This is a genomic window from Bradyrhizobium sp. B025 (assembly GCF_042257955.1).
Lineage (GTDB): Bacteria > Pseudomonadota > Alphaproteobacteria > Rhizobiales > Xanthobacteraceae > Bradyrhizobium > Bradyrhizobium diazoefficiens.
Genome location: NZ_CP170150.1, coordinates 2294985 through 2350785 on the forward strand (window position 1 = coordinate 2294985; position 55801 = coordinate 2350785).

The following is a 55801-nucleotide window of genomic DNA, read 5'->3' on the forward strand; positions in this document are numbered from 1 at the left end:
AGCTGACGCTGCTGTTCGACAATGATTTTGCCGATCTGTTTGAGGTCCGCGGCGAGCGGCGCCCGCGCCGCGGGACCGGCGCCAGCCGCCTGCTCGGGCCGACCGACGTCCTGTTCGAATATCGCGGCCTCGACGATGCCGAGCGCACCACCGGCCTGCATTTCGACCCGCGTCCGACGCGGCTGTCCGTCAACGCCGCCACCTGGCAGCTCGAGCTCGATCCGCATCAGTCGAAATCGCTGTTCGTGGCTGTGTCCTGCAACCGGCCGGTGGCGGAGAAGCCGACGCGCTTCTTCAGGGGTCTGCTGGCCCACCGCCGCGAGATGCGCCACTCGACCATGGGCGCGGCCAGCATCGAGACCTCCAACAACATCTTCAACGAGGTGCTGTGCCAGGCCATGGCCGACCTCAACATGCTGATGACGGAGACGCCGCAGGGCCGTTATCCCTATGCCGGCATTCCCTGGTACTCGACGACCTTCGGCCGCGACGGCCTGATCACGGCGCTCCAGATGCTCTGGGTGGACCCGCGGGTCGCCAAGGGCGTGCTGCGGCGGCTGGCGCATTTCCAGGCGAAGGCGATCGATCCGCTCGCCGATGCCGCGCCCGGAAAGATCCTGCACGAGATGCGCGGCGGCGAAATGGCGGCGCTGCGCGAGGTGCCGTTCTCGCAATATTACGGCAGCGTGGATTCGACCGCCTTGTTCGTGCTGCTCGCCGGAAGCTATTTCGAGCGCACCGGCGACGCGGCGACGTTGATCGAGCTGTGGCCCGCGATCGAGGCGGGGCTGGCGTGGATCGACGGTCCCGGCGATCCCGATCAGGACGGGTTCGTCGAATACCAGCGCGCGACCGAGAAGGGGCTGGCCAACCAGGGCTGGAAGGATTCCTACGATGCGATCTTCCATGCCGACGGCCGGCTCGCGGAGGGCAATATCGCCCTCGCCGAAGTCCAGGGCTACGTCTACGCGGCCAAGCAGCTTGCCGCGCGTTGCGCGCTGCGGCTCGGCAAGCCGGACCGCGTGCGCAAGCTCGAGGCCGAGGCCAAGGCGCTGGCCGCGCGCTTCGAGCAGGCATTCTGGTGCGAGGAGCTCGGCACCTACGCGCTTGCCCTCGACGGCGACAAACGGCCCTGCAAGGTGCGGACCTCGAATGCCGGGCAGATCCTGTTCAGCGGCATGATCCGCGAGGACCGCGCCCGTCTCGTCGCCGCCGACCTGATGCAGCCGCATTTCTTCTCGGGCTGGGGCATCCGCACGGTCGCGCAGGGCGAGGTGCGCTACAATCCGATGTCCTATCATGACGGCTCGATCTGGCCGCACGACAACGCGCTGATTGCGCTCGGGCTCGCGCGCTACGGGCTCAAGCATTCGGTGGCGCATGTCTTCAAGGGGCTGTTCGACGCCGCGACCTACATGGATCTGCGCCGGCTGCCCGAATTGTTCTGCGGCTTCCGGCGCGAGAAGCGGCGCGGCCCGACGCTCTATCCGGTCGCCTGCGCGCCGCAAGCCTGGGCCAGCGCGACGCCGTTCACGCTGCTGGAGGCGGCGCTGGGCATCGAGTTCGACGTGGCGCGCGGCGAGATCCGCCTGCGCAATCCGCATCTGCCGGCGTTTCTGAACGAGGTCATCGTGCGCGATCTGCGTCTGGGCGAGTCCAGCGTGGACCTGCGCGTCAGCCGCCACGGCGAAGACGTGGCGCTGGAGGTATTGCGCACGCGCGGACAGATCCAGGTGTCGATCGTGCTGGCGCGCTGACGGCGCGCCGCGAGGAGGGTTCATGCGTACCGCCGGATGGTTGGCCTTGAGCGTCGCGATCGTCGCGGGATGGACGGTCACGGTATCGCGCGCCGCGGAGGAACAGCCCGTGGCGCCAAGTACACCGCGAAGCGAAGCGAACGCGCCGGCGACGGCCCAGCCGCCGGCCTCGGCGGTGCAAGTCACGCCGAAGGATGCCGCGCCGCCGCCGTCGGTGACCATCATCGGCGCGAGCGATGCGCACGGCGTGCTCGGCCGCGACGTGCTCAGCGCCGCGAACGAGGACATGGGCCGCATCGTCGACGTCATCGTCGATCGGAGCGGGCACGTGCGTGCCGCCGTGATCGATTTCGGCGGCTTCCTCGGCGTCGGCAGCCGCAAGATCGTGGTGGACTGGAACGCGATGCGGTTCGGCAAGATCGCCAACAAGAAGGACAGCATCACGCTGGAATTGACCAAGGCGCAGGTTGCGGCCGCGCCGGAATACAAGGAAGACACGCCGATGGTGGTGCTCGGCGCATCCGGGAGCCTGCAACCGCTGCAAGCGATTCAGTGAGGCGCGGGGAGGGATGGCCGCCGGTGCTGTTGTCGAGAAAGCCGAACCAAGCAGCCGAGGATCGCGCTCGCGGCGTTGAACAGGACAACGTTGCAGCGCCGTCGGCCGCAGGTCTTCCGGCACCGTCGCGCCGGAGCCTGCGCGGCCTCGACTGGTTCATCTTCTTCCTCGCCGACGTGCAGACCGGCTTCGGCCCCTTCATCGCGGTCTATCTGACGACGGAGAAATGGACGCAGGGCCAGATCGGCCTCGTGCTGTCGATTGGCGGCATCGTCGCCCTGATCGGGCAGATGCCGGGCGGGGCGATCATCGACGCGGCAAAATCCGAGCGGCTGGTCGCCGCCCTTGCCATCGCGACCATCGGCGGCTGCGCGCTCGCCTATGCCGCCATGCCGATCTTCCCCGTGGTCGTGACCGCCGCGACGCTGCATGCGGCGGCGAGCTGCGTGCTGGGCCCGGCGATCGCCGCGATCAGCCTCGGCCTCGTCGGTCCGCTCGCGATCGGCGAGCGGCTCGGCCGCAACGCGCGGTTTGCCTCCCTCGGCAATGGCGTTGCCGCCGCCGTGATGGGCACGGCCGGCTATCTGCTGTCGAGCCGCTCGGTCTTCCTGGTCACGTTCCTGCTCGCGATCCCCACCCTCATCGCGCTGTCGCGCATCCGCGAGGAGGAGGTCGACATCGCGCGCTGCCACGGCGAGATGCCGCGCGAGGCGCAGGATCGCGGCGACACCAATGTCTGGCATCTGATCCGGCAGCGGCCGCTGATCGTCTTCGCGCTCAGTGTGCTGTTGTTGCAGCTCGCAAACGCCGCGATGATGCCGCTGATGGCGAGCGCGGTGACGGCGCGGTCGAGCCAGTGGGCGACGGTGCTGGTCGCCTTTTGCATCGTCGTCCCGCAGGCGATCGTCGCGCTGTTGTCGCCGACCGTCGGGCGCAAGGCGCAAGCGTGGGGCCGCAGGCCGCTGCTGCTGATCGGATTCGGCGCGCTGGTGATCCGCGGCCTGCTGTTCGCGACCGTGCGCGATCCATATCTGCTGGTCGCGGTGCAGGTGTTCGACGGCATCACCGCGGCGGTGTTCGCGGTGATGATTCCGCTGATCGTCGCCGACGTCGCCTTCGGCAGCGGTCACTTCAATCTGGCGCAGGGCATCGTCGGCACCGCGACCGGGATCGGTGCGTCGCTGAGCACGGCGCTCGGCGGTTATGTCAGCGACAAGTTCGGCAACGCCACCGCCTTCATCGGCCTGTCCGGCGTTGCCGCGACAGGGCTCCTTTTGATCCTCCTCGTGATGCCGGAGACCCGGCGCACCACGCTCTGAACCGCAAAAGAAATGGCCGGCCGAAACGGGTTCGGCCGGCCAAGTGGGTGGGGAGGAAGACGATCAGGCGTCGAGATTGTGCAGGCGCTGGCGGTTGCGCAGCACGATCTGGCGGGCGCCGGAGAAGCCGAGAATGCCCTGGGTGTGAAGCTGCGACAGCGCGCGCGACACGGTTTCGAGGGTGAGGCCGAGATAGTCGCCGATATCGCGGCGGCACATCGGCAGCGCCATCATGCCGGCAACGGCGAGACGGCGGTCCATTTCGAGCAGGAAGGTCGCGACGCGCTCCATCGCGGTCTTGCGGCCGAGCAGCAGCATGTGGTCCTCGGCGTGGCGCAGCTCGCCGGCGGTCATCGCCCAGAGCTTGCGGGCAACCTGCACGTCGATGCCGGCGGCCTTCTCGAGGCTGGAGCGCTTCACGAGCCGCACGCTGGTGTCGATGATGGCTTCGGCGGCAAGGCGGTGGCTGGGGCCGGATTCGAGGCCGAACACGTCGCCGGGAAGATGGAAGGCGCCGATCTGGCGGCGGCCGTCGGAGAGAAGCTTGTAGCTGCGCACGGCGCCGGTGACGACCTGGTAGACATATTCGGCCGGCTCGTCCTCGCCATAGATCTCCTCGTCCTTGCGGTAGGAGAACTCGGTGGCGACGAGGCCAACATGGCCCGTGATCGCACCGAACTGGTCGGACACCTGATGGGGCGGGGCAATCTTGCCACCGATTTGGGTGTTGATCACCTGGGTCTTGAGTGTCTGGGTCAGCATCTGCGCCATCTCCGTTGTGATGACGCATTGGTACGCGGTATCGGGAGGTTCGAAAATTTCGAGCGATATCTTAAGGGGGGTGCCTTACGTAGAACCCCGTAGGTCACGCCCGAGGCCGGTCCTGGATGGCGCGGCGGATACGCTTGAGCAGGTTTTCGTCGAGAAGCGGCTTCAAAACCACGTCTTTTACGCCGGCCGCGGCGGCCCGGGTCGAGATGTTTTCGTCCGGATAGCCGGTGATCAGGATCACGGGCGTTTCGCCGTCCGATTTACGCAGGCGGCTGGCGAGCTCGATTCCATTGATGTCGGGCATCTTGTAGTCGATCACGTAGCAGTCGGCCCCGGGCGCGCCGCCGGCATTCAGCAGCGCCGTGCCGCTCCTGAAGGTCCGCACGGCAAAGCCGTCGGTTTCCAGCAGGAACCGCAGGGATCCCAGGACTGCGGCGTCATCATCGACCACAAAGACGGTGGGTTTTGTGGAGGACGGCAGCCGCTCGTGATGTGAACTGACCTCGATCATGCTGCATGGCTAGCACAGCATCCGGCAAGGGCCTTGACTTGGCTCAATCGTTGAGCATGCCGGCGCGCATCGCGAGGCGAACCAGCTCCGAAAGGCTGTTGGCCTGCATCTTGGTCATGACGTTGGCCCGATACACCTCGATGGTGCGCGGGCTGATGTCGTACTCGCGGGCGATCAGCTTGTTGGAAAGGCCGGCGATCAGCCCTTCCATGACCTGGCGCTCCCTGGGGCTCAAGGAGGCGACGCGGGCGGCGATATCCTGCGCGACGGCCTCGCTCTTGGCGGCCGGCTCGGCCTGGCGGATCGCCGTTTCGATCATGGCGGTGAGGCGGTCGTCCTCGAACGGCTTTTCCAGGAAGTCGACCGCCCCTAACTTCATCGCCTCGACCGCGAGCGGCACGTCGCCGTGGCCGGTCATGATCAGGATCGGAAAGGGGCTTTGCTGCGCCTTCATCCGCTTCAACAGCTCGATGCCGTCAAGGCCCGGCATGCGCACGTCGGAGACGACGCAGCCGAAGGAGAGACCCGGCAGGGCGTCGAGAAAGGCTTGCGCGTCGTCAAACAGCGTGACGCCGAAGCCGGCAGAATCCAGCAGGAAATTCAGCGAATCCCGCATCGCCGCGTCGTCGTCGATGACGTAGATATGTCCCTTGGTCGTCATGCATCAATTCTCGTCGGCTGCCGGGAGGGTGAAGCGGAAGGTCGCCCCGCCCGATGCGTTGCTCTCGGCCCACATGCGCCCGCCGTGAGCTTCGATGATCGAGCGGCTGATGGACAGTCCCACGCCCATGCCGGTGTCCTTGGTGGTGAAGAAAGTCTGAAACAGGTTCGGAATGACGTCGTCCTGGAAACCGCTGCCGGTGTCGGACACTTCGACCTCGATCATGTCGTCGGCGGCGGGGGTGTTGGTGACGACGAGCTCGCGTCGCTGCGACTGAGCCATCGCTTCCAGCGCGTTGCGGAACAGGTTGACCAGGACCTGCTGGATCTGCACCCGGTCGGCGAGAACGAGATCGGCGCCCGGATCGAGACTGAAGCGGAGCTGCACGTTCTGCTCGCGCGCGCCGGCAAGCCCGAGCGCGCCGGCCTCCTCGATCAGCTTGGAGAGACTCTCGACCCGCTTCTCCGATTCGCCGCGGGCAACGAAGTCGCGCAGGCGCCGGATGATCTGGCCGGCGCGCAGCGCCTGCTCGGCGGCGCGGTCCAGGGCGCTTTCGACCTTCGGTGTGTTCGGATCACTGCTGCCGGCAAGCAGCCGCCGCGAGCCCTTCATGTAGTTGCTGATCGCCGCCAGCGGCTGGTTGAGCTCGTGCGCGAGCGCGGACGCCATTTCGCCCATGGCGCTCAGCCTGGAGACGTGGACGAGCTCGGATTGCAGTTCCTGGAGACGCGCCTGGGTCTGCTGGTGCTCGGTGAGATCGCGGACGAAACCGGTAAAATAGGGCTCGCCGCCGGACTGCATCTCGCCGATCGACAGGTGCATCGGGAAGGTGGTGCCGTCGCGGCGCTTGCCGGTCACGATGCGCCCGATGCCGATGATGTGGGGATCGCTCGTGGTGCGGTAACGCGAAATGTAGCTGTCATGCCGGGAGCGGTCGGGCTCCGGCATCAGGATGTTGACGTTCTGGCCGATCGCCTCGAGCTCGGACCAGCCGAACAGGCGCTCGGCGGCGGTGCTGAACAGCTGGATGATGCCGTGGCCGTCGATGACGATCATGGCGTCGGGAATTGTGTGGAGGATCGAGCGGAGGTGGTTCTCGCGGGTACGGAGCGCACCCTCGACCTGCTTCTCCTCGTCGATATCGAGAAAGATGCCGCTGAGATGGCGGGCGGTGCCGGCTTCGTCCCGAATGAGTCCGGCCCGGGCGCGAATCCACTGTCCTGCGTTGGAGGTGCCGGCGACCCTGAAGGACACGTCGAAGCCGCCACCGCGTTCGGAGACGCGCTTGATCGCGCTCTCCACGCGCTCGCGGTCGTCGGGCTCGAGGCGTGACAGGAAGAGGTCGTAGCTCGCCGGCTGGTCCTGCCCGATTCCGAGCAGGGTCCGCGCGGTATCCGACCAGTCCAGCGCCCAGGTCTTGAGGTCGAGATCCCAGGTGCCGACGCCGAATCCCTCGATCCTGACCCGGAAATGCTCGCCCCGGCCGTCATCCGGCGGATGCGTTACGCGGGTCGGCGCCAAGGTGTCACTCCCATTCTCGTGCCACGGGCCCAGGTGCCGCAACCACGGCGGTAATTTCGCTCAAGCCCGGGCCGGAGGCAAGTTCGGATGTTTGATTCCATTGGCGTAATGCCGGTGGTCCCGGGTGGGCGACGGTTTGATCTATCTCATCCTGCCTCGCGCCGGCACAGCTAGATTTCATAGCAGTTCATTGCCCGGAGAATTCTAATGACATACGCGACCGTGATGGTCAGCTTGGCGCTCGACCAGTCCAACGAGGCGCGTCTTCAGGTCGCGGGCGAGCTCGCCGAGCGATTCGAGGCCGCCATCGTCGGGGTTGCCGCGGCGCAGTTCGCCCCGCCGCTCTATTTCACCGACGGCGCCGCCGCCCAGGGACTGATCGACGAGGGCGAAGCGTCCGTCAGGCGACGGCTGGCGGCTCTGGAGGCGCAATTCCGCGCGGCCACCAGGAATCGCGGCGGGCATGCCGAGTGGCGCAGCGCCATGGATTTTCCGGCGCGATTCGCCCTGGCGCAGGCGCGCTGCGCCGACATCGTCGTCAGCGGCGGGCAGAGCCCGGCCTTCTCCGACGCTTTCGCGCTCGCAAGCCCCAAGGATCTGGTGATGCAGGCCGGCCGCCCGCTTCTCGTCGTCCCCGATGGGGCCAACTGGCTCGACCTGCGCAGCGTGCTGGTGGCCTGGAAGGATACGCCGGAGGCACGGCGGGCGGTGGCGGACGCGCTGCCGATGCTGCGCAAGGCGAGGGACGTGACCATCGCAGCAATTCCGGAGCGCGACGACGACCGCTCGGCCGTGTTGGCCGGCGTCACCGACGTTGCCGCCTGGCTCGCCCGCCACGGCGTCACCGCGACCGCGCGCGTCTCGGAGGCTGCGGGAGACGAACCCGCCGCCGCGCAACTGGAGCAAGTCGCCGGCGACGTCGGAGCCGGCCTGATCGTGGCGGGCGCCTATGGACATTCGCGGTTTCGCGAGCTGATCCTGGGAGGCGTCACCCAGTATCTGGTCACTCAATCCGCCCGTAGCGTGCTGCTGTCGCACTGACGGCCGTTCGGCCAAAAGCTATTCGAGGAGGACGCGCCGTGTACAGATTTCTTGAGCAGACCGTCGACGGCTACATGACGCGCAACGTCAAGACGGTGCAACGTGACATCGACATGCTCGAGCTCAGCGAGATGTTCGAGCGCGACGATTTCAATTCCTATCCGGTCGAGGACGACGGACAGGTGGTCGGCATCGTCACCAAGTTCGACATCCTGAAATGCTTCGCCTTCACGCCGAGCCAGATGCTGCCGCGCTATCATGACCTGATGAGCCGCAAGATCGGCGACGTCATGACGCCGGAGTTCATCTATGTCAGCCCCGACACGCGGCTGACGCGCGTGCTCCAGATCATGGTCGAGCACCGCATCAGGAGCATCATCGTGCTCGACGGCGCGCAGAAGCTCGTCGGCATCATCGCCCGCGAGGACGTCATCGCGGCGCTCAAGGCGACCGCGCGCGACTGACGGGGCCTCCAGTTCCCGCGATTTCAAACTCCGTGATTTCACGGAAGCGATCGGTCGCCGCGCGCGCGGCGCCGGCCGCAGGCGATTGATATGGCTCTCTGATCCGCGAAAGCCTCACATTAACAGAAATCCACCTATCTTGATTTCAATCAATTCCCCGCGAGGGTGAATGTGGTTTCTGGCGCTGTGTTCTTTCAGAGAGAATCCGCATGAGCCAGCCCTCCATCTCCAAATCCATGACCATCGGTGAAAGCGGCCTGGCTGTCGTGTTCGCAGCCACCGCCTTCCTCTGCGTGATCGCCGCGGCCAAGGCGCTCGACGCGCCCTTCGCCTTCCACGCCGCGCTCAGCGCGGCGGCGAGCGTGGCGGCGGTGTTCTGCATCGTCAACCGCTACTTCGAGCGCCCGGCGGCGCTGCCGCCGGCGGAGATCAACGGCCGTCCCAACTACAACATGGGGCCGATCAAGTTCTCCTCCTTCATGGCGATGTTCTGGGGCATTGCCGGCTTCCTCGTCGGCCTCATCATCGCCTCGCAGCTGGCCTGGCCCGCGCTGAACTTCGATCTGCCCTGGATCAGTTTCGGCCGCCTGCGTCCGCTGCACACCTCCGCCGTGATCTTCGCCTTCGGCGGCAACGTGCTGATCGCGACATCCTTCTACGTCGTGCAGAAGTCCTGCCGCGTGCGCCTTGCCGGCGATCTCGCGCCCTGGTTCGTCGTGGTCGGCTACAACTTCTTCATCCTGGTCGCAGGCACCGGCTATCTGCTCGGCGTCACCCAGTCGAAGGAATATGCCGAGCCGGAATGGTATGCCGATCTCTGGCTGACCATCGTCTGGGTGGTCTATCTGCTCGTCTTCCTCGCCACCATCATCAAGCGCAAGGAACCGCACATCTTCGTCGCGAACTGGTTCTATCTGGCCTTCATCGTGACGATCGCGGTGCTGCATCTCGGCAACAACCCCGCGCTTCCCGTCTCGGCGTTCGGCTCGAAGTCCTACGTCGCCTGGGGCGGCATCCAGGATGCGATGTTCCAGTGGTGGTACGGCCATAACGCGGTCGGCTTCTTCCTGACCGCCGGCTTCCTCGCCATCATGTACTACTTCATCCCCAAGCGCGCCGAGCGGCCGATCTACTCCTATCGCCTGTCGATCATCCACTTCTGGGCGCTGATCTTCCTCTACATCTGGGCAGGTCCGCACCATCTGCACTACACGGCGCTGCCCGACTGGACGCAGACGCTCGGCATGACCTTCTCGATCATGCTGTGGATGCCCTCCTGGGGCGGCATGATCAACGGCCTGATGACGCTGTCGGGCGCCTGGGACAAGCTGCGCACCGATCCCGTGCTGCGCATGCTCGTGGTCTCCGTCGCCTTCTACGGCATGTCGACCTTCGAAGGCCCGATGATGTCGATCAAGGTGGTCAACTCGCTCAGCCACTACACCGACTGGACCATCGGCCACGTCCACTCCGGCGCGCTCGGCTGGGTCGGCTTCGTCTCCTTCGGCGCGCTGTACTGCCTGGTGCCGTGGGCCTGGAATCGCAAGGGCCTCTACAGCCTGAAGCTCGTCAACTGGCACTTCTGGGTCGCGACCCTCGGCATCGTTCTCTACATCTCGGCGATGTGGGTGTCCGGCATCCTCCAGGGCCTGATGTGGCGCGCCTACACCTCGCTCGGCTTCCTCGAATACTCCTTCATCGAGACCGTCGAGGCGATGCATCCCTTCTACATCATCCGTGCTGCCGGCGGCGGGCTGTTCCTGATCGGCGCGCTGATCATGGCCTACAATCTCTGGATGACCGTTCGCGTCGGCGAGGCGGAAGTCCAGATGCCCGTCGCTCTTCAGCCGGCGGAATGAGGAGCTAAAGCAATGTCGTTCTGGACACGCCACCAAGTCTTCGAAAAGAACTCGATCATCCTGATCGTCGGCATCCTCTTGGTGATCGCGATCGGCGGCCTCGTCGAGATCACTCCGTTGTTCTACCTCAAGAGCACGATCGAGAAGGTCGATGGAGTGAGGCCCTATACGCCGCTGGAGCTCGCCGGCCGCAACGTCTACGTCCGCGAAGGCTGCTATCTCTGCCATTCGCAGATGATCCGGCCGCTGCGCGACGAAGTCGAGCGCTACGGCCACTTCTCGCTGGCCGCCGAGAGCATGTTCGACCATCCGTTCCAGTGGGGCTCCAAGCGCACCGGTCCGGACCTCGCCCGCGTCGGCGCCAAGTACTCCGACGACTGGCACGTCACCCATCTGACCAACCCGCGTGCGATCGTGCCGCAGTCGGTGATGCCGGGATATCCGTTCCTCAGCGCAACCGAAGTCGATCCGGACACCATCGCCGACCACATGCGTACGCTGAGGACCGTCGGCGTGCCCTACACGGACGACCAGATCGCCAACGCGAGCGCCGATCTGAAGGCCCAGGCCGATCCGGACAATGCCGGCGCCGACGCCTTCAACAAGCGCTACGCCAAGGCCGTGGTGCGCAACTTCGACGGCAAGACCGGCACGCCGACCGAGATGGACGCGCTGATCGCGTATCTGCAGATGCTCGGCACGCTGGTCGACTTCAAGATCTACAACGAGAAAGCCAATCTTCGCTGAGAAGGCATCAACGATGAAAGCCATCCTGACCCTCGACAATCTCGCGTCCGGTCTCGTGACCACGATCTGGACGCCGGTGTTCGTCGCGATCTTTCTCGCGATCATCGCCTACGCATTTTGGCCCCGTAACAAGGCTGCGTTCGACGAAGCAGCACACCTGCCGTTGCGGGAGGAGTGAGAGACCATGACCGATCATAGCGAATTCGATTCTGTTTCCGGCAAGACGACGACCGGACATGAGTGGGACGGCATCAAGGAGCTCAACACGCCGCTGCCGCGCTGGTGGGTGATCTGCTTCTACCTCACCATCGTCTGGGCGATCGGCTACTGGATCGTGTATCCGGCCTGGCCGCTGATCTCCAGCAACACCACGGGCTTGTTCGGCTACTCCTCGCGCGCCGACGTCGCGGTCGAGCTCGCCAATCTCGAGAAGATCAGGGGCGACAAGATGGCGGCGCTCGGCGCGGCCTCGCTCGCCGACATCGAGAAGGACCCGGCCCTGCTGGCGCTTGCGCGCGCCAAGGGCAAGACCGTGTTCGGCGACAATTGCGCGCCGTGCCACGGCTCCGGCGGCGCCGGCGCCAAGGGCTTCCCGAACCTGAACGACGACGACTGGCTGTGGGGCGGCACGCTCGACCAGATCATGCAGACCATCCAGTTCGGCGCGCGTTCCGGTCATGCCAAGACGCACGAGGGCCAGATGCTCGCCTTCGGCAAGGACGGCGTGCTGAAGGGTGACGAGATCGTCACGGTCGCCAATTACGTGCGGTCGCTGTCGGGGCTGCCGACCCGCAAGGGTTACGACGCCGCCAAGGGCGAGAAGATCTTCGTCGAGAATTGCGTCGCCTGCCACGGCGACGGCGGCAAGGGCAACCAGGAAATGGGCGCACCGAACCTGACCGACAAGATCTGGCTCTATGGCTCGGACGAGGCTGCCCTGATCGAGACCATCAGCCAGGGCCGCGCCGGCGTCATGCCGGCCTGGGAAGGGCGGCTGGATCCCTCCACCATCAAGGCGATGGCGGTCTACGTCCACTCGCTGGGCGGTGGAAAATAGCAGATCCGCGGCAAACGGGGGCGAACAAAAGTGCCCCCGTTTGAGCTGGATCAACTGACGCGGCGACGTCGGGTCTAGGTTTAATCGCACCTCCTCGAAAAGTTTCAGGCGATGAACAAGACCGTGAACCCGAAAGACCTCACATCGGAAGATGACGTCGGGCCGCTCTACGCAGCCCGCAAGAAGGTCTATCCCCAGAGCGTCTCCGGCACGTTCCGCCGGATCAAATGGGGCCTGATGGCGTTCTGCCTCGGCGTTTACTACTTCCTGCCGTTCGTGCGCTGGAATCGCGGCCTTGGCGCGCCCAGCCAGGCGGTGCTGATCGATCTTCCCAACAGCCGCTTCTATTTCTTCTTCATCGAGCTGTGGCCGCAGGAGGTCTACTATTTCACCGGCCTGCTGATCGTCGCCGCGGTGGCGCTGTTTTTGATGAACTCCATCGGCGGCCGGATCTGGTGCGGCTATCTCTGTCCGCAGACCGTCTGGACCGACCTGTTCTACGCCGTCGAACGCCTGATCGAAGGCGATCGCCGCGAGCGGATGAAGAAGGACAAATCATCCGACCCGATGAAGCTCGAGCGCATCTCCGAGATCGTGCTCAAGCATTCGATCTGGCTGCTGATCGCCTGGTGGACCGGCGGCGCCTGGGTGCTCTATTTCAACGACGCGCCGACCCTGGTGAAGGAGCTCGTGACCTTCCAGGGGCCGATGATCGCCTATATCTGGATCGGCATCCTCACCGCAACGACCTATCTGCTGGCCGGCTACATGCGCGAGCAGGTCTGCACCTATATGTGCCCGTGGCCGCGGATCCAGGCAGCGCTCACCGACGAATGGGCGCTCAACGTCACCTACCGCTACGACCGCGGCGAGAAGCGCACCTCGGTGAAGAAGGCGGCCGAGCTGCGCGCGCTCGGCCAGCAGGTCGGCGATTGCGTCGATTGCTACCAGTGCGTCGCGGTGTGCCCGACCGGCATCGATATCCGCAACGGACCGCAGATGGAATGCATCCAGTGCGGCCTCTGCATCGACGCCTGCGACAACGTGATGACCAAGATCGGCCGGCCGAAGCGGCTGATCGGCTATGACAACGACATCAACATCCATCGCCGCCAGGAAGGCAAGGCGCCGATCTATCGGATCGTCCGGGCGCGCACCGTGGTCTACAGCGCGATCATCGCGGCCATCGGCGGCTTCATGATCTACACGCTGGCGACGCGCAGCCTGCTCGACGTCAACGTGCTGCACGACCGCAATCCGGTCGCGGTCAAGCTCAGCGACGGCTCGATCCGCAACGCCTACACGGTTCGGCTGCTGAACAAAAGCGGCTACGACCGCGTCATCGCGATCGACGCGAACGGGCCGGCCAATTTGACGGTTCACGTCATCGGCGTCGATTCGGTGACGCCGGACCGGCCGATGATCGTGATCCCCCGCGACTCCACCAGCGAGCTGCGCCTGCTGGTCACGGCGCCGGCGGAGACCAATCCCGAGAAGTCGATCCCGGTTCGCTTCCACGTCACCGATATCGGGCTCGGCGAGGTCGCGTCCGCCACCGACAATTTCGTCGCGCCCTAGGATCAGGAGACAGCCATGGCCTCCAAGCCGCTGACCGGAACAAAAGTCTTCCTGATGCTGGTCGCCTTCTTCGGCGTCGTGATCGGCGTCAACGTGACCATGATGAAGCTCGCGATCGCGACGCTGCCCGGCACCGACGTCGACAGCCCCTATGCCGCGGGTCTCACCTATGATCGCGAGATCTCGGCGGCGCAGGACCAGGCCGCGCGCAAATGGAAGGTCAACGCCCATATCGAGCGCGGGACCGATGGCGGCGCCGTGCTTCAGGTCGAGGCACGCGATGCCAGCGGCCAGCCGGTGTCCGGATTGAAGTTCGGCGGCCGGCTCGAGCGACCGACCGACAAGCGCGCCGATCTTTCGGTCGAGCTCTCGGAGGCAGGCATCGGCATCTATCGCGGCAATGCCGCCTCCGTCGCGCCGGGCCAGTGGGACCTGGTGATCGAGGGCGAGGCGCGGGGGACGCGCGTGTTCCTGTCGCGCAACCGCGTGATCCTGAACTGAGGGACGTCGTCATGCACGTCACGCGGGATTTCTCGCACTACGTCCGGACCGCGGGCGAGGGTATTAAGCACATCGATCTCGCGGTCGAGGGGGTTCACTGCGCCGGCTGCATGGCCAAGATCGAGCGCGGATTGTCCGCCATCCCCGACGTCACGCTGGCGCGCGTGAATCTCACCGACCGCCGCGTCGCGCTGGAATGGAAAGCGGGCACGCTCGACCCGGGCCGTTTCATCGACCGGCTCGAAGAGCTCGGCTACAAGGCCTATCCGTTCGAGACCGAGAGCGCGGAAGTGGCCGAGGTCGCCGAATCGCGCTTCCTGCTGCGCTGCCTCGGCGTTGCGGCGTTCGCCACCATGAACGTCATGATGCTGTCGATCCCGGTGTGGTCGGGCAACGTCTCGGACATGCTGCCCGAGCAGCGTGACTTCTTCCACTGGCTGTCGGCGCTGATCGCGCTGCCGGCGGCGGCCTATGCCGGCCAGCCGTTCTTCCGCTCCGCCTGGCGCGCGCTGTCGGCCAAGACGACCAACATGGACGTCCCGATCTCGATCGGCGTGATCCTCGCGCTCGGCATGTCCGTGGTCGAAACCATCCACCATGCCGAGCACGCCTATTTCGACGCGGCGATCATGCTGCTCACGTTCCTGCTGGTCGGCCGCTTCCTTGACCAGAACATGCGGCGGCGGACGCGCGCGGTCGCCGGCAATCTCGCCGCGCTGAAGGCGGAGACGGCGGCCAAGTTCGTCGGGCCCGACGAGATTTCACAGGTGCCCGTCGCTGCGATCAGTCCTGGCGACATCGTGCTGCTGCGGCCCGGCGAGCGCTGTGCGGTCGACGGCACGGTGATCGAGGGGCGTTCCGAGATCGACCAGAGCCTGATCACCGGCGAGACGCTCTATGTCACGGCCGAGCAGGGCACGCCGGTCTATGCCGGCTCCATGAACATCTCCGGTACGCTGCGGGTGCGCGTTTCGGCGGCCTCCGAAGCGACGCTGCTCGCCGAGATCGCGCGGCTGCTCGACAACGCGCTCCAGGCGCGCTCGCGCTACATGCGGCTCGCCGACCGCGCCTCGCGGCTCTACGCGCCGGTGGTGCATGCGACCGCGCTCATCACCATTTTGGGCTGGGTCATCGCGGGTGCGTCCTGGCATGATGCGATCGTGACCGGCGTTGCCGTGCTGATCATCACCTGTCCCTGCGCGCTTGGGCTCGCGATTCCGACGGTGCAGACGGTGGCCTCGGGCGCGATGTTCAAGTCCGGCGTGCTGCTCAACTCGGGCGATGCGATCGAGCGGCTGGCGGAAGCCGACCACGTCATCTTCGACAAGACCGGCACGCTGACGCTGCCCGACCTCGAAGTGATGAACGCGGCTGACATTCCCGCCGATATCTTCGAACTCGCCGGCCGCCTCGCGCTGTCGAGCCATCATCCGGTTGCCGCCGCGGTGGCGCAGGCCGTCGGCGCCAGGTCGCCGATCGTCGGCGCGGTCGAGGAGGCCGGGCAGGGCGTGCGCGCAGACGTCGACGGCGCCGAGATCCGCCTTGGCCGTCCGTCCTTCTGCGGCGCCGAGGCGCTGGTCGGCGACGGGACGAGGCTCGATCCCGAAGCCTCCATCGTGGCCTTCAGCAAGGGAGCCGAAAAATTCATCCTTTGGGTGCGTCAGGGCCTGCGTCCGGACGCTCAGGCCGTGATCGCGGCGCTGAAGGCGCGCAACATCGGCATCGAGATCCTCTCCGGCGACCGCGAGCCGGCGGTGAAGGCCGCGGCCCATGCGCTCGACATTCCGGAATGGCGTGCCGGCGTCACGCCGGCCGACAAGATCGCGCGGATCGAGGAGTTGAAGCGGCGCGGTGCAAGAGTGCTGATGGTCGGCGACGGCATGAACGACGCGCCCTCGCTGGCGGCCGCCCACGTCTCGATGTCGCCGATCTCGGCGGCGCATCTCAGCCAGGCCACCGCCGATCTCGTCTTCCTCGGCCGGCCGCTGGCTCCTGTCGTCGCCGCGATCGATTCCGCGCGCAAGGCGCTGCACCTGATGCGGCAGAACCTCTGGCTTGCCATCGGCTATAACGTCCTCGCGGTGCCGGTTGCGATCAGCGGCGTCGTGACGCCCCTGATTGCCGCTGCCGCCATGAGCGGATCGTCGATCCTGGTCATGCTGAATTCGCTGCGCGCCCGCAGCGACTCGCGGGAGATCGTGTGATGGAAATCCTGGTCATCCTGGTTCCGCTGGCGTTGATGCTCGGAGGCGCCGGTCTTGTCGCGTTTCTTTGGTCTTTGCGGAGCGGTCAGTACGACGACCTCGACGGTGCGGCCTGGCGCGCCATCGCCGATGACGAGCCGCCGCAGGAAGCGCCGGTCAAGCGCTAGCGCTTCAGGGCGAATGTGAGCAGGGCCGCGGCCGCGAGGGCCACGCCGACACCGGCGACGCAGGCGTGCCAGCCGAAACTGTCGAACAGTCGCCCGAGCACGGCCGTGCCGATCAGCCCGCCGCAGAAGTAGCAGGCAAGATAGGTTCCGCTGGCGACGCCGCGGTTGTCGGTGGCGGCCTGTCCGACGAAGCCGGTCGCGGCGGCCTGCGCGAAGAATGTTCCGACACCAACCAGAACCATGCCGATGAGCACTTCGCCCAGATGCGGCGCCAGCATCAGCGGCAGGCCCAGTCCGGCGACGGCGAGCGAGCCCCATATTGTCGGCCGCGTCCCGAGCCGCGAGGCCACCCTGCCGGCGAGCAACGTCGTGACGACCGATGGCAGGAAGACGAAATAGACGAGGCCCAGATCCATCATGCCGAGCGACAGCGGCGGCCGGACCAGCACGAAATTGACGAATGTGAAGGTGCCGATGAAGGCGAACAGGATGCAGAAGCCGATGCCGTAGGCGGCGCGCAGCCGCGGATTGCGCCAATGCGCGATCATGGCGACAAGCGGCGGGCCCGCCGGCGTCATGGCATGCATCGGCTGCACGCGCCTGATGGTGAAATAGACCAGCGCCGCGCCGGCGAGGTTGAGCGCCGCGAAGAAATAGAAATTCCAGGCGAGACCGAGGCCGTCGGCGACCGCCGCCGAGATCAGCCGGCCGACGAGGTTGCTGGCGACATTGCCGGTGATGTAGGCGGCAAACGCGCCGCCGGCGTCCATCGCGCTGCATTGCTCGCCGAGATAGGCGAGGGTGAGCGCGAAGGCAGATGCCATGCACAGGCCCTGCGCGATCCGCAAGGCGGTGAAGACGCCAAGATTTGGCGCGATCGCCAGCAGGCTCGTAGGCACCGCCAGCAGCGTGAGGCTGAGCAGGATGCCGGTCCGCCGGTTGATATGCGGGCTGAAGAAGCCGACGACGAGGCTAGCAATCGCCATGCCGAAGGTGCTGGCGTTGACGGCAAAGCCCATCGCCGCCGGCGTGACGCCGTAATGGCGCGCCAGCGAGGGCAGGATCGCCTGCGTCGCGAAGAGATCGACGACGGTCAGGAAGGCGGTGAGGCCGATGACGAGCGAACGAAGCGCAAGGCCCGGGGAATGCGCGTCCATCGTCATCGCGGCCGGTTTGATCGACGCGGAAAGATCGGTCATGGCACGGCTCTCCGTTGATCTGCCATTCCGGGCTGGTGCGGACGGGACCGCAAAGTGCGGCTCGGAGCACCAGACCCGGAATCTCGAGGTTCCCAGGTGCGCAAATTGCGCACCGTAGTTCGATGCTACGCATCGCCCCGGAACGGCGGCCTGTTCAAGCGCGCGTCACATGTGGTGGTCGTTAGGGTCCCTGCGGACGTCGCCGACATAGAGAATGACGGTTTCCTTGCCGAGGTTCTTCCACCAGTGCGAGGTGCCTGATACCTCGGGGCGGATGTCGCCGGCCTTGTGTACGATCGGATCGACGCAGTTGGACGCGTACTCGACGATCTCGCCCTGCTGCACGAAGATCAGGGCAGGACGGTCGTCGTGGCTGTGCCAGGGCACGATGCCGCCGGGCTCGATGGTGAGCTTGCGGAAGCGCAGCTCGCGGCCCTCGATATGCGCCGGCTGCTTGCCGAGGTCGATGGCGCCGAGCGTGACGTCGGTGACGCCGACCGGCTTATAGTCGACCATCTGGTGCGCGTTCGGCTTGATCTTGTCGACAGGACATTCGCCCGCGAGCGCCGGCTGCGCCGCAAATGTCAGTGCACCGAGAACGGCTGCGCCCGACCAGACCAGGCGCGACAACATGTGCTGCTTGAACATGGGAACTCTCCTCTGTTGGCCGCAACCTCGCTGGTCGCCGGCTATGGCAGGAGCTTCGTCGAGACCGCGTCGATTTTGAAATACCGGCTTGCTTTCGATGCGATAGCCCTGCGCTATGTTGATGCGCGGCGGCTATCGAACCGATTGGGCATCGGCATTTCCGCTTCCGGGGTATCCGGCGTCCGATGGCGGGGCGCCCGATTGGCGGGCGTTCACGTCAATCCGGAGGAGCACTCATGACGAAAGTGTCCAAGACCCTGATTTTTACCGCCGCCTTCGCGGTGATCGCCACCTCGGCCTTCTCGGAAGCCGCCTGGGATTTGAAGGCGGGCATGGCCTATGTCTATGGCGGGCCCGGCAAGATGTCGGCGATGGCCATGGCCCCGGCCGAGAAGAACCACGACGTGATGATGAAGCACGCCAAGAAGGTGCCCGCCAACACCGTCTTCTTCATGGACAACGGCACGCTGTACTCCGCGTCCGGCCGGCTCGACCCCACCGGCAATTTCTACGTGAACTGAACCGGCCCTCGCGTAACGGCCGCCCCTTGCGGGCGGCCGAACCAGGAACCTAATATTCGCCCTTCGAACGCCGGAGCGGAAGATGACCTCTCTCTCACCAGCTGACGCCGAGCAGCTCAAGCTTGCCTTCCAGCGCTGCCGCGAGATGGAGGGAACCCTGAACGAGCAGCTCCTCGCGTATGCCGACGCAAGCCGCCAGGTGTTTCCGGCCTATGGCGAGGCGGTCGATCGCCTGGTGGCGCGATTGAACGGGAACGGCGGCGGGGAGAACGCGCCGCGTCCGGGCGATCCGATGCCGCTATTCATGCTGCCGGACGAGACGGGGCGTCTCGTGACGTTGCCCGCGCTGCTGGCGCAAGGCCCCGTCGCGGTGATGTTCTTCCGCGGCCACTGGTGCCCCTATTGCCGGCTCAATGTGCGCGCCGTGGTGCAGGCGCAGGACCGCATCAAGGCAATGGGCGCGCAGGTCGTTGCGATCATGCCGGAGACGCAGGAATACACGCGGCAGATCAAGGCCGATTCCAGTGCGCCATTTCCGATCCTGACCGATCTCGACAACGGTTACGCGCTGTCGCTCAATCTCGCGATCTGGCTCGGCGTCGAGATCCAGCGCCTGTTGTCCTATCAGGATATGGCGAAATTCCACGGCAATGACGGCTGGATGCTGCCGATCCCGGCGGTGTTCGTGGTCGGCCGCGACGGTATCGTCAAGGCGCGCTTCGTCGATCCGGATTTCCGCAAGCGCATGGAGATCGACGATCTGATCGAGGCGTTGGAGAGCGCGGGCCGGGAGAACTGAGGCTCGCGTTTTCTTCCCCGCTCCCCTTGTGGGAGAGGGTGGCTCGCCGCATAGCGGCGAGACGGGCGAGGGGTCTCTCTCCTCCAACGCTGAGCTGAGTTTAAGGAGACATACCCCTCATCCGGCGCTTCGCGCCACCTTCTCCCACAAGGGGAGAAGGAAGAAGAGCAGCGATCGTTCTCGCGGCTACCCCGCAATCGCCCGCCAGTCCGCACAGCGCAGCATGCGCATCACGGCGTTGGCCACCGCCGTGCGCTGGCGGCCGGCGACGCCATAGAGGCTGACGGTGCGGCGGGCATCGAGGCCGGCAACCGCAGCGCGTTTCAGGCTCTCCGGCACGGGCGAGGTGTGGGGCATCATGGCGACGCCGATATCGGCCTCCACCAGCTCGATCAGGTCGCGTTCGCTCGAAATCTCGTGGCCGTGATCGACATCGATGCCGTGCTCGCGCAGGCTCGCTGCGATGCGCTTGGAATGCTCGCAATAGCTGCGGCCGAGTAATTGTTCCGCGCGCAGGTCGTCCGGCTCGATCGTGTCGTGCTCGGCAAGCCGGTGCTCCCTGCTGACGATGAGATCGAACGCCTCGGTGAACAGCGGCCAGACGTCGAGCCGTTCCCAGGCCTCGTCGATCTCGGCGGCGATGCCGAGCTCGGCCTCGCCCTTCTTCAGGAATTCTGCGACCTCGCGGCTCGTCCCGCGCAGGAAGCGGAATTCGAGCCGGTTGAACTGCCGCCTGATCTCGTTGAGGTGGGGGATGAGCAGCGCCAGGTCGACCGAATGCGTCAGCGCAACGCGGAGCGCGCCGACCTCACCGCTCCTGAACGAGGAGGCGAGCGAGCGCGCACCGGCGGCGGCATCATAGCACTGCTTCAGCAGCGGATGCATGCGCTGGCCGAGCTCGGTCAGTTGCGCCGCCGGCCGTTCGCGGCGAAACAGGTCGCCGCCCAGCTCGGCCTCGAGCTGCTTGATCGCGCGCGTCAGCGAGGGCTGCGTGACGTTGCACTCCTCGGCGGCGCGCGTGAAATTCAAGAGCTGCGCCACCGCGAGGAAATAGCGGACCTGGTGCATTTCCATGGATCGGCTCCCGGCAGGATCGGCCGGAAATCTAACCGATCGGGACAGGGAATGATATCCTGGCCGCCATAGCGCGTGCGTATGGTTTCGGAAGCCAAGCGGCATTTCCAAAAGACCCGGCAATCGCGAAAAATGGCAAGACGTAACAATAGCCTTACGCCTGACGAATGATAACCATAGGCCCGACAGGAGCGAGACATGAACGGCATGCGGGACAACGGGCAACGAAAGAGCATGGACCTGCCGGGTCAGGTCGTTCTCGTGCTGCAGGGCGGCGGCGCGCTTGGCTCCTACCAGGCCGGCGTCTACCAGGCGCTGCACGAGGCCGGCATCGAGCCGGACTGGATCATCGGCACCTCGATCGGCGCCATCAATGCGAGCCTCATCGCGGGCAATGCGCCGGAGCATCGGCTGGCGCGCCTGAAGGAATTCTGGAAGCGGATGGAGCAGAACCCGGTCTGGAACTGGCGCACCGCGTTTCCCGACTTCAACGAGAAGCTCGCCTATTGGTCGACCGTGACCCAGGGCATTCCCGGGTTTTTCCAGCCCAACCCGCTGGCGCATGCCGGGGAGTCCTATCCGCTCGGCGCCGATCACGCCGGTTTCTATTCGACCGCGCCGCTGGAGAAGACGCTGAGCGAGCTGGTCGATTTCGACCTCGCCAATCGCTGCGCGCCGCGCCTGACGGTCGGAGCGGCCCATGTCGGCACCAGCGAAATGCGCTATTTCGACAGCCGCGACGGCGAACTGACGGTGAAGCATGTCATGGCCTCCGGCGCATTGCCGCCGGCCTTCCCGGCGGTGCGCATCGATGGCGAACTCTATTGGGACGGGGGCATTCTCTCGAACACACCGACGGAAGCGGTGTTCGACGACAATCCGCGCAGGGATTCGCTGATCTTCTCCGTGCATCTGTGGAATCCGGTCGGCGCCGAGCCAACCACGATGGCGGAGGTGCTGAACCGGCACAAGGATGTGATGTATTCCAGCCGGATCGCGAGCCAGATCGCCCGCCAGCAGCAGGCCCATCGCCTGCGCCACGTCATCAACCAGCTCGCCGCGCGTCTGCCCGAGAGCGAGCGCAGCGATCCCGCGGTGAGGGAGCTGATGAGCTACGGCTGTTCGACCCGCATGCACGTCGTGCGGCTGCTGGCGCCGCAGCTCGACCGCGAGACCCATACCAAGGACATCGACTTCAGCCCGTCGGGCATTACGCGGCGCTGGCATGCCGGCTATGCCCACACGAGGTCCGTGCTCGCACGAAAGCCGTGGATCGGCGAATTCGATCCGCTCGCCGGCGTGGTGCTGCACGAGCATATGGACGAGATGCCGATTGCGGCGGAGTAGGGGCCTTGTCCGTGATCTGTTTTGGGCCGTGACGATATCACGAGGGCGCTGTCTGGGCTATTATCGCGGCGTCTTCGTCGCGAGGATCGCAATTGGTCGTTGAGAAAGATCTGGAGGCGGCGCTCGATCAGGTCCGCGTCGATGCGGCGGGGCCGGTCCCCGGCGTGTTCGGTCCGTCCTCGGTCACCTGGCGGATCGACCGGGAGGCTGTCATCTTTCTCGGCGCCGGCCGCGCGTTGCTGCTGCAACTGGCTCACCCCTGGGTCGCCGCCGCCATCGCCGAGCACTCCCGGACGTTGGCCGATCCGATCGGCCGCTTTCACCGCACCTTCGACATCGTCTTCGCCATGGTGTTCGGCTCGCTCGACCGTGCCTTGCTGTCGTCGCGGCAACTGCACCGGCGTCACAGCATGATCGTCGGAGAGATGCCCGGGACGGTGGGCCCATTCGCTGCCGGCTCGCGCTACTACGCCAACGACATCCCGTCATTGCGCTGGGTTCATGCGACGCTGGTCGAGACGGGGCTGATGGCGCATGATCTGGTTCTGCCGCAGCTCTCCGTGGAGGAGCGCGAGCGCTACTGGACCGAGGGCCGGCTGTTCGGCGCCTTGTTCGGATTGACCGGGGATGATTTGCCGGCGGACTGGTCCGGCTTTGCTGCCTACACCGCGGCGATGGCGCAGTCGGAGACTTTGACCGTCAGCCCGGCCGCGCGCGAGATCGCGACACAAATCTTCACCGGCGCCCGTCCGTGGTTGCGCCCGCCGCGCTGGTATCGCGCGCTGACGGCAAGCCTGCTGCCGGAGCGATTGCGTGCAGGCTTCGGGTTCGAACTGGACGAGCGCGATATCAGATCCGCCGACAACGCGATGAAATGGATCAGGCGCGTCTATCCGAAATTGCCGGACAGGCTGCGCTATGTCGGTCCCTACCAGGAAGCGCAGGCGAGGCTGCGAGGAGAGTTGCAGCCGGACTGGATAACCCGTTGCCTCAACCGCGCCTGGATCGGACGGCCGCAGATGGACGTGCGCGGCAAGGGGTGAAGGCCTCGGTCCTCACCCCGTCATCCTGAGGTGCGAGTGGCGCGATGCGAGAGCATCGCGCCGGGAGCCTCGAAGGATGCACGGCCCCGCTGCAGCCGGGCCGTCGCCCTTCGAGGCTCGCCGAAGAGGCGAGCACCTCCAGCGACAACGGCTCCGCCGTTGCGCGGGGGGACAGGGGAAGATAAGCGTTCGCAATGACGGAGTATGTGGAAGCGCCGTCGCGCCTCACACCGCTGCCAGCTTCCGGTACAGCGCGCTATAGCTGCCGGCCGAGATGCTCCAGGAGAACGACCGTCCCATGGCGCTGCGGCGCATGGAGTCGAGCTGGTCCTGCGCCATGAAGGCTTCGAAGGCCCGGCGGACGCCGCCGAGGAAGGATTCGTGCGAGGGTCTCGAGAACAGGAAGCCGGTCTCGCCGTCGGTGATGGTCTCGGCCAAGCCGCCGGTCTGGTGCCCGATCGGCAGCGAGCCGAAGCGCTGGGCGTACATCTGGCTGAGGCCGCACGGCTCGAAGCGCGACGGCATCAGGGTGAAGTCGCTTCCGGCAAAGATGCGCCGCGCCTGGGCGTCGTTGAAGCCGATCGCAACGCCGATCGCATCGGGGCGGCGGCGATGCGCGTCGATCAGCGCCTGCTCGAGCGCCGGCTCGCCGGAGCCGGTGACCACGATCTGGCCGCCGGCATCGATGATCTCGTCGGCCGCGGACAGCACGAGGTCGATGCCCTTCTGGTGCACGAGCCGCGCGACGATGCCGAACATCGGGCCGCGCGACACCGCCAGCCCGAACTGCTTGCGCACGTAGTCCGCATTGGCCTTCTTGCCGACCCAGTCGCCGGCGCCGAATTGCTGGGCGAGCTGGGCGCAGGAGCGCGGGTCCCAGCTCTCGTCGATGCCGTTGAGGATGCCGGTGAGCTCGGCGGCGTCCGAGCGCAGCCGGAGCAGACCCTCCAGGCCGCAGCCGAACTCGGCCGTGGTGATCTCGCGCGCATAGGTGCCGCTGACGGTGGTGAGATGCGAGGCGTAGACGAGGCCAGCCTTGAGGAAGGAGACCTGGTCGTAGAATTCGAGGCCGTCGATGTGGAAGGCGCTTTCCGGTGCGCCGATCCGCCGCAGCGAGTCCTTCGGGAAGAGGCCCTGATAGGCGAGGTTGTGAATGGTCAGGATCGACGGCAGCTTGGCGCCGCGCCAGGCGAGATAGGCCGGCACGAGCGAGGCCTGCCAGTCGTTGGCATGGATCAGGTCTGCTGCCCAATTCTTGTCCAGCTTGCCCATGGCCAGCTCAGCGGCTGCCGAGGCAAAGCGCGCGAAGCGGATGTCGTTGTCCGGCCAGTCGCGTCCGGACTCGTCGCCATAGGGATTGCCGGGCCGGTCGTAGAGTTGCGAGCATAACAGCACATAGACCGGCAGGCCGTCCTTGGTCGCGGCCCGGCCGAGCGAGCAGGCCGGCAGATCCGCAAACGACGGGCAGCGGCCAACGATCTGAATATGCGTGAGTTGCTCGATGATGTCGCGATAGCCGGGCAACATGATCCGGATATCGGCGAAGGGGCGAAGGGCTCTGGGCAGGGCAGCGGAAACGGCTCCAAGTCCGCCGACGCGGACGAAGTCGTCCATTTCTGTCGTAACGAACAAGACCCTCAAGAACAGTTGCCCCTTGCCGATCCGGTTTGCTGCTATGCAAGAACGGGTCCAGTTGCCCCGCAATTCCCAAGCACGCCTGCGAAACGCCTCCGCTCGGTAAAGACTTTCCTACTCAGCCGCCGCCCTCTAGGGTCGGCGCACCAACAACAGAGAACATTCATTGTTCCTAGGATACGCCAGGAGACGCGGCACGCATGCAGCTAGCAGATAAGCATGAGAGCACGACGACAAAGGCCTTCGCCGGACTCAGGGTGCTGGATTTTTCGACCACCATCGCCGGTCCCCATTGCACGCGGATGCTCGCCGATATGGGCGCCGAGGTCATCAAGATCGAGACCGACGGCGGCGAGACAATGCGGACCCGGCCGCCGCTGCGCAAGGGGTGCAGCACCGTATTCGGCCAGCTCAATGTCGGCAAGAAGAGCGTCGTGCTCGACCTCAAGTCCGAGGACGGCAGGGAGGCGATCCTCCGGCTGGCCGCGACCGCCGACATCCTGGTCGAGAACTTCCGGCCGGGCGTGATGCACCGGCTGCGGCTCGACTATGACAGAATGCGCCCGGTCAATCCCAGGCTGATCTATTGCTCGATCTCGGGCTACGGCCAGAGCGGCCCCTCGGCTGAGCTGCCGGCCTATGCGCCGGTGATCCACGCGGCCTCCGGCTATGACATGGCGCATCTCGCCTACCAGCCCGGCCGTAATCGCCCCGACTATTGCGGCATCTACCATGCCGACGTCGTCACCGGCACCTACGGTTTTGGGGCGATTGCGTCGGCGCTCTATCAGCGCACGGTGACCGGGCTTGGCCAGCACATCGACGTCTCCATGCTGGAGTCAATGCTGACGCTGACTCTGATCGAGTTGCAGAGCTCGCAGTTCGCGGTGAAGCCGCCACCGCGCCCGATGTTCGGGCCGACCGAGACGGCCAATGGCTATGTCATGATCACGGTCGCGAGCGAAAAGACGTTTCAGTGCTTGATGGGCGTGATCGGACGCCCCGACTGGATTTCCGATCCGCGCTTCTCTGCCTACGCTGCGCGCCGCGAGAACTGGGCCGAGTTGATGGATGGCGTCGAGGCCTGGTCGCGGCAGCTCTCGACCGAGGCATGCCTCGTCGCACTTGGCGCGGCCGGCGTGCCGGCCTCGGCCTATCGCACCGTCTCCGAGGCGCTGGCCGATCCGCAGCTCGCGCACCGGCAGGCGCTCTCGTCGGTGGAGGATGGCGGCGGATCGTTCCAGGTTCTCAATCTGCCGTTCCGGATGTCCGGCGCCGACACGACGCCGGCCAGGGTGATGGCCGCGCTCGGCGAGCACACGGATGCGTTGCGCGACGAGATTGGCCTCGCCGATGACGCGTCAATTCCGTCAGGCAAAACGGCCGCGCAAGGGTGACGGAAGGCTCGGTGCGGCGAGCAATGCGGCCTTGCGCGCGGCCGGCTTGCCACCGTCGGCCGGCGTAAACTAGACAGGTGCGCGTTTGTCTCGCCTCGCCGGCCGTGGCATGGTGGCGCGACAACAAGAAGCATGCGGGAGGACGCCGATGAAGAGTTTCAAGGTCGCCGATTTCAAGGCGCCGCTGCAGGAGTTCGACGAGCCCACGCCGCAGCCGTCGGGCACGCAGGTGCTGATCAAGGTGAAGGCCGCCGGCGTCTGCCACAGCGACCTCCATATCTGGGAAGGCGGTTACGATCTCGGCCATGGCCGCAAGCCGCTGTCGCTGAAGGACCGCGGCATCAATCTGCCGCTGACCATGGGCCACGAGACGGTCGGTGAAATCCTGGCTTTCGGTCCTGACGTGAAGCCGACCGACCAGGGTGATCTCAGGCTCGGCGACGTCGGCCTGGTCTATCCCTGGATCGGCTGCGGCAAGTGCGCGACCTGCCTTGGCGGCGACGAGAACATGTGCCTGACGCCGCGCTCGCTCGGCGTCTATTGCGACGGCGGCTATTCCGATCACATGCTGGTGCCGCATCCGCGCTATCTGCTGAACCTCAAAGGGCTCGATCCCGCGACCACCGCGCCCTATGCCTGCTCGGGCGTCACCACCTACAGTGCGCTGAAGAAGGTCGAGCAGCATTTCGACACGCCGATCGTGATGTTCGGCGCCGGCGGCCTCGGCCTGATGGCGCTGTCGCTGTTGAAAGCGATGGGCGGCAAGGGCGCGATCATGGTCGACATCGACGCCAGGAAGCGCGAGGCGGCGGAGAAGGCCGGCGCGCTTGCGACCGTCGATCCCAAGGCGCCGGACGCGCTGGAGCAGCTTGCCAAGAAAGCGGGCGGGCCGATCCGCGCCGTCATCGACCTCGTCGGCAATGCCGCGACGACACAGCTCGGCTTCGACTGCCTGACCAAGGGCGGCAAGCTCGTCATCGTCGGCCTGTTCGGCGGCGGTGCGACCTGGGCGCTGCCGCTGATTCCGATCAAGGCGGTGACCATCCAGGGCAGCTATGTCGGCAATCTGCGCGAGACGCAGGAACTGCTCGACCTCGTGCGAACGAAGAACGTGCCGCCGATCCCGGTGACGCGTCAGCCGCTCGCCAAGGCCAACGACGCGCTGGTGCAATTGCAGCAGGGCGCCGTGGTCGGGCGCACGGTGCTGACGCCGTAGTTTCTCTTTACGTCATTCCGGGGCGATGCAAAGCATCGAACCCGGAATCTCGAGATTCCGGGTTCGGTCCTGCGGACCGCCCGGAATGACGCCCGAAAATGCAGGAACCCCCATGTCCGCAAACAACGCCTTCCACATCGCCGTGCTCGCCGGTGACGGCATCGGCCCTGAAGTCATGGCTCCGGCGATCGAGGTGCTGCGCAAGATCGAACAGAAATCGGATTTGCGCTTCCGCTTCACCGAGGCGCCGGCCGGTGCCAACAATTATCTCGCCACCGGCAAGTCGATGCCCGAGAGCACGATCAAGCTGTGCGAGGAGGCGGATGCGATCCTGCTCGGGGCCTGCGGCCTGCCGTCGGTGCGCTACCCCGACAACACCGAGATCGCGCCGCAGATCGAGCTGCGCTTCATCTTCGATCTCTATGCCGGCGTGCGGCCGGCGCGGCTCATTCCGGGCGTGCCGAGCCCGATCGTCGGCGCCGACACGCGCGGTATCGACCTCGTCGTGATCCGCGAATCCACCGAGGGCCTGTTCGCCTCGATGGGCAAGGGCGTCGTCACCCATGAGGATGCGCGCGAGACCATGGTGATCACGCGCCGGACCTCCGAGCGCCTGTTCGAGTTCTCGTTTCGCCTCGCCGCACGCCGCAAGGCGCGCGGCAAGCCGGGGATGCTGACCTGCGTCGACAAGGCGAACGTGTTCAAGGCCTTTGCCTTCTTCCGCGGCATCTTCGACGAGATTGCCAAGAAGCATCCGGAGGTGAGGACCGACCGGCTCTATGTCGATGCCTGCTCGGCGATGCTGGTGAAGCGTCCCTGGGATTTCGACGTGATGGTGATGGAGAACATGTTCGGCGACATCGTCTCCGACATCACCGCGAGCCTGATCGGCGGTCTCGGCATGGCGCCGTCGGCCGACATCGGCGACAAATACGCCGTGTTCCAGCCTTGCCACGGCACCGCGCCCGATATCATGGGGCAGGGCAAGGCCAATCCGACCGGCATGATCCTGTCGGCCGCGATGATGCTGGACTGGATCGCGGACAAGCACGGCGTCGAGAGCGCGGCAGAAGCCGGCGAGACGATCGAACGTGCGGTGGACCAGGTCTATGCCGGCGGCATCAAGCCGATGGAGTTCGGCGGCAGCAACGGCACGGCCGACATCACGAAGGCGGTGCTGGGGGCGCTGTAGTCAGATGCCAAGAGAAAGGGGCCTCGCGGCCCCTTCGTCGTTCACCAGCGGTGCCAGTGGCGGTGACCCCAGCCCCATGGGCGCGGGCCGCCATAGTACCGGCGCGGGCCACCGTAATAGCCATAGGCGCCATAATAGTTCGGACGCCACCAGCAGCGGCCCCACTGATTACAGACCATTCGGACCTGATCGACGTTGGCGGCCGGGCCGCTTGCGACGCGATCGGCCTGCCGAATGCCGTTCGGCATCGCCGCGAGCGCTTGCCCTGACGTCAGCGCAGCGCTGCCGAGCGCGGCCAGACCAAGCACAGCAAACTTGAGTTTCATCGCAATCTCCCTCGTTGGTGGCGGAAGAACTTGCGACGGATCAGTTGGTTGCTATCGCGGTGCAGGAGACAGAGGAATTTAATCTTCCTGAATGCCGGTTCAGCTTCACCGCCCCGAAAATTGCGGCTTGCGCTTCTCCATGAAGGCCTGCCGGCCCTCGCGAAAATCGGCGGAGTCCATGCAGGCATGGCCGATCGCCTTGATCGCCTCCATGTCGCGACCGCTTTCGTCCTTCAGCACCTGTGCGATGGTGATCTTGGCGGCCTTGATCGCGAGCGGGGCGTTCTGCGAGATCGTCGCGGCGATCGCCATGGTCTCGCCCCAGAGCTGATCGTCCGGGACCACGCGCTCGACGAGGCCAATGCGCAGCGCTTCCGCGGAATCGATCCGCATGCCCGTGTACATCAGCAGCCGCGCCCAGGACGGGCCGACCAGCGACACCAGGTGCCGCAATCCGTCGTAGCCATAGGCGATGCCGAGCCTTGCCGCGGGAATGCCGAACTGGCTGCCAAGCGCAGCGATGCGGATGTCGGCAAGCATCGCGACCTGCATGCCGCCGCCGAGACAAAAGCCCTGGATGCAGGCGATCGTCGGCTTGGGATAGTCGGCGAGCAGCGCGCGCTGGGCGGCGCTGCGTCTGGCGTAATCCTCGGACGCCGCCGCGTTGTGGCGCGTCTTCTCGAACTGGCTGATGTCGGCGCCGGATACGAACGCCTTGCCGCCGGCGCCGCGCAGGATCACGACGCGCACCGCGTCGTCGTCGCGCAAGGCCGTCAGTGCCTCGCCAAATCCCTCCCACATCTCCAGCGACATCGCATTGCGCTTGTCGGGATTGTTGAAGGTGATCACGCCGACGCCATCAGTGGCGTGCTTGAGGATCTTGCCGTCGGCGTAGGAAGTTTCATTGGAAATGTCGGGCATCGCGCGCTCGCTTGTCGTAGGCCGGGCGCAATGTGCTGCCGGGCCGAGGTCCGGGTCAACCGCGGCGAGGCGATGGGCTCTGCATCCGCCTGTGCCGCGATTGCATGGCGCGGCTACTGCGCCGATCCTAGCGCGTCATGTGCGCGGTCAGCGGATGGCTGCCGGCATTGCTGAAGAAGGCCGCCTCTTCCGCGGTCGCTTCCAGCAACTGCTCGTCCTGGTTATAGACGTCGTTGCGGAACTGGACGGTCTGGTCCTTGGTCATCCACGCCGTGAGATAGGTCCAGGCCACCGGGACCTTCTTCGCCATGGCGACGTCGAGGTGCTGGCCGCTCGCGATTTCAGCGTCGATCGCGGCGCGGCTCCACTTCGGCTGGTCCTTGAGCAGCCAGGCGGCGAGATCGCGCACGTTGTCGACGCGCGAGCAGCCGTGGGAATCGAAACGGTAGTCGTCGCTGAACAGATTGCGCTGGTTGGTGTCGTGCATGTAAACCGAGTAGGCGTTCGGCATGTCGATCTTCACCGCGCCGAGCGCGTTGAAGGTGCCGTTCTGCTGGCGCACAGTGAAGTTCGGCGTATGCGTGCCGGACCAGTCGACCGAATGCGGATCGATCGGATTGTCGTGGGCGTCGAGCACCTCCATGTGCATACGCGACAGGTAGGTCGGGTCCTTGCGCATATGCGCGGAGATTTCGGTCTTGGCGATCGATGACGGCACCGTCCAGGTCGGATTGAGAACGACGCTGGTGATCTGGGCCGTCAGTGTCGGCGAGGGCTTTTCGGTCTTGCCGACGATGACGCGATAGCGCCGCACCACGACGTCGTTCTCGACCGCTTCGGCAAAGGCCGCGGGGATGTTGACCACGACATAGCGCTGGCCGAAGCCGAAATTCATGTTCTCGAGCCGCTGGAGCGAAGCCTCCAGCTGCCGGATGCGCTTCTGCACGGAAACGTTCATCGCCGCGAGCGTGCGCGGCGTCACCATGCCGGTCGGCGCCAGCCCGTGGCGAGCCTGGAAACGCTTCACCGCGTCCGCGAGATCCTGGTCGAAGGCGCCGCTTGCCTTGTCGGCGGAAAGGTCGCCGGAGACGATCAGCCGCTTGCGCAGCAGGTCGTCATTGGCGCCCTGGACGCCGAGTGCGAATTTGGCGTCTGCCGGGATCGTCGGCCAGCCGCCGCGCACCGCGAGATCGGAATAGCTGAGCGCCGCGTCCTTGATGCGCTGGGCTGAGCCCTCGTCATAGGTCGGCTCGTGCGTCATCGCGAGCGCTGCGGCCGAGCGGCTTTCCGGCGTCGAGGCCGAGGTCGACGCGGCGGTTTTCGGCGCGGCCGCGTGGGCCGGATTGGCGGCGGCCGGCACGGTGCCGCCCGACGCCGCCGGGCTGGAGCCGGCCTGGCCCGTGGTCTCGGTCTGCGCGAGCGCGGAAGCGCTGGCGAAGAGGCCCATGGCAATCATCACGGCATGGCGCTTCGACATCTGTCTTGTTCTTCCCCTGAGGACGAGGCCCGGACGAGCGCTCGCATTGGCAATTTCCCGGTCGCCGCGCCGCGGGCGCCGATTGGTAAGATCGGCGGGAAGCTAGGGCATCAATATTGAGGTCCCATTAAGCACGGCAGTCGAAAACTCCGCGCGTCCAGTGCGGAGTCTCTCGATTGGGTCGCGGCAGGGTGGAGATGGGTTCGCGAAAACCGCGGGCGGGGGCAGGGAAAAGATGAAGAAAAAGATCAAGAAAAAGGCCAAAAAAAAGGGCGGTCAGGCCGCCCGAATGCCGCGCGCGGACGGCGCGCAGGCCAAATCCGATCCAGCAGGTCTCGTTCAATCCGGCCGCGCCCCCGTGACGCGGTGGATTGAACGTCGGCCTTGAAGGCCAGACCGCCGAGATGGATCAGGCTTCGTTCGCCGCGATCGATTCCATCAGCGAGACGAGCTGACGCTGCACCGTCTGGTCCTTGATCTTGCTGTAGGCGCGCAGCAGGCGGAGGCTGAAGGCCGAATCGAGGAACAGCAGGCTCTCGACTTCGCGCGCCTTGTTGTCGCCGTCGTAGAAGAAGGTCACGGGCACGTCGAGGGCGGTGGCGATCTGCTGAAGCCGAGCCGCGCCGACGCGATTGACGCCCTTCTCGTATTTCTGAACCTGCTGGAAGCTGACGCCGAGCTTCTCGCCGAGCTCGGCCTGCGAGATCTTCATCTCGACGCGCCGCAGACGGATCCGTTTGCCAAGCTCGATGTCGGGCTTGCCGGCACTGCGTTGCTTCATTCTTTTCGCCGCTGTTTTCATGTTCGTTCTCACCGTTCTTCGGTTGAAAATCCCCCGAAGAGCTGGGTCAGGGGTTCGCCCATATACGAGTCCTTGAATTCATGCGGGTGCACGAACTCTTCCTTAAACCACGGGAAGCGAGCCGGATTGAAAGCCTCGATCAGCCAGTCAATCATGTGCCGTACCCGCGGAATTCGGCCGCTACCGGGATGGTAGGACAACCAGATATCCAGCGGTCGGTTCAGCTCGACCTCCAGTGGAATCAACTTCCCGCCAAGCGCGACGGCGTAGCTCGGGAATACGCCGATTCCGGCGCCATTCGCGACAGCCCAGTAGTTGGCGCTTGAGACGTTGGTCTTCATGACCAGAAGGTCACGTTCAGGAACGCCCGGGAAGAAGCTCTCGAAAGTTTCCTTGGCGGCGAGCTGGTCGGCGAATTGCAGCACTAGGCGGTGCTTGATCAATTCCATTGCCGAGCGCGGAGCGCCATGTTTCTCGATGTATTTCTCGGAGGCCCAGAACATCAGATGCATGCGGCCGAGCCGCACCAGCTTGACGTCGAGCGCGGAAGGACGCGACAGGTGGATGGCGACGTCAGCCTCGTGGCGGGAGACGTCTGCGGATCGCATCGCGCAATGCAGGTCGACCAGAATCTTCGGATAGGCCTGCTGGAATTCGACCAGGCGCGGGGCGAGCCAGAACGTCCCAAGGCCCTCGGTCACCGCGACGCGGACCTCGCCGGACAGGACATTGGCCGTCGAATCGCTGGTGCGCAGCACGTCGAACGCAGCCGCCTCCATTCGTTCGACGGCGGAGACCACCATCGTGCCCTCGTCAGTCAGGTGGGTGCCGTGCACGTCGCGGGTGAAAAGGGTAGTGCCGGTCTGACGCTCGAAATCGTCGATGCGTCGGCGGACGGCGTTGATCGACAGCGACAGACGTTCGGCCGCCGAGCGGAAACTTCCGGATCGGACGACTTCCAGGAAAATCCGGGCGGCATCCCAATCCGAGAGGCCGCTGAGATTTGCTTTTTGGCGTTCCTCTAGTGGAACGCCCCTTTCCGCCAAGGAGTGCATACAAGTCCCTTCGGGTTGTTAAACTGGCAGAATCTGGCGCAAACCACAACCACGACGGGTTGGGGAATGGCGAGTTTTGAACGCCATCCTTACTACCTCGAAGGTGGTATCTGAGTGCGGCCAAGGGCTGGGAATCGGGCAAACTTTCGCCCGAATGAGGGGTGTCGCGTGAGTTCCGTTGCGAGCCGTGAAATGGCTGCGGGATTGTCGGCGCTGTCCGCAATGGATCTGCTTGCGAGAGAGGCGTTCCCGCCTTCCAGGACGGATCGATCACAGCGCATCGTGCGTTCTACCCTTCGTCGTTTCGATGATGGCCAATTAAGCAGCGGGGCGATGTTCGCCGGAACCGCAGTTTCAACGCAGAAACACACTGAAATCATGTTCAGAGGCGCAGCGGCCTCGTGCTATCGTTGGCTCTCCATGGGGGCCAGAGGGGTCGTCACCAACACGTCTCGCAGGCCGAATTAACGGAAAGAACGCCGGTGTCGCATTCAGACGAACAGTTGCAGTCGGTGCTGGAAACGCTCGAGGAGTGCCGCAGGGTTCTCAACGAGATCAATAGCCGTGAGTCGGCCGAGCTGCTGTCCATTGTTATCCTGGACGTGCGGATGAAACTCAAAGGAATTGACAGTGCCGATCTCAAGGCATTGTGCGACGAAATGCTGCGGAGCGCTGCAAGCGAACCGCCACCCCCCTCCAAGCAGACGCAGGACCAGCCCCGGCGTCCGCTGCTCCGCGTGGTGAAGTAGCCGCGCCGCCGGATCTCGCTTTTTGGCGAGGTTTGTGCGCGTCCCGATGCCGCATCTGTGATTGCGGACGGCATCGGGAGGAGCCCTGGTTTTGTGCGCCTCTGTTGCGCATTTTCCGGCATCGGCTACACCAGAGCCGGTGCTCCGGGCCGCGCGCATTCCCCGCGCGCCGCGCCGGCGCCTGAGATGGCTCCGACTGCATCATGCAAAATGTTTCGATCCCGGCGGCGCTGATTGCCGGCCTCGTCAGCTTCCTCTCCCCATGCGTCCTGCCGCTGGTCCCGCCCTACCTGATCTATCTCACGGGCGCGACGATCGAGCATGTCGAGAGCGACGAGCCGTCATCGGCCTCCAAGCGCGCAATCATGATGTCGGCGCTTCTGTTCGTGCTCGGCTTCTCCACCGTGTTTGTGGCGCTCGGCGCCAGCGCCTCGCTGGTCGGCGGGCTGATCCGGGCCTGGTCGGCGGAGCTGTCGATCCTCGCCGGCGTCGTCATCATCGTGATGGGTCTGCACTTCCTCGGCCTGACGCGCATCGGCCTGTTGATGCGCGAGGGCCGGCTGCCGATCCCGAAACCCGTCGGCCTGTGGGGCGCCTACATCATGGGCCTCGCCTTCGCCTTCGGCTGGACGCCCTGCATCGGCCCGATCCTCGCCGCGATCCTCTCGATCGCCGCGGCCGAAGCCACGGTGACCAAGGGCGCAGGGCTCCTCGCGGTCTATTCCGCGGGCCTCGGCATTCCCTTCCTGATCGCCGCGCTGATGATCGAGCAGTTCTCCGCGCTGTTCGCGCGCATGAAGGGCCATCTCGTCAATGTCGAGCGCGCCATGGGCGTGTTGATGGTGATCACCGGCATCGGCTTTCTCACCGGCGCGGTCTCGAATGTGAGCATCTGGCTGCTGGAGACGTTTCCGGCGTTGCAGACGTTCGGGTAGGGCGTGTCGAATGGGAGTGCTGCAATCATTCCATGCTCAGCAAAGCCGGAAGGTCGCTCATGCGATGAAAGAGGTCGTCGCAGACAGCTGCTAACTCTTGCTCAATTTCCGGATCACCTCCGGTAAAGCCGAGGACCCTCATTCCTGCGGCCTTTGCTGCGCAAATCCCGGATAACGAGTCCTCAACAACGATGCAACGTGAGGGGTGAGCGCCCAACGTCTGCGCAGCATGCAGAAACAGGCCGGGGTTCGGCTTCCACGAACCAACCTCGTACGCACTGAATATGCGTCCTTCGAAGTGCCCCAGCAGGCTCGTCAATCCGAGTGCATGCGTGAGTTTCGACATGGGTCCGTTAGACGCCACGCAAACCGGAGCAGTGATTGCAGCCAACGCTGCATGGATTCCCTCGACAGGCCTCAGTTCGGCATCAAAAGCCAGCGCGGTTGCTTGCCGAACGTCGGCGACGAAAGTGTCTCGGACACTGCGGCCTAACCGGCGCTCGATTTCGCGCACGCAGTCCGTCATCTTCACCCCTCGGAACGAACGTATCGCGTCTTCCATGCTGATCGCCACGCCTTCCTCAGATGCTGTCCGGACCAGCACGGTCAGGGCAATGATCTCACTATCGACCAGGACACCGTCCGAATCGAAGATAATGAGTTCGGGACTTGCACAGATCATCCTTGCGATGCTCCAAGCACATAGTTCATCGGTACTTCTCGCTATATCCGGGTCGGTGGACGGGGGCCATACCGGGCCGATTGAATTCAGGGCGCGTACTCACGAACGTCATGAGCACGCGCCCCGTTCGGCCTAACTCAACAGGCGGTCAGTAGTCCCAGAAGGCCGGCACAAAACGGAAGGCGTCGCCGTCGATCGCCACCCGGCCGATGGACGGGAACGGCAGGTGAGTGGCCACCAGCATCTCGCCGGTCTCGGCAAGCTCTCGCAAGAGACGGACACGAACGCGCGCGGCCTCCTCGGGATCGTGCTCGAAGCCGTTGTGCCAGTCGGGCTGTTCGAACCCGACCGCAAACACGGCGTCGCCGGCGAATGTCAGCGCATCGCCGCCGGACGCTACGCGCACCACGCTGTGTCCGGGGGTGTGACCGCCGGTGCGACGGGCGATGACGCCGGGCGCAATCTCGTGGGTCTCATCGAACTGCCGCAACTGACTGCCGTACTCGCTCACGAACCGCTTGGCGGTCGCGCGAAGCGCGTCCGGGAATCCCTGCGGCATGGCGGTCTGCGAGAAATCGGGCGACTCCCAGAATTTGACCTCGGCGGCGGCCACGTGGATCCGCAGGTCCTTGCGCAATCGCTTTTTCATCCCATCGACGAGCAGGCCGCCGATGTGGTCCATGTGCAGATGGGTCAGCACCAGATCGGTCACGGACGACAGGTCGATGCCGGCAGCCTCCAGTCGCTTGATCAACTGTCCGGCCCGCGGCAGGTGCAAGTTTGGGTCGGACCCCAGTCCAGCGTCGATCAGGATGGTCTTGCCGCCGCTGCGTACCATGACCGCATTCAGCGCCCAGTCGAAGGCATCCTGTGGCAGGAACATGTCGTGCAGCCAGGCCGCACGTTCGGCCGGGGCGGCGTTGTGCGCCAACATCGTGGTTGGCAGCGGCAGCACGCCGTCGCTGACCACCAGCACGTCGATCTCGCCGACCTTCAGCGCGTAGCGCGACGGAACGAGCTCTTCAGGTCCGGATGACACGGGGTACGAGGTGTTGTGCAGGTTCATGTCTGTCTCCTGTTTCATGGGAAGGTGGTTGGTCCTGGTTCTGGCTGGTCTTGGTTGAGCGGACCGCGTAGCCAGGAGAGCGCGGCCGTCATCGCCTCGTGTGGTCAGAGACTGGTCACGCGCTCCGGATCGGCCGACGCGAGCGCCGCGGCGCGCTCGGCCTTCGGCGGATAGATCCAGACGGTGTTGATCTCCTGCTTGGTCTTCTTGGCGACGTCGCCGACCAGCTCGACCTTGCGCTCCCAGCCGCGCGTGAACACCGCGCCGGCTTCGCCGAGATCGAGGCAGGTGACGTAGGCCTTCTGGTGATACGGCCTGGTCGGAACGCCCAGCAGCTCGGCGGCGGCGTTGTTGCCGGCAAAGGCTCCCATGCGCGTGGCGTGCTGGCACGACATCAGCGCGTAATTGCCCTCGTCGTCGCATGCGGCGCGCGCAGCATCGCCGGTGGCGAAGACGCCGGCGACGACAGGCACGCGCAGATCGCGGTCCACCAGCAGGCGGCCGAAATTGTCGTGCTCGGCGGGAATCTGCGCGGTCAATGGCGCGGCGCGGATGCCGGCCGCCCAGACCACCGTCTCGGTTTCGATATGTTCGCCGGTCGATAGCGTCACGCCGGATTTGTCGAGCGAGACGACGCCGGCCCCGAGCCGCATCTCGACGCCGAGCTTGCGCAACGCATCCTCGATGAGCGGGCGGGGGTTTTCGCCCATGTCGGGCGCGATCGCGCTGTTGCGCTCGACGATGATGACGCGCGTCCTGGAGTCCTTGCCGAAGATGTTGCGCAGGCGCGCGGGCAGCTCGGTTGCCGCCTCGATGCCGGTGAAGCCGCCGCCGGCAACGACGACCGTGTCGCGTCCATTCACGGCCGGCCGGTCGGCCAGACCGTGCAGATGCTTGTCGAGTGCGATCGCGTCATCGAGCGAGTCGACGCTGAAGCCGCGCTCGGCAAGGCCGGGAATGTTGGGGCGGAACAGCCGGCTGCCGGTGGCGATCACGACGCGGTCGTAGGACAGTGTCGTGCGCGTGCCCCTGGGAGTGGCGATCTGCACCATCCGCGCCTTGGTGTCGATCGTCTCGGCGCTGCCCTGGATGTAGTCGACGTCGATCGCCCTGAGGACATCGAGCAGCGGTGCCGTCAGGGTTTCCGGCTTCGGCTCGTAGAGCCGCGGGCGGACCACCAGCGTCGGCTCCGGTGCGATCAGGGCGATTTCGAGATCGTCAGGCGAAACGCCCTGGATGTCGCGCAGGCGGGCCGAGGAGAGGGCGGCGTACATGCCGGCGAAGCCGGCGCCAATGATGAGCAGTCGCATGTGGTTGACTCCTGGGGTTAGTACTCGGGACGTGCGCGCGTCATCGCCGCCGCCTTGTGTGGGCAGAGCCTGTGCGATCGACGATGACGCGACGAGGTGAAACGGAGACCGCCGGACCCTTACGGCGCGGCGCAGTTCGGCAGTGAGGACAGTAGCCCAGGGCCATCACATGCCGCCGGGCAGCTTCTCGGGCCCGATGTCCAGCCGCGCAGAGCTGCCGGCACCATCGGTTTTCTGGGCCAACCCTGATTGATCAGGATTGACGTCGCGGGATTGGCGCTTTGCGTCGCTTGTAAGGTCGCTTCTTCGGCTGTCGGCTGGGTGAAGCGTACGGTCAGCGAGAGCCCATACAGCAGCGCCGACGTGATGGCTTTCCGTCGCGGTGCGATTGCAAGGTGTTTCCAGTCCATCGTTGGTCTCCGTCCGCGTCGTGCGATGCCAAGATGTTTAGCGAACCAGATATCCGACTGCCCCAGAGCGATTGCCGTCCCTGTCGAGAGATTGCTGCTAACGCATGCGCCTGCGCCAATCGCTCGGCGTTTCACCCGTCAGCTTCTTGAAGGCCGCGGCGAAGGCGGTCTGCGAGGAATAGCCAAGCGCTGCGGCAACCGAGACGACCGATTCGTCGCTCTCCCGCAGCATGTTCATGGCCTGCTCGAGCCTGTGCTGGCGCAGCCAGGCATGCGGCGAGAGCCCGGTGCTCTCCTTGAAGGCACGGCAGAAGTGAAAGCGCGAGAGGCCGGCATCGGAAGCCAGCGCATCGAGCGAGATGTCCGCATCGCTGTCCGAGCGCAACCGTTCGATCGCACGGAGCAGGACCTTCGGCGACAGCCCGCCCATGGTCGGTTGAAAATTGGTTGGCGAACCGGTGTGGGCAACCAGCAGGCGGGTGGCCAGAAGATCCGTCAGTTGATGACGGAACAACGTATCCAGGGCTCCGTTGCCCCCCAGCGCATCCGCTGCACTCAAGAGCAGTCTGGACGTGATGGGATCGGGATGCGCCGTCCGCTCCAGCAGGTCGGCCGGTTTTGCGGTCCCGGCTTCGTCGGCAACGCGCTTCAGTGTTGCATTCGGAAGATAGAGCTGGACCACATCGACAGGCTTCGGAATATCCCATCGGGAGCTCGATCCTTCCGGAATGATGATCACCACTCCAGGACGAAACGTGCCGATCGCAACCGATTTTCCCGACCGCCGCTCCATGCGCTGCATCATGCCGTTGTACGCCATGATCACATGGTGGCTCATGGGCTCGACGACGTCGTGCAATGGATCATGTTTCCAGTGGGCGATGCCGGCGCCGGAGGAATCCAATGCCATGCGAGCCGGTTCGGTCCTGAGCACCCGCGCCATCTCTGCGTCGGCGGCCCGCCGTTCGGAGGTCGAGCCATCGTCCGGCTGTGCGCCGGGTGCGGACGGCACGCCGTTGTGCGAGGGATTGCGCATGAGTGTGCTGCTCTCGATCATTGCGTGGCTCCTCCTGATCGCATCGAGCTTCGGATCAGGTGCCCGTATTTGTACGGGTCGGCGCACGTTCTAGGCGGCGCAAACTCCCAGCGTCTTTCCTGAAGCGGCCATGCTTTGTCCGATCCTGCTCCGGGCAGGCGCGCGTTTTCGAAAATGCACGACGGGCGGCGCTGAGTTGCCTGGGTCTTGAACGGAGGTTTTGTGAAAGACGTTTTATGACAAAAGGTGCGAGGCCTTCACATGGCTATCGCTCTAACCCGCAAATCCGGCATTGGGGATGACCATCCCGTTGATTCACCGCGCCTCGTCCAGCGCGCAGGTCACCGTGCAGACGACGCCGCGCGGCAGGAAATCGACGGTTGCCTCGCCGCCGAGCTGGTCGCGGGCGCTGCGCTCGATCAGGCGCGAGCCGAAGCCGCGCCGCACCGGCGCCGTCACCGGCGGTCCGCCGATCTCGCTCCAGATCAGCCGCAGGCGCGGCTTCGGTGTGTCCGCGATGACTTCCCAGTCCAGCGTCACCCGGCCGGTCTCATTGGACAGCGCGCCATATTTCGCGGCGTTGGTGGCGATCTCGTGCACGATCATCGACAGCACCACGGCAAGTCGCGGCGACAGCGGCACCGCGGGGCCGTCCATCCGGATGCGCTCGGGCGCATTGAGCAGGAACGGCTGGAGCGCGCGCGTGATCACCTCCTTCAGTTCCGAGCCGGCCCATTTCTCCTGGCTGAGCAGATTGTGCGCCTCGGCGAGCGCGCCGAGGCGGCCCTCGAACTTGGCCCGCTCCTCGCGGCTCGCGCTGCGGAAGGTCTGCACCGCGATCGCCTGCATCAGGGCCAGCGTGTTCTTGACGCGGTGGTTGAGCTCCTCGATCAGCAGATCGTGCAGCATCTCGCCGCGTGCGATCGTCGTCGCCATGCGGACCGCAAAGGTGAGGCCGGTGAGCAGCAGGATGCCGCCGATCAGGCTGGTGACGGCGATGTTGCGCCAGAGCGGGGCGATCAGTGAACTCTCGGCGACGCCGGCAGCCACGGTCCAGCCGGTCAGCCCCGAACGGGTGTAGGCGGCGGCGAGCGCGACGCCGTCGAGCGACACGGTCGGAAGCGCCGCCTCGTCGCTGCGGAACATCTCGGCGTAGAGCGACGGCGAAGCCCGTTTGCCGAATGTCTCGCTGGGGTTCGGCGCGCGCGCGAACACGGTGCCCTTGGCATCGAGCAGGCTTACCGTCCATTGCCGGTCCGGGCGCTGCTTCTCCACCAGATCCTGAAAGATGCTGATCGGCGCGCTGAAGCAGAGGTCGTAGATCACCTCGCCGTTGCGAAACACCGGCACTTCGACGGTGAGAACCTGCCGCCCGTTGAGCGCGCCGGTGAACAGGTCGGAATATTGCGGCGCTCTGGTCGCAAACACCTTCTCGACGATCTCCAGATTGCCGCGCGGCGGCAGGCTCGCGGTGTCCTCCGTCGCCGAGGAGAACAGCAGCCGGCCCTTGCGGTCGGAGATCAGCACCAGGCCGCCCTTGCCATACTGGTCGAGGAAGCCAAGCGCGATGCGGCGAAAGTTCGGGAAGTCGTCGTTGCGCAGCGAGTTCGTCAGTGCGAGCACCTGCAAGCCGCCGGTCATCCGCTGCACCTCGGAATCCATCACCAGGCGCATGCTGCGCACGTTCTCCAACACGCGGCGCGTCGCGTCGCTGCGGTCCTGCTTGTAATTGTAGACGGCAATGCCAACCGCGAAGACGATCAGCGGCAACATCGTCCCCGTGACCAGGAGAGCGAGCCGGACCGGAAGGGTGAACCTGGACAAACGTGGGCGTCCCGATTCCAGCGCGACGGCGCCGGATTATGATTTTATCAGACCATACGGTCAGGACGTGCGCCGCGCCATGATTTTTGCATTCAGCGAGCAGACCAGACGGAATCTTTGCAGCGCGGTCGCAGGTGTCTGCCGGTCAGCTCATGCCGATTGCGGCCAGCAACAGGCAGATGGCGTAGATGGCCGCCAGGCTGACACCGGCGATCCGGGCCTCTCGATGCGATGTCATCGTCAACTCCGGGAGGAGGCCGTCCTTGATGCGGCCCCCTCCATCACGTCTTGTCAGTCGATTTCCTGGACGACCGTCCGGGAGCCCGGATCCACCAACATCACGCGCTCGCCGGAATAGACGTAGCGGTACTTGGTGAGCGCGGGCCCCCAGTCGGCAGGAACCGCCTCGAGCTCGACATCGCTCGGCACCGTCGCGCCGACGATGATCTTCTCCTTCGTCGTCACGGGGCGAACGCGATGTTCGGTGATGTAGGATTTGATCCTAGTTCGGTATTCCGGCTCGATCTGAACGGCGGCCGCGTGCCCGGTTCCGGTGGTCGTCACCACGGTGGACTGCGCGAACGCGCCAGTCGAGATCATCACCGCCGCGGCGGAAAGCAGAAACAGCTTCTTCATCTTGTTCTCCTCGTTGGAATAAGTGCGGCGTCAACATCCCACTGCGGACGGCGTTCCTCTTGCTTAGGAACAAATTGCCATTTGTTCCCGTTCAAGAATCGGCCGGGCGGAAACGTCCGGCGATTGGAGGAGGATAAAATGAAGCTGAAGATCGCAACTGCAGCATTGATGGTTGCTGCATTGTCCCTGCCGGCGTTCGCGGCCGACGAGTTCTACGTCGTCCAGGACGTCAAGACGAAGAAGTGCACCGTTGTCGACAAGAAGCCCACGGACACGTCGATGACCGTCGTCAGTCCGTCGGGCACGATCTACAAGTCGCGCACCGAAGCCGAGAGCGGCATGAAGACCGTCAAGGTCTGCACGTCAAACTGAGGAGGTTGGCAAACGGCGGTGCGTGTCGCTGTTCCTGCCGCGCCTGATCGTGCCGGAGATGCTCAAATGAGCGTCTGATATTGAGATTCCGCGGCCGACGGCCGCGGAATCGATTCAAGCGGTTACAGATTGCTCTCGGTGATCGCGGCATACACCATGCTGCGCAGCTCGCGCCGGAGCGGGTAGGCGCTCGACGGCAGCACCTGCGTCATGAAGATGGTGATCAATTCCTCGGCCGGGTCGATCCAGAACGAGGTCGTCGCCGCGCCGCCCCAATTGTATTCGCCGGGGCTGCCGGCGATCAGCGTCTCGGCCGGGCGCATCGTCACGGCAAAGCCGAGGCCGAAGCCGATGCCGTTATAGGTGGCTTCGGAGAACAGCGAGCGCGATACCTCGGGGAGGAAGCGGCCGCCCGGAATGTGGTTGGTCGTCATCAGTGCCAGCGTCTTCGGCCCGATCAGCCTGACGCCGCCGAGCTCGCCGCCGTTGAGCAGCGCGCGGCAGAAGGTGAGATAGTCCGCGGCCGTCGAGCACAGGCCGCCGCCGCCGGATATGAAGGAGGGCGGGGACAGGAACGAGCTCGTCGCCGGATCGTCCTGGAGCGTCAGGCCCTCGCGGCGCTGGCCGGCATGGAAGGTCATGCCGCCGCCCGGGTCCGCCGAATAGCAGGCAGCGAAGCGATGGGCCTTCGAGGCCGGCACGTGGAAATCGGTGTCGGTCATGCCGAGCGGATCGAGAATGCGTGTTTTCAGGAACTGCTCGAACGGCATGCCGGAAATCTTGCCGACGAGGTAGCCCAGCACGTCGGTCGCGACCGAGTAGTTCCAGGCCTCGCCCGGCGAAAACTCCAGCGGGATCTTCGCGAGCGCCTCGATCATGGTTTGGAGCGTGCCCGACTTCTCGACCTCGCCGATCTTCTCGGCGCGATAGGCGGCATCGACATTGGAGCGCTGCTGGAAGCCGTAAGTCAGCCCGGAGGTGTGGCGCAGCAGGTCGACGATCAGCATCGGCCGGGACGGCGGCCGGGTCAGGAAGGCCGGCGCGGTGCCGGCGACGAACACGCCGAGATCCTTCCATTCCGGAATGTATTTCGCGACGGGCTCGTCGATCGCGACGAGGCCTTCCTCGACCAGCATCATGAAAGCGACGCTGGTGAGCGGCTTGGTCATGGAATAGATGCGGTAGATGGTGTCGTCCTTGACCGGCACCTTGCGCTCGACATCGGCCAGGCCCTGGACCGAGCTGTGCGCGATCTTGCCGCGGCGGTAAACCAGAAGCTGGGTGCCCGGGAAGCGGCCGGCATCGATGTACCGGTTCTTCAGGTGCGCATCGACGCGGTCGAGCGCGGCCTTGGACATGCCGACGGATTCGGGCGAGGCGGGGGTGGGGGCGAGCATCAGTTCCTCCGGGGCAGTTTCTCGACAAGGTGATAGCCAAATGGCAGCCCCATTCCAAGCCGGTTGCGCTTAACGCGGGCTGGCCGGGTGGTGTAGTGTCCGGCCTGGAACGCTTCCAGGGAGCCCGCCCGGGCCAACGAGAAAAATGCAAGGCAACGCACCATGACCCAGTTCAACGAGACCGAACTCACCGCAGCCGTGGTCGAAAGCTTCGACAAGACGCCGAACCCGCGGGCGAAATTCCTGCTCCAGGAACTGGTGAAGTCGCTGCACGATTACGTGAGCAAGACCGGTCTCACCTTCGAGGAATGGGAATACGCCATCGATTTCCTGACCCGCACCGGTCATAAATGCACCGACACCCGCCAGGAGTTCATCCTGCTCTCCGACGTGCTCGGCGTCTCCATGCTGGTGGACGCGGTCAACCACAGGGATCGCGAGGGCGCCACCCAGACCACGGTGCTCGGCCCGTTCTATGTCGGCGAGCACAAAGTGACCGCGCACGGCACCGACATTTCGCCGAACAATCAAACCGGCGAGCGGATGTTCGTGCAGAGCCGCGTCACCGACCTCAAGGGCAAGCCGCTGGCGGGCGTTCCCGTCGACGTCTGGCATGCCGACGACGACGGCTTCTACGATTCACAGAAGCCGAACTATGACGAGGTCGGCGCCTCGGCGCGGGCGCGTTTCATCACGGACAGCGACGGCCGCTTCTTCTTCCGCACCATTTTGCCGTGCAGCTACCCGATCCCGACCGATGGCCCCGTCGGCGAGATGATCGTGCAGACCAACCGCCATCCGATGCGCCCGGCGCATGTGCACTTCCTCGTCAACGCGAAGGGCTATGAGCCGCTGATCACGCATGTCTTCATGGACGGCGACAAATATCTCGATTCCGACGTGGTGTTCGGCGTCAAGGATGATCTCGTCGCCAAGGTCGAGCCGCGCAACGACCTCGAGATGCCCGACGGCACCAAGGCGAGCGGGCAGTGGCATCTGATGACCTACGAATTCCACCTCAAGCCCGGCGGCGGCATGGCGCCGAAGCCGCTGGGGGTGAAGGCGGCGGAGCCGGCCTGAACCGACCTTGTCCGGCTATCGCAGCCGAAGCACCGCGAGCAGCGTGATGACCGCGCAGGCCAGGATCGCCGTGGTCAGCTTCCAGAACAGCAGCGGGTTGCGCTCCAGGAGCGGCGTGGTCCGCGTGGCGAGATAGGCCGGATTGGGATTCCTGAGTTCGAAGACGAATTCGGAGAGGTCCTCGTGGCGCTTGTAGGGATCGGGATGCAGCGCCTTCCTGAGCGCGCCGTCGATCCAGCCCGGGATGCCGCGCTCGGCATCGATGGCCGGGCGATATCTCAATTTCCACGCATCCGATCTTCCGCGGATCTTGGCGAGCTGGGCGCCGTAGGGGAGATGTCCGGTGAGCATATGGTAGCAAATGGCGGCCAGCGAAAACATGTCGGACCGCGGCGATCCCCCCTCGCCGAGGAAATATTCCGGGGCCGTGTACTGGACCGTGCCGAGAATTTCCTCGTCCGCCGATTTCGGCGCCGCCTCGGCGACGCCGGCGACCCTGACCGATCCGAAGTCGATGATCTTCGCAGTGCCGGTCTTGTCGATCAGGACATTGTCGGGCCTGAGGTCCTGGTGCAGCATCTCCATGCGATGGAAGGCGCGAAGCCCCGTGGCGATCTGCTCGACGATCCCTCGGACCGTCTCCAAATCGGGGCGTGGGTTGTCCAGCATCCACTGCCTCAGGGTCTGGCCCTCGATGAACTCGGTCGCGACGTAGAGGTAGCTGCGCCGCCGCGACTGTGACAGCGGCTTGAGCACGTGCGGACTGTCGATGCGGCGTGCGATCCACTCCTCCATCAGGAAGCGCTTGAGATAGGCGGCATTGTCGCGCAGGTCGATCGACGGCAGCTTGAGCGCGACCGGCTCCTCGGTCTCCGCATCGACCGCAAGGTAGATGTGACTGCGGCTGCTGCCGTGGATCTCGCGGACGATCCTGTAACCGTCGAACATCGCCCGTGGCTCGGGCAGCGCAGGAAGCGGCAGTTCGAAGGTCTGATTGAAGATGCCGGCCGAGTCGCGCTGCGGCACTGCGTCGATGCGGAGGATCTGGACGGTGATGTTGTCGTCGCTGCCGCGCCGATAGGCTTCCTCCACGATCGCCTTCGCGGCCCCGTCGAGCTCGGCTGCATGCTCGCTGAGCGCGCTCGTGATGAAACGCTGGTCGACGAATTCGTAGGCGCCGTCGGTTGCGAGGATGAAGGTGTCGCCCGCCTCGATCTCGACCGTCTGGTAGTCGATCTCGAGCTGCGGGTTGATGCCGAGCGCGCGGCCAAGATAGGTCTGCTCCGACGACACGATGATGCGGTGATCGTCCGTCAGCTGCTCGAGCGCCTTGCCGGCGACGCGGTAGATGCGGCAGTCGCCGACATGGAAGATGTGCGCGGTGGTCGCCTTGATGACCATGGCGCTGAGGGTGCAGACATAGCCCTTGTCGCGGTCATAGGCATATTGGCTCTTGCGCGTCTGCGCGTGCAGCCAGGAATTGGTTGCCTCCAGCACGCGGCGGGCGGAGGTCTTCACCGTCCAGGATTCCGACGTGCAGTAATAGTCCATCAGGAAGCTCTTGACCGCCGACTCGCTGGCGATCTGGCTCACCGTGCTGCTGGAGATGCCGTCGGCGAGAACCGCCGCGATGCCCTTCAGGCTGAGCAGCGGCTCCTCCGGAATCAGGATGCCGTGAAAATCCTGGTTGACGGGCTTGCGACCCCTGTCGGAGTACTGGCCGATCGAAATCAGGAGTCCGCGGGTCATGGTCATCACCGGCAAAGGAGAGCCTCACCCTGCTCGGGCGAGGCTCCCCTGTCGAGACGTTGTCTGATCAGGCTGCGACGCGGGACGGCGTGGTCTTGCCGGCCTGGCGCTTCGGCTGGGTCATGACATGCGTGGCGTAGAGCGTCATGCCGGTGAAGGCGAGGCCGCCCACGAGATTGCCGAGCACGGTCGGGATCTCGTTCCAGATCAGATAGTCCATGATCGAGAACTTCGCGTGCAGCATCAGGCCCGACGGGAACAGGAACATGTTCACGACGGAGTGCTCGAACACCATGTAGAAGAACACCAGGATCGGCATCCACATCGCGATGACCTTGCCGGGCACCGAAGTCGAGATCATGGCGCCGACGACGCCGGTCGAGACCATCCAGTTGCAGAGCATGCCGCGCAGGAACAATGTCGCCATGCCGGCCGCGCCATGCGCGGCATAGCCGAGCGTTCGACCCTCGCCGATATTGCCGATGGCCGTGCCGATCTTGTCGGGGTCCTGCGTGAAGCCGAAGGTCGTGACGAAGGCCATCATGAAGGCCACCGTGAAAGCGCCGGCAAAATTGCCGACGAAAACGAGGCCCCAGTTGCGCAGCACGCCGCCAAAGGTGACGCCCGGGCGCTTGTCGATGAGGGCGAGCGGCGAGAGCACGAACACGCCGGTCAGCAGGTCGAAGCCGAGCAGGTACAGCATGACGAAGCCGACCGGGAACAGCAGCGCCCCGACCAGCGGCTGGCCGGTGTTCACGTTGATGGTGACGGCAAACCAGGCCGCCAGCGCGAGGATGGCGCCGGCCATATAGGCCCGGATGATGGTATCCCGGGTGGACATGAAGATTTTGGACTCGCCCGCATCCACCATCTTGGTGACGAATTCCGAAGGCGCGAGATACGACATCAATGGTTCCTTTTGCTTCGTAAGTGAGATCGACACGCCCCCAAAGAGAGCGCGGCTGAACATCTTGGGCCGTGCGGACGGTTCTGCCGCGCACGAGGGCTATGGAGGTCTGGAAGCCTTGGGAATCGCGTCACGAGGACTGAGCCGAGAAGGGCCGCGAAGCAGTTGAGCTTCCGGTTTGCAGCCGCCAGAGGCTGCAACAATGCGGCAAGCCGCAGTCTTCGTTGACGCCAATGGAAATGCAAGTCGCGTGCCGCTTGGGCGCGATAGAAAAGGTAAGCGATTTCAAATAGATGATACGCGCCTAGATCCGGCTTTTGCCGGCTCTGCGGCCTTTTGCTTAGGCGGCTGCATAAGATTTGTGCGGCGCACAAGAAATGAGCAGTCCGCAAATTTCGCGTGCGCAGCAAGGCTGCGACAGACTGGCGCGGTGCATCTAACGTATTGAATTTTCAAATATTTATGAGGTGCTGCGCTTGGCATGAAGCTTGAATAGTTCCAAGCCGACGCCATTGAAGCCGTCCCGCGAGACTTCTCATCCGATTTGCTGACGCCACCCGAACGGGGGTCTCCCCGTCGTGCGTTCGCATGCGCCTTTTTCTGGCGTCACGGACGGACGGGCTGCTCGTGCGCACTGACGCAATCATTCGCAACGACGCAAAAGGACGACACCGCCTATGACCAAGCGCATTCGCCGGCCTTCGGATACTGGCCTCAGCCGCCGTCAATTGTTGAAGGCCACCGGCAGCACCGCTGCCCTTCTTGCCGCCGCCAAGCTCAATTTCCCCGCCGGTGCGTTCGCGCAGGACGCCGGCCCCGAGGTCAAGGGCGCCAAGCTCGGCTTCATCGCGCTGAGCGATGCCGGTCCGCTCTTCGTCGCCAAGGACAAGGGCCTGTTCGCCAAATACGGCATGCCCGATGTCGACGTGCAGAAGCAGGCCTCCTGGGGCACCACGCGCGACAACCTCGTGCTCGGCTCGGAAGGCAACGGCATCGACGGCGCGCATATCCTCACCCCGATGCCGTACCTGATCTCGGCCGGCAAGGTGACGCAGAACAACCAGCCGACGCCGATGTACATCCTGGCGCGGCTCAATCTCGATGCGCAGTGCATCTCCGTCGCCAAGGAATATGCCGACCTCAAGGTCGGCGCCGATGCGTCAGTGTTGAAGGCGGCGTTCGAGAAGAAAAAGGCCGAAGGCAAGTCCGCCAAGGTCGCGATGACCTTCCCCGGCGGCACGCACGATCTCTGGGTCCGCTATTGGCTCGCCGCCGGCGGGATCGATCCTGACAAGGACGTCGAGACCATCACCGTGCCGCCGCCGCAGATGGTGGCCAACATGAAGGTCGGCACCATGGACGCCTTCTGCGTCGGCGAGCCCTGGCCCGGGCAGCTGGTCCACCAGGGCATCGGCTACACCGCCGTCAACACCGGCGAGATCTGGAGCAAGCATCCGGAAAAGTCACTCGGCATGCGCGCGGCCTGGGTCGACAAGAATCCGAAGGCGGCCAAGGCGATCCTGATGGCGGTAATGGAAGCCCAGCAATGGGCCGACAAGATGGAGAACAAGGAAGAGCTCGCCACCATCATGGGCAAGCGGCAGTGGATCAATTGCCCGGTCGAGGACATCGCCGATCGCGCCAAGGGCAAGTTCGACTACGGCAACGCCGGCAAGGTGGTCGAGAACTCGCCGCACATCATGAAGTACTGGCGTGATCATGCCTCCTATCCGTTCCAGAGCCATGATCTCTGGTTCATGACCGAGGACATCCGCTGGGGCAAATACGAAGCCGGCTTCGACAGCAAGGCGCTGATCGCCAAGGTCAACCGCGAGGACCTCTGGAAGGACGCGGCCAAGACGCTCGGCGTCGCCAGCTCCGACATCCCGGCCTCCACCTCGCGCGGCAAGGAGACCTTCTTCGACGGCAAGGTATTCGATCCCGAAAATCCGGCGGCCTATCTGAAGTCGCTCGCGATCAAGCGCGTCGAAGTCTGATGGAGCCCTGCGGCCGCTGCGAGGCGGCCGCATCGTCCCGGAGCCGGAGAGAGATAGCGATGAACATGCCTGCCACGAAGATTGAGGTTGAGACCGCGACACCCGCGGGAAGCGCCGCGCCCGTCGTCACGATGACGCCGAAGCGGCCGCCGCGGAGCGAGGCCTACGCGCGCATGGCGCGCGAGACCGCTGTGCGCGTCATCCCGCCGCTCGTCGTGATCGCGCTGCTGACGCTGGTCTGGGAGCTGGTCTGCCGCCGCGCCGGCTCGGCACTGCCGCCGCCGTCGCGGGTATTCAAGGACACCAAGGAGCTGATCCTCGATCCGTTCTTCGACCATGGCGGCATCGACAAGGGTCTGTTCTGGCATCTCTCCGCCAGCCTTCAGCGCGTCGCCTTCGGCTATTCGCTCTCCGCGATCGCCGGCATCGCGCTCGGCGTGCTGGTCGGCCAGTCGGTCTGGGCGATGCGCGGGCTCGATCCGCTGTTCCAGGTCTTGCGCACCATCCCGCCGCTCGCCTGGCTGCCGCTCTCGCTCGCGGCGTTCCGTGACGGCCAGCCCTCGGCGATCTTCGTCATCTTCATCACCTCGATCTGGCCGATCATCATCAACACCGCGGTCGGCATCCGCAACATCCCGCAGGACTACCGCAACGTCGCGGCCGTCGTGCAGCTCAATCCGCTGGAGTTCTTCGGCAAGGTCATGATCCCGGCGGCCGCGCCCTACATCTTCACCGGCCTGCGCATCGGCATCGGTCTGTCGTGGCTCGCCATCGTCGCCGCCGAAATGCTGATCGGCGGCGTCGGCATCGGCTTCTTCATCTGGGACGCCTGGAACTCCTCGCACATCAGCGAGATCATCCTGGCGCTGATCTATGTCGGCATCGTCGGCTTCGTGCTCGATCGCCTGATCGCTGGCCTCGGCAAGATCGTCACCCGCGGCACCGCGACGAACTGAGGGGAGGGACACATGACCGCCTATCTGAAGCTCGACCACATCGACAAGATTTTTACCCGCGGCGCCGCCACCACGGAGGTCCTGAAGGACATCAACCTGACCATCGAAAAGGGGCAGTACGTCTCGATCATCGGCCATTCCGGCTGCGGCAAGTCGACCCTGCTCAACATCATCGCAGGGTTGACCAACGCCTCGACCGGCGGCGTGCTGCTCGAGAACCGAGAGGTCAACTCGCCGGGGCCCGATCGCGCCGTGGTGTTCCAGAACCACAGCCTGCTGCCCTGGCTCACGGTCTACGAGAACGTCAGGCTCGGCGTCGACAAGGTCTTCGCCAAGACCAAGACGCGGGCCGAACGCGACGCCTGGGTGATGCACAATCTCAATCTCGTGCAGATGGCGCACGCCAAGGACAAGCGTCCTTCCGAAATCTCCGGCGGCATGAAGCAGCGCGTCGGCATCGCGCGGGCGCTGGCGATGGAACCGAAAGTGCTGCTGCTCGATGAGCCGTTCGGCGCACTCGACGCGCTCACCCGCGCGCATCTGCAGGACTCGGTGATGGCGCTGCACCAGAAGCTCGGCAACACCATCCTGATGATCACCCACGATGTCGACGAGGCCGTGCTGCTGTCCGACCGTATCGTGATGATGACGAACGGGCCGAGCGCGCGCATCGGTGAGGTGCTGGAGGTGCCGCTGGCACGTCCCCGCAAGCGGCTCGAGCTCGCCACCAGCACCACCTATCTGAAGTGCCGGCAGCGCGTGCTCGAATTCCTCTATGAGCGTCATCGCTTCGTCGAGGCCGCGTAAACGCGGCCTTAACGCACGATGCGTCTCGCCTAATTTTGAGACATTAAGCTCAATCCTTGTGCGGCGCACAGGGATTGAGCGAATCGCAAAATTTGCGTGCGAAATAGCCCTGCAAAAATTTCGGGCAATTCGAACAAGCCCCTGAATTCCCTGTATTTCCCGAACGCGCGCAATTGGCACGGAAATTGAAACGTGTTTGTGCGACGCCAACGACGACGTCCCTCAACATCATCAATCAGCATCGTGAACTCGCCACCGGGGTGAAGCCTCGGAGCGCGCCTCCGTGGCCGGAGGCAGAGCCTGCAACGACGCAGCGGTGAGCCTAGAAGGGATACTCAATGACGAAGAATCCGACCTGGATTTCAGACTGGCGCCCCGAGGATGAGGCGTTCTGGAATGCGACTGGCAAGACTATCGCGCGACGCAACCTGATCTGGTCGATCGTGGCCGAGCATATCGGCTTCTCGGTCTGGCTGATCTGGAGCATCGTCACCACCAAGCTGCCGCAGGCAGGCTTCCATTACACCACCGACCAGCTGTTCCAGCTCGTCGCGGTGCCGGGCCTGATCGGCGCCTTGATGCGCTTTCCCTACACATTCGCGGTGACGACGTTCGGCGGTCGCAACTGGACCATTTTCAGCGCGGCCATCCTGTTCATTCCGACGTTGTCGCTCGCCTGGTTCGTCAGCCAGCCCGACACGCCGTTCTGGCTGATGCTGCTGATCGCCTCGACTGCCGGTCTCGGCGGCGGCAATTTCGCCTCCAGCATGACAAACATCTCCTTCTTCTTCCCGGACAGGATGAAGGGATGGGCGCTGGGCCTCAACGCGGCCGGCGGCAATATCGGCGTCTCCAGCGTGCAGCTCCTGACCCCGATCCTGATGACGCTCGCCGTCATCAACCTGTTCCAAGCAACCCCCGTCGACGGCGTGTTCCTTCAGAACGCCGGCCTGATGTGGGTGCTGCCGATCGCGATCGCGGTGTTCGGCGCGGTGTTCTTCATGAACAACCTGACCACGGCCAAGTCGTCGATCAGCAATCAGCTGGCGGTGGTCAAGCGCAAGCATACCTGGATCATGGCGTACCTCTATATCGGCACGTTCGGATCCTTCATCGGCTACTCCGCGGCGTTTCCGCTGCTGATCAAGACGCAGTTTCCGTCGGTGACGATCGCGATCGCGTTCCTCGGGCCTCTCGTTGGTTCGCTGTCGCGCCCGTTCGGCGGCTGGCTGGCCGACAGGATCGGCGGCTCGGTCATCACCTTCTGGAACTTCATCGTGATGGCGGGCGCCACCGTCGGCGTGCTCTATTTCGTCGGGCAGAAGGATTTCATCGGCTTCCTGTCGATGTTCCTGATCCTGTTCGTGACGACGGGCATCGGCAACGGCTCGACCTACCGCATGATCCCCTCGATCTTCCGCGAGCAGAACCTGTTCAAGGTGCGCGGCAAGGGCGATGCGGCGCGCGCAGCCGCCCTGAAGACGGCGAGCATCGAGAGCGGTGCGGCGGTTGGCTTCATCGGCGCGGTCGGCGCGGTCGGCGGCTATCTGATCCCGAGCGGTTTCGGCAAGTCGATCGCCATGACCGGCGGGCCGCAGCTTGCGCTCGCGATCTATCTCGCCTTCTACGCCTCCTGCCTCGGCCTGACCTGGTGGTTCTACCTGCGTCGCAGCCCGCAGCGTGAAGGCGCGCCAAGCCTCGCCGAAGCTCGCGTTTAGAGACTTGGTACGAATCTCGCTTCTCCCCGTACGCGGGGAGAAGACTCTCTGATGACGTTTGACCCATGAACCTTGTTCGCAACGACGCGGACAAAGGCAGACCGAAACAGGCAGGAGAACATCATGACGCCCGAACAGATTACCCTCATCCAGCAGAGCTTCGCCAAGGTCGCGCCGATTTCGGAGACCGCCGCGGTGCTGTTCTACGATCGCCTGTTCGAGGTGGCGCCGTCCGTGCGCGCGATGTTTCCCGAGGACATGACCGAGCAGCGCAAGAAGCTGATGGGCATGCTCGCCGCCGTCGTCGGCGGCCTGTCGAACCTGGACTCGATTCTTCCCGCGGCGTCGGCGCTCGCCAAGCGCCACGTCGCCTACGGCGCCACGGCCGAGCACTATCCCGTGGTCGGCGCGACCTTGCTGTGGACCCTGGAGAAGGGTCTCGGCGAGGCTTGGACGCCCGAACTCGCCACGGCCTGGACCGACGCCTACGGCGTGCTGTCCGGCTACATGATTTCCGAGGCCTATGGCGCTCAGGCGCAGGCCGCCGAATAGGAGATGCCTTGTGAGTGAACCGCTGGTCATCGTCGGTAACGGTATGGCGGCCGCGCGTCTGGTCGACGAGCTCGCCAAGACTTCGCTTGGCCGCTACGCGGTTGCCGTTATCGGCGATGAACCGAGGCTCGCTTACAACCGCGTGCTGCTCTCCTCCGTGCTGGCCGGCGAGACCGGCTCGCACGAGATCGAGCTGCGGCCGGCCGACTGGTGGCGCCATCGCGGCGTCACCGTGCGCTACGGCTACCGCGTCACCGAGATCGACACCGGCCGCCGCGAGCTCAAGATCGAGGGTGAGGAGAGCATGGAATATTCCAAGCTCGTGCTCGCCACGGGATCGACGCCGCTGCGGCTCAACGTGCCGGGCGCCGATCTCGCCGGCGTGCACACGTTCCGCGACACGCGCGACGTCGACCTGCTGCTGACGCTTGCGGCGGCGAAGAAGCGGGTCGTCGTGGTCGGCGGCGGTCTGCTCGGGTTGGAGGCGGCCTATGGACTTGCCAAGGCCGGCGCCCCGGTGACGCTGCTGCATCTGATGGACCGGCTGATGGAGCGCCAGCTCGATGGGCCGGCCGCCGATCTGCTCAAGACGCTGGTCGAGCGCAAGGGCATCCGCATCCTGCTCAATGCCAGCACGAAGTGCATCCATGGCGACGGCCACGTCGAGGCGGTCGAGCTTGCCGACGGCAGCCGCATCGAGGCCGATGCCGTGATCTTTGCCGCCGGCATCAGGCCCAATGTCGCGCTGGCCAAGGACGCCGGTATCGCGGTCAACCGCGGCATCGTGGTCAACGACGTCATGCAGACGGCGTCACCCGACATCTTCGCGCTCGGCGAATGCGCCGAGCATCGCGGCACCTGCTATGGCCTGGTCGAGCCGGCCTATGAGCAGGCGCGCGTGCTGGCGCGGCATCTCGCCGGCCGGCCCGCCGCCTATCAGGGCAGCGTGGTCTCGACCAATCTGAAGGTCTCGGGCGTCAGCGTGTTCTCCGCCGGCGACTTCATGGGCGGGGAGGGCAGCGAGAGCCTCGTGCTGTCAGACCGCAGGCGCGGCACCTACAAGAAGCTCGTCATCGCCGACGGCCGGCTCACCGGCGCGGTGCTGATCGGAGATACCGTCGATGCGCTCTGGTACCTCGAGCTGATCCGCAACCGCGACAAGGTGGCGGGGATCCGTACCGACATGATGTTCGGCCGCGCGCTCGCGCGTCCTTCCAAGGCGGCTTGACAAGGCAGCTCGATATGACGGCGATCGACCCGAAGCTCCGGACCACCAAGACCACCTGCCCCTATTGCGGCGTCGGCTGCGGCGTGCTCGCAACGCCGGACGGCAAGGGCGGCGCGGCGATCGCCGGCGACCCCGATCATCCCGCCAATTTCGGCCGGCTGTGCTCCAAGGGCTCGGCGCTCGGTGAGACCGTCGGGCTGGAGGGCCGGCTTCTTTACCCGATGATCCGCTGCAAGGGCGTGCTGGAGCGCGTTGCCTGGAGCGATGCGCTCGACCACGTCGCCCACCGCATGCAGCACATCGCGGCGCGCGACGGTGCCGACGCGGTCGCGTTCTATCTCTCCGGCCAGCTCCTGACCGAGGATTACTATGTCGCCAACAAGCTGATGAAGGGCTTTGTCGGCACCGCCAATGTCGACACCAATTCGCGGCTCTGCATGTCGTCCTCGGTCGCCGGCCACCGCCGTGCCTTCGGCGCCGACACCGTGCCCGGCTGCTACGAGGATCTCGACCAGGCCGACCTACTGGTCTTCGTCGGCTCGAACGCGGCGTGGTGTCACCCCGTGCTGTTCCAGCGTATGCTGAAGAACAGGCAGGAGCGCGGCGCCCGCATGATCGTGATCGACCCGCGCCGCACCGACACCGCGAGCGACGTCGATCTGTTCCTGGGGCTGAAGCCCGGCACCGACACCGCCTTGTTCTCGGGCCTGTTCGTCCATCTCGCCGACAGCGGCGCGCTGGACCAGGCCTACATCGCGAGCAACACGTCGGGCTTCGACGACGCGCTGGTGCGCGCGCGCAACATCGCCGGCAGCGTCACTGCGACCGCGCTGGCCACAGGCCTCTCCGAGCAGGACGTCGCGACCTTCTTCAAGATGTTCCGTGACACGCCGCGCGTCGTCACGCTCTATTCGCAAGGCGTCAACCAGTCGGCGCAGGGCACCGACAAGGTCAACGCGATCCTCAACTGCCATCTCGCCACGGGCCGCATCGGCAAGCCGGGCGCCTCGCCGTTCTCGCTCAC

At 65.1% G+C, this 55801-nt stretch carries 56 protein-coding genes (2 of these 56 only partly in view); 33 read left to right on the forward strand and 23 right to left on the reverse strand.

All coding sequences use genetic code 11. The features are described 5' to 3' along the window. The 3 genes in view from ACE10W_RS10615 to ACE10W_RS10625 are tightly spaced (at most 23 nt apart) and all read left to right on the forward strand, a layout consistent with a single transcriptional unit that may run on beyond the window. Positions 1 to 1757: the 3' portion of an amylo-alpha-1,6-glucosidase gene (locus ACE10W_RS10615; RefSeq protein ID WP_161535944.1), read on the forward strand. 448 nt of this gene lie to the left of the window's left edge; 1757 of the gene's 2205 nt are visible here — the last part of the coding sequence; its start codon lies off the left edge, out of view; the stop codon is at positions 1755 to 1757. 22 nt (positions 1758 to 1779) lie between these two features. Further along, positions 1780 to 2313 carry a PRC-barrel domain-containing protein gene (locus ACE10W_RS10620; protein WP_161535943.1) on the forward strand — a complete coding sequence of 178 codons (534 nt, stop codon included), beginning with the start codon at positions 1780 to 1782 and terminating at the stop codon, positions 2311 to 2313. A 23-nt stretch (positions 2314 to 2336) separates the two neighbouring features. Beyond that, a complete protein-coding gene (locus ACE10W_RS10625; RefSeq protein WP_038965827.1) occupies positions 2337 to 3632 on the forward strand; it encodes an MFS transporter in 1296 nt (431 codons plus the stop codon). A 63-nt stretch (positions 3633 to 3695) separates the two neighbouring features. Here ACE10W_RS10625 and ACE10W_RS10630 read toward each other — a convergent pair whose 3' ends face one another. From ACE10W_RS10630 to fixL, 4 genes are all read right to left on the reverse strand, one after another. Then, positions 3696 to 4394, reverse strand: a complete 699-nt coding sequence (locus ACE10W_RS10630) for a helix-turn-helix domain-containing protein (RefSeq protein ID WP_028174758.1) — start codon at positions 4392 to 4394, stop codon at positions 3696 to 3698. A gap of 103 nt (positions 4395 to 4497) precedes the next feature. Continuing rightward, a complete protein-coding gene (locus tag ACE10W_RS10635) occupies positions 4498 to 4914 on the reverse strand; it encodes a response regulator (RefSeq protein WP_011085543.1) in 417 nt (138 codons plus the stop codon). A 43-nt stretch (positions 4915 to 4957) separates the two neighbouring features. Continuing rightward, positions 4958 to 5575, reverse strand: coding sequence for a response regulator FixJ (fixJ, locus tag ACE10W_RS10640; protein ID WP_060910994.1), 618 nt, complete (start codon positions 5573 to 5575; stop codon positions 4958 to 4960). A 3-nt stretch (positions 5576 to 5578) separates the two neighbouring features. Then, positions 5579 to 7096, reverse strand: a complete 1518-nt coding sequence (fixL, locus tag ACE10W_RS10645) for a sensor protein FixL (protein ID WP_028174759.1) — start codon at positions 7094 to 7096, stop codon at positions 5579 to 5581. Between the two features lie 207 nt (positions 7097 to 7303). Between fixL and ACE10W_RS10650 the strand changes: the two genes are divergently transcribed. The 10 genes from ACE10W_RS10650 to ccoS all read left to right on the forward strand — a co-directional run bounded on the left by ACE10W_RS10650 (position 7304) and on the right by ccoS (position 16714). Continuing rightward, positions 7304 to 8137 carry a universal stress protein gene (locus ACE10W_RS10650; protein WP_304551437.1) on the forward strand — a complete coding sequence of 278 codons (834 nt, stop codon included), beginning with the start codon at positions 7304 to 7306 and terminating at the stop codon, positions 8135 to 8137. 38 nt (positions 8138 to 8175) lie between these two features. Then, positions 8176 to 8601, forward strand: coding sequence for an HPP family protein (locus ACE10W_RS10655; RefSeq protein ID WP_011085547.1), 426 nt, complete (start codon positions 8176 to 8178; stop codon positions 8599 to 8601). Positions 8602 to 8810: 209 nt separating this feature from the next. After that, a complete protein-coding gene (gene ccoN / locus ACE10W_RS10660) occupies positions 8811 to 10460 on the forward strand; it encodes a cytochrome-c oxidase, cbb3-type subunit I (protein ID WP_011085548.1) in 1650 nt (549 codons plus the stop codon). Positions 10461 to 10472: 12 nt separating this feature from the next. Further along, on the forward strand, positions 10473 to 11207 hold the full coding sequence (gene ccoO / locus ACE10W_RS10665; RefSeq protein WP_011085549.1) for a cytochrome-c oxidase, cbb3-type subunit II: 735 nt from the start codon (positions 10473 to 10475) through the stop codon (positions 11205 to 11207). 13 nt (positions 11208 to 11220) lie between these two features. Beyond that, positions 11221 to 11385: a CcoQ/FixQ family Cbb3-type cytochrome c oxidase assembly chaperone gene (locus ACE10W_RS10670; RefSeq protein WP_015687703.1), complete on the forward strand. Its 165-nt coding sequence runs from the start codon at positions 11221 to 11223 to the stop codon at positions 11383 to 11385. Between the two features lie 6 nt (positions 11386 to 11391). Beyond that, positions 11392 to 12264 carry a cytochrome-c oxidase, cbb3-type subunit III gene (gene ccoP / locus ACE10W_RS10675; protein WP_028174762.1) on the forward strand — a complete coding sequence of 291 codons (873 nt, stop codon included), beginning with the start codon at positions 11392 to 11394 and terminating at the stop codon, positions 12262 to 12264. A gap of 111 nt (positions 12265 to 12375) precedes the next feature. Beyond that, positions 12376 to 13842: a cytochrome c oxidase accessory protein CcoG gene (gene ccoG / locus ACE10W_RS10680; RefSeq protein ID WP_011085552.1), complete on the forward strand. Its 1467-nt coding sequence runs from the start codon at positions 12376 to 12378 to the stop codon at positions 13840 to 13842. A 15-nt stretch (positions 13843 to 13857) separates the two neighbouring features. After that, on the forward strand, positions 13858 to 14343 hold the full coding sequence (locus tag ACE10W_RS10685; RefSeq protein ID WP_304551444.1) for a FixH family protein: 486 nt from the start codon (positions 13858 to 13860) through the stop codon (positions 14341 to 14343). Positions 14344 to 14354: 11 nt separating this feature from the next. Continuing rightward, positions 14355 to 16547, forward strand: coding sequence for a cation-translocating P-type ATPase (locus ACE10W_RS10690; RefSeq protein WP_304551446.1), 2193 nt, complete (start codon positions 14355 to 14357; stop codon positions 16545 to 16547). Next, complete coding sequence (gene ccoS / locus ACE10W_RS10695) at positions 16547 to 16714, forward strand: cbb3-type cytochrome oxidase assembly protein CcoS (protein WP_008138466.1); 168 nt, start codon at positions 16547 to 16549, stop codon at positions 16712 to 16714. The genes ACE10W_RS10690 and ccoS overlap by 1 nt, the downstream gene beginning before the upstream one ends. On the opposite strand, the gene ACE10W_RS10700 is transcribed toward ccoS, so the two are convergent. Then, positions 16711 to 17913 (reverse strand): MFS transporter, encoded by a 1203-nt coding sequence (locus ACE10W_RS10700; protein WP_304551452.1) that lies wholly within the window; start codon positions 17911 to 17913, stop codon positions 16711 to 16713. The genes ccoS and ACE10W_RS10700 overlap by 4 nt on opposite strands. Positions 17914 to 18078: 165 nt before the next feature. After that, positions 18079 to 18561 (reverse strand): cupin domain-containing protein, encoded by a 483-nt coding sequence (locus ACE10W_RS10705; RefSeq protein ID WP_028174766.1) that lies wholly within the window; start codon positions 18559 to 18561, stop codon positions 18079 to 18081. Between the two features lie 15 nt (positions 18562 to 18576). Between ACE10W_RS10705 and ACE10W_RS10710 the strand changes: the two genes are divergently transcribed. The 3 genes from ACE10W_RS10710 (at position 18577) to ACE10W_RS10720 (ending at position 19881) form a co-directional block, all read left to right on the forward strand. Continuing rightward, on the forward strand, positions 18577 to 18801 hold the full coding sequence (locus ACE10W_RS10710; RefSeq protein WP_304551453.1) for a hypothetical protein: 225 nt from the start codon (positions 18577 to 18579) through the stop codon (positions 18799 to 18801). Next, positions 18798 to 19082 (forward strand): hypothetical protein, encoded by a 285-nt coding sequence (locus tag ACE10W_RS10715; protein ID WP_304551454.1) that lies wholly within the window; start codon positions 18798 to 18800, stop codon positions 19080 to 19082. Before ACE10W_RS10710 ends, ACE10W_RS10715 begins: the two co-directional genes overlap by 4 nt. Before the next feature lie 82 nt (positions 19083 to 19164). Next, positions 19165 to 19881 (forward strand): peroxiredoxin-like family protein, encoded by a 717-nt coding sequence (locus ACE10W_RS10720; RefSeq protein WP_304551455.1) that lies wholly within the window; start codon positions 19165 to 19167, stop codon positions 19879 to 19881. 186 nt (positions 19882 to 20067) lie between these two features. Here the strand turns inward: ACE10W_RS10720 and ACE10W_RS10725 are convergent, their stop codons facing one another. After that, positions 20068 to 20955 (reverse strand): LysR family transcriptional regulator, encoded by an 888-nt coding sequence (locus tag ACE10W_RS10725; RefSeq protein WP_304551457.1) that lies wholly within the window; start codon positions 20953 to 20955, stop codon positions 20068 to 20070. 198 nt (positions 20956 to 21153) lie between these two features. Here ACE10W_RS10725 and ACE10W_RS10730 point away from each other — a divergent pair, with 198 nt between their 5' ends. Next, positions 21154 to 22302, forward strand: a complete 1149-nt coding sequence (locus ACE10W_RS10730; RefSeq protein WP_304551458.1) for a patatin-like phospholipase family protein — start codon at positions 21154 to 21156, stop codon at positions 22300 to 22302. 92 nt (positions 22303 to 22394) lie between these two features. Next, positions 22395 to 23345 (forward strand): oxygenase MpaB family protein, encoded by a 951-nt coding sequence (locus ACE10W_RS10735; protein WP_304551460.1) that lies wholly within the window; start codon positions 22395 to 22397, stop codon positions 23343 to 23345. A 225-nt stretch (positions 23346 to 23570) separates the two neighbouring features. Here the strand turns inward: ACE10W_RS10735 and glgA are convergent, their stop codons facing one another. Next, positions 23571 to 24959, reverse strand: a complete 1389-nt coding sequence (gene glgA / locus ACE10W_RS10740; RefSeq protein WP_028174771.1) for a glycogen synthase GlgA — start codon at positions 24957 to 24959, stop codon at positions 23571 to 23573. 221 nt (positions 24960 to 25180) lie between these two features. On the opposite strand from glgA, the gene ACE10W_RS10745 reads away from it, so the two are divergent. The 3 genes from ACE10W_RS10745 to ACE10W_RS10755 all read left to right on the forward strand — a co-directional run bounded on the left by ACE10W_RS10745 (position 25181) and on the right by ACE10W_RS10755 (position 28785). Continuing rightward, positions 25181 to 26377 carry a CaiB/BaiF CoA-transferase family protein gene (locus ACE10W_RS10745; protein ID WP_028174772.1) on the forward strand — a complete coding sequence of 399 codons (1197 nt, stop codon included), beginning with the start codon at positions 25181 to 25183 and terminating at the stop codon, positions 26375 to 26377. A 148-nt stretch (positions 26378 to 26525) separates the two neighbouring features. Continuing rightward, complete coding sequence (locus ACE10W_RS10750; RefSeq protein WP_271558294.1) at positions 26526 to 27593, forward strand: alcohol dehydrogenase; 1068 nt, start codon at positions 26526 to 26528, stop codon at positions 27591 to 27593. Between the two features lie 112 nt (positions 27594 to 27705). Then, positions 27706 to 28785 (forward strand): isocitrate/isopropylmalate dehydrogenase family protein, encoded by a 1080-nt coding sequence (locus tag ACE10W_RS10755; RefSeq protein WP_028174773.1) that lies wholly within the window; start codon positions 27706 to 27708, stop codon positions 28783 to 28785. 41 nt (positions 28786 to 28826) lie between these two features. Here the strand turns inward: ACE10W_RS10755 and ACE10W_RS10760 are convergent, their stop codons facing one another. The 3 genes from ACE10W_RS10760 to ACE10W_RS10770 form a co-directional block, all read right to left on the reverse strand. Further along, complete coding sequence (locus ACE10W_RS10760; RefSeq protein WP_304551464.1) at positions 28827 to 29111, reverse strand: hypothetical protein; 285 nt, start codon at positions 29109 to 29111, stop codon at positions 28827 to 28829. A 105-nt stretch (positions 29112 to 29216) separates the two neighbouring features. Beyond that, positions 29217 to 30032, reverse strand: a complete 816-nt coding sequence (locus tag ACE10W_RS10765; protein WP_011085567.1) for an enoyl-CoA hydratase — start codon at positions 30030 to 30032, stop codon at positions 29217 to 29219. Between the two features lie 127 nt (positions 30033 to 30159). Next, on the reverse strand, positions 30160 to 31509 hold the full coding sequence (locus ACE10W_RS10770; RefSeq protein WP_304551467.1) for a murein L,D-transpeptidase: 1350 nt from the start codon (positions 31507 to 31509) through the stop codon (positions 30160 to 30162). A 235-nt stretch (positions 31510 to 31744) separates the two neighbouring features. Between ACE10W_RS10770 and ACE10W_RS10775 the strand changes: the two genes are divergently transcribed. Beyond that, a complete protein-coding gene (locus ACE10W_RS10775; RefSeq protein ID WP_171901239.1) occupies positions 31745 to 31897 on the forward strand; it encodes a hypothetical protein in 153 nt (50 codons plus the stop codon). A 21-nt stretch (positions 31898 to 31918) separates the two neighbouring features. Here ACE10W_RS10775 and ACE10W_RS10780 read toward each other — a convergent pair whose 3' ends face one another. After that, a complete protein-coding gene (locus ACE10W_RS10780; RefSeq protein ID WP_014497036.1) occupies positions 31919 to 32290 on the reverse strand; it encodes a helix-turn-helix domain-containing protein in 372 nt (123 codons plus the stop codon). A gap of 29 nt (positions 32291 to 32319) precedes the next feature. Beyond that, a complete protein-coding gene (locus ACE10W_RS10785; protein ID WP_011085570.1) occupies positions 32320 to 33366 on the reverse strand; it encodes a LysR family transcriptional regulator in 1047 nt (348 codons plus the stop codon). A 482-nt stretch (positions 33367 to 33848) separates the two neighbouring features. On the opposite strand from ACE10W_RS10785, the gene ACE10W_RS10790 reads away from it, so the two are divergent. Continuing rightward, positions 33849 to 34115: a hypothetical protein gene (locus ACE10W_RS10790; RefSeq protein WP_011085572.1), complete on the forward strand. Its 267-nt coding sequence runs from the start codon at positions 33849 to 33851 to the stop codon at positions 34113 to 34115. Between the two features lie 203 nt (positions 34116 to 34318). Then, the gene (locus ACE10W_RS10795; RefSeq protein WP_011085573.1) at positions 34319 to 35050 is read left to right on the forward strand and encodes a cytochrome c biogenesis CcdA family protein; all 732 of its coding nucleotides are present in this window, start codon (positions 34319 to 34321) and stop codon (positions 35048 to 35050) included. A 25-nt stretch (positions 35051 to 35075) separates the two neighbouring features. Here the strand turns inward: ACE10W_RS10795 and ACE10W_RS10800 are convergent, their stop codons facing one another. The 7 genes from ACE10W_RS10800 to ACE10W_RS10830 form a co-directional block, all read right to left on the reverse strand. Then, entirely contained in the window at positions 35076 to 35732 is a 657-nt protein-coding gene (locus tag ACE10W_RS10800; protein ID WP_304551480.1) for an HAD family hydrolase, read from the reverse strand. Between the two features lie 148 nt (positions 35733 to 35880). After that, on the reverse strand, positions 35881 to 36798 hold the full coding sequence (locus tag ACE10W_RS10805; protein ID WP_271558311.1) for an MBL fold metallo-hydrolase: 918 nt from the start codon (positions 36796 to 36798) through the stop codon (positions 35881 to 35883). A gap of 104 nt (positions 36799 to 36902) precedes the next feature. Beyond that, a complete protein-coding gene (locus ACE10W_RS10810) occupies positions 36903 to 38108 on the reverse strand; it encodes an NAD(P)/FAD-dependent oxidoreductase (protein WP_304551481.1) in 1206 nt (401 codons plus the stop codon). Positions 38109 to 38227: 119 nt separating this feature from the next. Beyond that, entirely contained in the window at positions 38228 to 38518 is a 291-nt protein-coding gene (locus ACE10W_RS10815) for a hypothetical protein (RefSeq protein WP_074077158.1), read from the reverse strand. Positions 38519 to 38615: 97 nt separating this feature from the next. Then, a complete protein-coding gene (locus ACE10W_RS10820; RefSeq protein WP_370205698.1) occupies positions 38616 to 39575 on the reverse strand; it encodes a helix-turn-helix domain-containing protein in 960 nt (319 codons plus the stop codon). Between the two features lie 294 nt (positions 39576 to 39869). After that, the gene (locus ACE10W_RS10825; RefSeq protein ID WP_304553723.1) at positions 39870 to 41327 is read right to left on the reverse strand and encodes a sensor histidine kinase; all 1458 of its coding nucleotides are present in this window, start codon (positions 41325 to 41327) and stop codon (positions 39870 to 39872) included. A gap of 342 nt (positions 41328 to 41669) precedes the next feature. Then, positions 41670 to 42014, reverse strand: a complete 345-nt coding sequence (locus tag ACE10W_RS10830; RefSeq protein ID WP_011085580.1) for a DUF1236 domain-containing protein — start codon at positions 42012 to 42014, stop codon at positions 41670 to 41672. A 138-nt stretch (positions 42015 to 42152) separates the two neighbouring features. Between ACE10W_RS10830 and ACE10W_RS10835 the strand changes: the two genes are divergently transcribed. Next, on the forward strand, positions 42153 to 42386 hold the full coding sequence (locus tag ACE10W_RS10835; RefSeq protein ID WP_011085581.1) for a hypothetical protein: 234 nt from the start codon (positions 42153 to 42155) through the stop codon (positions 42384 to 42386). Between the two features lie 122 nt (positions 42387 to 42508). Here ACE10W_RS10835 and ACE10W_RS10840 read toward each other — a convergent pair whose 3' ends face one another. Then, the gene (locus ACE10W_RS10840) at positions 42509 to 43783 is read right to left on the reverse strand and encodes a serine hydrolase (protein ID WP_304551483.1); all 1275 of its coding nucleotides are present in this window, start codon (positions 43781 to 43783) and stop codon (positions 42509 to 42511) included. Between the two features lie 162 nt (positions 43784 to 43945). On the opposite strand from ACE10W_RS10840, the gene ACE10W_RS10845 reads away from it, so the two are divergent. Beyond that, on the forward strand, positions 43946 to 44863 hold the full coding sequence (locus ACE10W_RS10845; protein ID WP_011085583.1) for an intradiol ring-cleavage dioxygenase: 918 nt from the start codon (positions 43946 to 43948) through the stop codon (positions 44861 to 44863). 15 nt (positions 44864 to 44878) lie between these two features. Here ACE10W_RS10845 and ACE10W_RS10850 read toward each other — a convergent pair whose 3' ends face one another. Both ACE10W_RS10850 and ACE10W_RS10855 read right to left on the reverse strand, forming a co-directional pair. Beyond that, positions 44879 to 46618, reverse strand: a complete 1740-nt coding sequence (locus tag ACE10W_RS10850) for a bifunctional protein-serine/threonine kinase/phosphatase (RefSeq protein WP_304553725.1) — start codon at positions 46616 to 46618, stop codon at positions 44879 to 44881. 61 nt (positions 46619 to 46679) lie between these two features. Beyond that, a complete protein-coding gene (locus tag ACE10W_RS10855; protein ID WP_028174787.1) occupies positions 46680 to 47519 on the reverse strand; it encodes a formate/nitrite transporter family protein in 840 nt (279 codons plus the stop codon). 677 nt (positions 47520 to 48196) lie between these two features. Between ACE10W_RS10855 and ACE10W_RS10860 the strand changes: the two genes are divergently transcribed. From ACE10W_RS10860 to ACE10W_RS10890, 7 genes are all read left to right on the forward strand, one after another. Continuing rightward, complete coding sequence (locus ACE10W_RS10860; protein ID WP_028174788.1) at positions 48197 to 49516, forward strand: CmpA/NrtA family ABC transporter substrate-binding protein; 1320 nt, start codon at positions 48197 to 48199, stop codon at positions 49514 to 49516. Between the two features lie 59 nt (positions 49517 to 49575). Next, positions 49576 to 50472, forward strand: a complete 897-nt coding sequence (ntrB, locus tag ACE10W_RS10865) for a nitrate ABC transporter permease (RefSeq protein ID WP_304551486.1) — start codon at positions 49576 to 49578, stop codon at positions 50470 to 50472. A 12-nt stretch (positions 50473 to 50484) separates the two neighbouring features. Continuing rightward, positions 50485 to 51279 carry an ABC transporter ATP-binding protein gene (locus tag ACE10W_RS10870; RefSeq protein ID WP_011085589.1) on the forward strand — a complete coding sequence of 265 codons (795 nt, stop codon included), beginning with the start codon at positions 50485 to 50487 and terminating at the stop codon, positions 51277 to 51279. 338 nt (positions 51280 to 51617) lie between these two features. After that, positions 51618 to 52997: an MFS transporter gene (locus ACE10W_RS10875; protein WP_011085590.1), complete on the forward strand. Its 1380-nt coding sequence runs from the start codon at positions 51618 to 51620 to the stop codon at positions 52995 to 52997. Between the two features lie 123 nt (positions 52998 to 53120). Beyond that, positions 53121 to 53549, forward strand: a complete 429-nt coding sequence (locus ACE10W_RS10880; RefSeq protein WP_304551487.1) for a globin family protein — start codon at positions 53121 to 53123, stop codon at positions 53547 to 53549. A gap of 10 nt (positions 53550 to 53559) precedes the next feature. Continuing rightward, entirely contained in the window at positions 53560 to 54777 is a 1218-nt protein-coding gene (locus ACE10W_RS10885; RefSeq protein WP_304551488.1) for an NAD(P)/FAD-dependent oxidoreductase, read from the forward strand. Positions 54778 to 54791: 14 nt separating this feature from the next. Continuing rightward, positions 54792 to 55801, forward strand: partial view of a nitrate reductase gene (locus tag ACE10W_RS10890; RefSeq protein ID WP_304551489.1) — the beginning only. The gene runs 1696 nt beyond the window's last position; only the first 1010 of its 2706 coding nucleotides appear in the window; it begins with the start codon at positions 54792 to 54794; its stop codon lies beyond the right edge, outside the window.

Excerpts from the sequence above, each read along its gene's own strand:
- ACE10W_RS10620 (WP_161535943.1), top strand. The coding sequence starts at position 1,780 with ATGCGTACCGCCGGATGGTTGGCCTTGAGCGTCGCGATCGTCGCGGGA.
- ACE10W_RS10630 (WP_028174758.1), bottom strand. The coding sequence starts at position 4,394 with ATGCTGACCCAGACACTCAAGACCCAGGTGATCAACACCCAAATCGGT.
- ACE10W_RS10635 (WP_011085543.1), bottom strand. The coding sequence starts at position 4,914 with ATGATCGAGGTCAGTTCACATCACGAGCGGCTGCCGTCCTCCACAAAA.
- fixJ (WP_060910994.1), bottom strand. The coding sequence starts at position 5,575 with ATGACGACCAAGGGACATATCTACGTCATCGACGACGACGCGGCGATG.
- ACE10W_RS10650 (WP_304551437.1), top strand. The coding sequence starts at position 7,304 with ATGACATACGCGACCGTGATGGTCAGCTTGGCGCTCGACCAGTCCAAC.
- ccoN (WP_011085548.1), top strand. The coding sequence starts at position 8,811 with ATGAGCCAGCCCTCCATCTCCAAATCCATGACCATCGGTGAAAGCGGC.
- ccoO (WP_011085549.1), top strand. The coding sequence starts at position 10,473 with ATGTCGTTCTGGACACGCCACCAAGTCTTCGAAAAGAACTCGATCATC.
- ACE10W_RS10670 (WP_015687703.1), top strand. The coding sequence starts at position 11,221 with ATGAAAGCCATCCTGACCCTCGACAATCTCGCGTCCGGTCTCGTGACC.
- ccoP (WP_028174762.1), top strand. The coding sequence starts at position 11,392 with ATGACCGATCATAGCGAATTCGATTCTGTTTCCGGCAAGACGACGACC.
- ccoG (WP_011085552.1), top strand. The coding sequence starts at position 12,376 with ATGAACAAGACCGTGAACCCGAAAGACCTCACATCGGAAGATGACGTC.
- ACE10W_RS10685 (WP_304551444.1), top strand. The coding sequence starts at position 13,858 with ATGGCCTCCAAGCCGCTGACCGGAACAAAAGTCTTCCTGATGCTGGTC.
- ACE10W_RS10690 (WP_304551446.1), top strand. The coding sequence starts at position 14,355 with ATGCACGTCACGCGGGATTTCTCGCACTACGTCCGGACCGCGGGCGAG.
- ccoS (WP_008138466.1), top strand. The coding sequence starts at position 16,547 with ATGGAAATCCTGGTCATCCTGGTTCCGCTGGCGTTGATGCTCGGAGGC.
- ACE10W_RS10700 (WP_304551452.1), bottom strand. The coding sequence starts at position 17,913 with ATGACCGATCTTTCCGCGTCGATCAAACCGGCCGCGATGACGATGGAC.
- ACE10W_RS10705 (WP_028174766.1), bottom strand. The coding sequence starts at position 18,561 with ATGTTCAAGCAGCACATGTTGTCGCGCCTGGTCTGGTCGGGCGCAGCC.
- ACE10W_RS10715 (WP_304551454.1), top strand. The coding sequence starts at position 18,798 with ATGACGAAAGTGTCCAAGACCCTGATTTTTACCGCCGCCTTCGCGGTG.
- ACE10W_RS10720 (WP_304551455.1), top strand. The coding sequence starts at position 19,165 with ATGACCTCTCTCTCACCAGCTGACGCCGAGCAGCTCAAGCTTGCCTTC.
- ACE10W_RS10725 (WP_304551457.1), bottom strand. The coding sequence starts at position 20,955 with ATGGAAATGCACCAGGTCCGCTATTTCCTCGCGGTGGCGCAGCTCTTG.
- ACE10W_RS10730 (WP_304551458.1), top strand. The coding sequence starts at position 21,154 with ATGAACGGCATGCGGGACAACGGGCAACGAAAGAGCATGGACCTGCCG.
- glgA (WP_028174771.1), bottom strand. The coding sequence starts at position 24,959 with ATGGACGACTTCGTCCGCGTCGGCGGACTTGGAGCCGTTTCCGCTGCC.
- ACE10W_RS10745 (WP_028174772.1), top strand. The coding sequence starts at position 25,181 with ATGCAGCTAGCAGATAAGCATGAGAGCACGACGACAAAGGCCTTCGCC.
- ACE10W_RS10750 (WP_271558294.1), top strand. The coding sequence starts at position 26,526 with ATGAAGAGTTTCAAGGTCGCCGATTTCAAGGCGCCGCTGCAGGAGTTC.
- ACE10W_RS10755 (WP_028174773.1), top strand. The coding sequence starts at position 27,706 with ATGTCCGCAAACAACGCCTTCCACATCGCCGTGCTCGCCGGTGACGGC.
- ACE10W_RS10760 (WP_304551464.1), bottom strand. The coding sequence starts at position 29,111 with ATGAAACTCAAGTTTGCTGTGCTTGGTCTGGCCGCGCTCGGCAGCGCT.
- ACE10W_RS10765 (WP_011085567.1), bottom strand. The coding sequence starts at position 30,032 with ATGCCCGACATTTCCAATGAAACTTCCTACGCCGACGGCAAGATCCTC.
- ACE10W_RS10770 (WP_304551467.1), bottom strand. The coding sequence starts at position 31,509 with ATGTCGAAGCGCCATGCCGTGATGATTGCCATGGGCCTCTTCGCCAGC.
- ACE10W_RS10775 (WP_171901239.1), top strand. The coding sequence starts at position 31,745 with ATGAAGAAAAAGATCAAGAAAAAGGCCAAAAAAAAGGGCGGTCAGGCC.
- ACE10W_RS10780 (WP_014497036.1), bottom strand. The coding sequence starts at position 32,290 with ATGAAGCAACGCAGTGCCGGCAAGCCCGACATCGAGCTTGGCAAACGG.
- ACE10W_RS10785 (WP_011085570.1), bottom strand. The coding sequence starts at position 33,366 with ATGCACTCCTTGGCGGAAAGGGGCGTTCCACTAGAGGAACGCCAAAAA.
- ACE10W_RS10795 (WP_011085573.1), top strand. The coding sequence starts at position 34,319 with ATGCAAAATGTTTCGATCCCGGCGGCGCTGATTGCCGGCCTCGTCAGC.
- ACE10W_RS10800 (WP_304551480.1), bottom strand. The coding sequence starts at position 35,732 with ATGATCTGTGCAAGTCCCGAACTCATTATCTTCGATTCGGACGGTGTC.
- ACE10W_RS10805 (WP_271558311.1), bottom strand. The coding sequence starts at position 36,798 with ATGAACCTGCACAACACCTCGTACCCCGTGTCATCCGGACCTGAAGAG.
- ACE10W_RS10810 (WP_304551481.1), bottom strand. The coding sequence starts at position 38,108 with ATGCGACTGCTCATCATTGGCGCCGGCTTCGCCGGCATGTACGCCGCC.
- ACE10W_RS10815 (WP_074077158.1), bottom strand. The coding sequence starts at position 38,518 with ATGGACTGGAAACACCTTGCAATCGCACCGCGACGGAAAGCCATCACG.
- ACE10W_RS10820 (WP_370205698.1), bottom strand. The coding sequence starts at position 39,575 with ATGATCGAGAGCAGCACACTCATGCGCAATCCCTCGCACAACGGCGTG.
- ACE10W_RS10825 (WP_304553723.1), bottom strand. The coding sequence starts at position 41,327 with ATGTTGCCGCTGATCGTCTTCGCGGTTGGCATTGCCGTCTACAATTAC.
- ACE10W_RS10830 (WP_011085580.1), bottom strand. The coding sequence starts at position 42,014 with ATGAAGAAGCTGTTTCTGCTTTCCGCCGCGGCGGTGATGATCTCGACT.
- ACE10W_RS10835 (WP_011085581.1), top strand. The coding sequence starts at position 42,153 with ATGAAGCTGAAGATCGCAACTGCAGCATTGATGGTTGCTGCATTGTCC.
- ACE10W_RS10840 (WP_304551483.1), bottom strand. The coding sequence starts at position 43,783 with ATGCTCGCCCCCACCCCCGCCTCGCCCGAATCCGTCGGCATGTCCAAG.
- ACE10W_RS10845 (WP_011085583.1), top strand. The coding sequence starts at position 43,946 with ATGACCCAGTTCAACGAGACCGAACTCACCGCAGCCGTGGTCGAAAGC.
- ACE10W_RS10850 (WP_304553725.1), bottom strand. The coding sequence starts at position 46,618 with ATGACCATGACCCGCGGACTCCTGATTTCGATCGGCCAGTACTCCGAC.
- ACE10W_RS10855 (WP_028174787.1), bottom strand. The coding sequence starts at position 47,519 with ATGTCGTATCTCGCGCCTTCGGAATTCGTCACCAAGATGGTGGATGCG.
- ACE10W_RS10860 (WP_028174788.1), top strand. The coding sequence starts at position 48,197 with ATGACCAAGCGCATTCGCCGGCCTTCGGATACTGGCCTCAGCCGCCGT.
- ntrB (WP_304551486.1), top strand. The coding sequence starts at position 49,576 with ATGAACATGCCTGCCACGAAGATTGAGGTTGAGACCGCGACACCCGCG.
- ACE10W_RS10870 (WP_011085589.1), top strand. The coding sequence starts at position 50,485 with ATGACCGCCTATCTGAAGCTCGACCACATCGACAAGATTTTTACCCGC.
- ACE10W_RS10875 (WP_011085590.1), top strand. The coding sequence starts at position 51,618 with ATGACGAAGAATCCGACCTGGATTTCAGACTGGCGCCCCGAGGATGAG.
- ACE10W_RS10880 (WP_304551487.1), top strand. The coding sequence starts at position 53,121 with ATGACGCCCGAACAGATTACCCTCATCCAGCAGAGCTTCGCCAAGGTC.